Annotated in this window: 56 protein-coding genes and 1 pseudogene (2 of these 57 cut by a window edge); 35 read left to right on the top strand and 22 right to left on the bottom strand. The window is 70.9% G+C overall.

Annotated features, from left to right (window positions below; genetic code table 11):
- From purE to ACQUS7_RS12705, 14 genes are all read left to right on the top strand, one after another.
- Positions 1 to 437 carry the 3' portion of a 5-(carboxyamino)imidazole ribonucleotide mutase gene (gene purE / locus ACQUS7_RS12770; RefSeq protein WP_435147480.1) on the top strand. Its footprint begins 196 nt before the window's first position, so 437 of the gene's 633 nt are visible here — the last part of the coding sequence; its start codon lies off the left edge, out of view; it ends in the stop codon at positions 435 to 437.
- Positions 438 to 531: 94 nt separating this feature from the next.
- A complete protein-coding gene (locus tag ACQUS7_RS12765) occupies positions 532 to 948 on the top strand; it encodes an NADH-quinone oxidoreductase subunit A (protein ID WP_435124817.1) in 417 nt (138 codons plus the stop codon).
- Positions 945 to 1646 (top strand): NADH-quinone oxidoreductase subunit B, encoded by a 702-nt coding sequence (locus ACQUS7_RS12760; protein ID WP_435124819.1) that lies wholly within the window; start codon positions 945 to 947, stop codon positions 1644 to 1646. Before ACQUS7_RS12765 ends, ACQUS7_RS12760 begins: the two co-directional genes overlap by 4 nt.
- 2 nt (positions 1647 to 1648) lie before the next feature.
- Complete coding sequence (locus ACQUS7_RS12755) at positions 1649 to 3319, top strand: NADH-quinone oxidoreductase subunit D (RefSeq protein ID WP_435124821.1); 1671 nt, start codon at positions 1649 to 1651, stop codon at positions 3317 to 3319.
- Positions 3319 to 4377 carry a complex I subunit 1/NuoH family protein gene (locus ACQUS7_RS12750; protein ID WP_435124824.1) on the top strand — a complete coding sequence of 353 codons (1059 nt, stop codon included), beginning with the start codon at positions 3319 to 3321 and terminating at the stop codon, positions 4375 to 4377. Before ACQUS7_RS12755 ends, ACQUS7_RS12750 begins: the two co-directional genes overlap by 1 nt.
- A gap of 2 nt (positions 4378 to 4379) precedes the next feature.
- A complete protein-coding gene (locus ACQUS7_RS12745; RefSeq protein ID WP_435124827.1) occupies positions 4380 to 4841 on the top strand; it encodes a NuoI/complex I 23 kDa subunit family protein in 462 nt (153 codons plus the stop codon).
- 153 nt (positions 4842 to 4994) lie between these two features.
- The gene (locus ACQUS7_RS12740; RefSeq protein WP_435124830.1) at positions 4995 to 5270 is read left to right on the top strand and encodes an NADH-quinone oxidoreductase subunit J; all 276 of its coding nucleotides are present in this window, start codon (positions 4995 to 4997) and stop codon (positions 5268 to 5270) included.
- Entirely contained in the window at positions 5267 to 5638 is a 372-nt protein-coding gene (locus ACQUS7_RS12735) for a proton-conducting membrane transporter (protein ID WP_435124832.1), read from the top strand. Before ACQUS7_RS12740 ends, ACQUS7_RS12735 begins: the two co-directional genes overlap by 4 nt.
- A complete protein-coding gene (gene nuoK / locus ACQUS7_RS12730) occupies positions 5638 to 5940 on the top strand; it encodes an NADH-quinone oxidoreductase subunit NuoK (RefSeq protein ID WP_435124835.1) in 303 nt (100 codons plus the stop codon). Before ACQUS7_RS12735 ends, nuoK begins: the two co-directional genes overlap by 1 nt.
- A 1-nt stretch (position 5941) precedes the next feature.
- On the top strand, positions 5942 to 8005 hold the full coding sequence (gene nuoL, locus ACQUS7_RS12725) for an NADH-quinone oxidoreductase subunit L (RefSeq protein ID WP_435124837.1): 2064 nt from the start codon (positions 5942 to 5944) through the stop codon (positions 8003 to 8005).
- Positions 8002 to 9528 carry a complex I subunit 4 family protein gene (locus tag ACQUS7_RS12720; protein ID WP_435124839.1) on the top strand — a complete coding sequence of 509 codons (1527 nt, stop codon included), beginning with the start codon at positions 8002 to 8004 and terminating at the stop codon, positions 9526 to 9528. The genes nuoL and ACQUS7_RS12720 overlap by 4 nt, the downstream gene beginning before the upstream one ends.
- Positions 9528 to 11036, top strand: coding sequence for an NADH-quinone oxidoreductase subunit N (locus ACQUS7_RS12715; RefSeq protein WP_435124842.1), 1509 nt, complete (start codon positions 9528 to 9530; stop codon positions 11034 to 11036). The genes ACQUS7_RS12720 and ACQUS7_RS12715 overlap by 1 nt, the downstream gene beginning before the upstream one ends.
- Before the next feature lie 118 nt (positions 11037 to 11154).
- Positions 11155 to 12615, top strand: a complete 1461-nt coding sequence (locus ACQUS7_RS12710) for a DHH family phosphoesterase (RefSeq protein ID WP_435124843.1) — start codon at positions 11155 to 11157, stop codon at positions 12613 to 12615.
- 90 nt (positions 12616 to 12705) lie between these two features.
- Positions 12706 to 13509, top strand: coding sequence for a CBS domain-containing protein (locus ACQUS7_RS12705; protein WP_435124846.1), 804 nt, complete (start codon positions 12706 to 12708; stop codon positions 13507 to 13509).
- Positions 13510 to 13575: 66 nt separating this feature from the next.
- Here ACQUS7_RS12705 and ACQUS7_RS12700 read toward each other — a convergent pair whose 3' ends face one another.
- A complete protein-coding gene (locus ACQUS7_RS12700) occupies positions 13576 to 13803 on the bottom strand; it encodes a DUF7543 family protein (RefSeq protein WP_435124849.1) in 228 nt (75 codons plus the stop codon).
- Positions 13804 to 13888: 85 nt separating this feature from the next.
- Complete coding sequence (locus tag ACQUS7_RS12695; RefSeq protein WP_435124851.1) at positions 13889 to 14866, bottom strand: aldo/keto reductase; 978 nt, start codon at positions 14864 to 14866, stop codon at positions 13889 to 13891.
- Positions 14867 to 14985: 119 nt separating this feature from the next.
- On the opposite strand from ACQUS7_RS12695, the gene ACQUS7_RS12690 reads away from it, so the two are divergent.
- Positions 14986 to 16374 (top strand): hypothetical protein, encoded by a 1389-nt coding sequence (locus tag ACQUS7_RS12690; protein ID WP_435147473.1) that lies wholly within the window; start codon positions 14986 to 14988, stop codon positions 16372 to 16374.
- A gap of 131 nt (positions 16375 to 16505) precedes the next feature.
- On the top strand, positions 16506 to 18182 hold the full coding sequence (locus tag ACQUS7_RS12685) for an acyl-CoA synthetase (protein WP_435147471.1): 1677 nt from the start codon (positions 16506 to 16508) through the stop codon (positions 18180 to 18182).
- A 52-nt stretch (positions 18183 to 18234) separates the two neighbouring features.
- Here ACQUS7_RS12685 and ACQUS7_RS12680 read toward each other — a convergent pair whose 3' ends face one another.
- Complete coding sequence (locus ACQUS7_RS12680) at positions 18235 to 18864, bottom strand: hypothetical protein (RefSeq protein WP_435124859.1); 630 nt, start codon at positions 18862 to 18864, stop codon at positions 18235 to 18237.
- A 92-nt stretch (positions 18865 to 18956) separates the two neighbouring features.
- Between ACQUS7_RS12680 and ACQUS7_RS12675 the strand changes: the two genes are divergently transcribed.
- From ACQUS7_RS12675 to ACQUS7_RS12665, 3 genes are all read left to right on the top strand, one after another.
- The gene (locus tag ACQUS7_RS12675) at positions 18957 to 19181 is read left to right on the top strand and encodes a zinc ribbon domain-containing protein (protein WP_435124861.1); all 225 of its coding nucleotides are present in this window, start codon (positions 18957 to 18959) and stop codon (positions 19179 to 19181) included.
- On the top strand, positions 19181 to 19357 hold the full coding sequence (locus ACQUS7_RS12670; RefSeq protein WP_435147468.1) for a hypothetical protein: 177 nt from the start codon (positions 19181 to 19183) through the stop codon (positions 19355 to 19357). The genes ACQUS7_RS12675 and ACQUS7_RS12670 overlap by 1 nt, the downstream gene beginning before the upstream one ends.
- A 133-nt stretch (positions 19358 to 19490) precedes the next feature.
- A complete protein-coding gene (locus ACQUS7_RS12665; protein WP_435147466.1) occupies positions 19491 to 21002 on the top strand; it encodes a cryptochrome/photolyase family protein in 1512 nt (503 codons plus the stop codon).
- Positions 21003 to 21133: 131 nt separating this feature from the next.
- On the opposite strand, the pseudogene ACQUS7_RS12660 reads toward ACQUS7_RS12665, so the two are convergent.
- Positions 21134 to 21511: pseudogene (locus ACQUS7_RS12660) on the bottom strand (CopG family ribbon-helix-helix protein); the annotation flags it as partial.
- Positions 21512 to 21612: 101 nt separating this feature from the next.
- Between ACQUS7_RS12660 and ACQUS7_RS12655 the strand changes: the two are divergent.
- The gene (locus tag ACQUS7_RS12655) at positions 21613 to 22635 is read left to right on the top strand and encodes a hypothetical protein (RefSeq protein WP_435147464.1); all 1023 of its coding nucleotides are present in this window, start codon (positions 21613 to 21615) and stop codon (positions 22633 to 22635) included.
- A gap of 19 nt (positions 22636 to 22654) precedes the next feature.
- Here ACQUS7_RS12655 and ACQUS7_RS12650 read toward each other — a convergent pair whose 3' ends face one another.
- A complete protein-coding gene (locus ACQUS7_RS12650) occupies positions 22655 to 25291 on the bottom strand; it encodes a heavy metal translocating P-type ATPase (protein WP_435147462.1) in 2637 nt (878 codons plus the stop codon).
- 177 nt (positions 25292 to 25468) lie between these two features.
- Here ACQUS7_RS12650 and ACQUS7_RS12645 point away from each other — a divergent pair, with 177 nt between their 5' ends.
- Positions 25469 to 25669, top strand: coding sequence for a heavy-metal-associated domain-containing protein (locus ACQUS7_RS12645; protein WP_435124871.1), 201 nt, complete (start codon positions 25469 to 25471; stop codon positions 25667 to 25669).
- Between the two features lie 140 nt (positions 25670 to 25809).
- On the opposite strand, the gene ACQUS7_RS12640 is transcribed toward ACQUS7_RS12645, so the two are convergent.
- From ACQUS7_RS12640 to ACQUS7_RS12625, 4 genes are all read right to left on the bottom strand, one after another.
- Positions 25810 to 26400 carry a peroxidase-related enzyme gene (locus ACQUS7_RS12640; protein ID WP_435124874.1) on the bottom strand — a complete coding sequence of 197 codons (591 nt, stop codon included), beginning with the start codon at positions 26398 to 26400 and terminating at the stop codon, positions 25810 to 25812.
- 70 nt (positions 26401 to 26470) lie between these two features.
- Entirely contained in the window at positions 26471 to 26965 is a 495-nt protein-coding gene (locus ACQUS7_RS12635) for a metal-dependent hydrolase (protein ID WP_435124877.1), read from the bottom strand.
- Positions 26966 to 27058: 93 nt separating this feature from the next.
- Complete coding sequence (locus ACQUS7_RS12630; protein WP_435147526.1) at positions 27059 to 27844, bottom strand: aldo/keto reductase; 786 nt, start codon at positions 27842 to 27844, stop codon at positions 27059 to 27061.
- Between the two features lie 53 nt (positions 27845 to 27897).
- Entirely contained in the window at positions 27898 to 28530 is a 633-nt protein-coding gene (locus ACQUS7_RS12625) for a thioredoxin domain-containing protein (protein ID WP_435124880.1), read from the bottom strand.
- A 272-nt stretch (positions 28531 to 28802) separates the two neighbouring features.
- On the opposite strand from ACQUS7_RS12625, the gene ACQUS7_RS12620 reads away from it, so the two are divergent.
- A complete protein-coding gene (locus tag ACQUS7_RS12620) occupies positions 28803 to 29369 on the top strand; it encodes a DUF998 domain-containing protein (RefSeq protein WP_435124882.1) in 567 nt (188 codons plus the stop codon).
- A 44-nt stretch (positions 29370 to 29413) separates the two neighbouring features.
- On the opposite strand, the gene ACQUS7_RS12615 is transcribed toward ACQUS7_RS12620, so the two are convergent.
- Positions 29414 to 31036, bottom strand: a complete 1623-nt coding sequence (locus tag ACQUS7_RS12615; RefSeq protein WP_435124885.1) for a potassium channel family protein — start codon at positions 31034 to 31036, stop codon at positions 29414 to 29416.
- A 166-nt stretch (positions 31037 to 31202) separates the two neighbouring features.
- Positions 31203 to 32078, bottom strand: coding sequence for a cytochrome c oxidase subunit 3 (locus tag ACQUS7_RS12610; RefSeq protein ID WP_435147458.1), 876 nt, complete (start codon positions 32076 to 32078; stop codon positions 31203 to 31205).
- A gap of 118 nt (positions 32079 to 32196) precedes the next feature.
- Here ACQUS7_RS12610 and ACQUS7_RS12605 point away from each other — a divergent pair, with 118 nt between their 5' ends.
- The 5 genes from ACQUS7_RS12605 (at position 32197) to ACQUS7_RS12585 (ending at position 37508) form a co-directional block, all read left to right on the top strand.
- A complete protein-coding gene (locus ACQUS7_RS12605) occupies positions 32197 to 32352 on the top strand; it encodes a DUF7563 family protein (RefSeq protein ID WP_435124889.1) in 156 nt (51 codons plus the stop codon).
- A gap of 43 nt (positions 32353 to 32395) precedes the next feature.
- Positions 32396 to 32812, top strand: a complete 417-nt coding sequence (locus tag ACQUS7_RS12600; protein ID WP_435124892.1) for a DUF488 family protein, N3 subclade — start codon at positions 32396 to 32398, stop codon at positions 32810 to 32812.
- A 132-nt stretch (positions 32813 to 32944) separates the two neighbouring features.
- The gene (locus tag ACQUS7_RS12595; protein ID WP_435147456.1) at positions 32945 to 34384 is read left to right on the top strand and encodes a hypothetical protein; all 1440 of its coding nucleotides are present in this window, start codon (positions 32945 to 32947) and stop codon (positions 34382 to 34384) included.
- Positions 34385 to 34398: 14 nt separating this feature from the next.
- Positions 34399 to 34845 (top strand): DUF7410 domain-containing protein, encoded by a 447-nt coding sequence (locus ACQUS7_RS12590; protein WP_435147454.1) that lies wholly within the window; start codon positions 34399 to 34401, stop codon positions 34843 to 34845.
- A gap of 140 nt (positions 34846 to 34985) precedes the next feature.
- Positions 34986 to 37508, top strand: coding sequence for a DUF7527 domain-containing protein (locus tag ACQUS7_RS12585; RefSeq protein ID WP_435147452.1), 2523 nt, complete (start codon positions 34986 to 34988; stop codon positions 37506 to 37508).
- 89 nt (positions 37509 to 37597) lie between these two features.
- On the opposite strand, the gene ACQUS7_RS12580 is transcribed toward ACQUS7_RS12585, so the two are convergent.
- Entirely contained in the window at positions 37598 to 37903 is a 306-nt protein-coding gene (locus ACQUS7_RS12580; RefSeq protein ID WP_435124903.1) for a hypothetical protein, read from the bottom strand.
- A gap of 354 nt (positions 37904 to 38257) precedes the next feature.
- On the opposite strand from ACQUS7_RS12580, the gene ACQUS7_RS12575 reads away from it, so the two are divergent.
- The 3 genes from ACQUS7_RS12575 (at position 38258) to ACQUS7_RS12565 (ending at position 40601) form a co-directional block, all read left to right on the top strand.
- Complete coding sequence (locus ACQUS7_RS12575) at positions 38258 to 39595, top strand: adenylosuccinate synthase (protein WP_435124905.1); 1338 nt, start codon at positions 38258 to 38260, stop codon at positions 39593 to 39595.
- 90 nt (positions 39596 to 39685) lie between these two features.
- Positions 39686 to 39874: a methytransferase partner Trm112 gene (locus ACQUS7_RS12570; protein WP_435124908.1), complete on the top strand. Its 189-nt coding sequence runs from the start codon at positions 39686 to 39688 to the stop codon at positions 39872 to 39874.
- 58 nt (positions 39875 to 39932) lie between these two features.
- A complete protein-coding gene (locus ACQUS7_RS12565) occupies positions 39933 to 40601 on the top strand; it encodes a DUF7524 family protein (protein ID WP_435147449.1) in 669 nt (222 codons plus the stop codon).
- Positions 40602 to 40700: 99 nt separating this feature from the next.
- On the opposite strand, the gene ACQUS7_RS12560 is transcribed toward ACQUS7_RS12565, so the two are convergent.
- Together ACQUS7_RS12560 and ACQUS7_RS12555 are read right to left on the bottom strand one after the other, a co-directional pair.
- Positions 40701 to 41807, bottom strand: coding sequence for a DR2241 family protein (locus ACQUS7_RS12560; protein WP_435147447.1), 1107 nt, complete (start codon positions 41805 to 41807; stop codon positions 40701 to 40703).
- Positions 41808 to 42689, bottom strand: coding sequence for a CbiX/SirB N-terminal domain-containing protein (locus tag ACQUS7_RS12555; RefSeq protein ID WP_435124917.1), 882 nt, complete (start codon positions 42687 to 42689; stop codon positions 41808 to 41810). It abuts the gene before it with no gap.
- Between the two features lie 204 nt (positions 42690 to 42893).
- Here ACQUS7_RS12555 and ACQUS7_RS12550 point away from each other — a divergent pair, with 204 nt between their 5' ends.
- Positions 42894 to 43376, top strand: a complete 483-nt coding sequence (locus ACQUS7_RS12550) for a DUF7523 family protein (RefSeq protein WP_435124919.1) — start codon at positions 42894 to 42896, stop codon at positions 43374 to 43376.
- 105 nt (positions 43377 to 43481) lie between these two features.
- Entirely contained in the window at positions 43482 to 44972 is a 1491-nt protein-coding gene (gene cysS, locus ACQUS7_RS12545) for a cysteine--tRNA ligase (protein WP_435124921.1), read from the top strand.
- A 66-nt stretch (positions 44973 to 45038) separates the two neighbouring features.
- Here the strand turns inward: cysS and ACQUS7_RS12540 are convergent, their stop codons facing one another.
- From ACQUS7_RS12540 to ACQUS7_RS12530, 3 genes are all read right to left on the bottom strand, one after another.
- Positions 45039 to 46013, bottom strand: a complete 975-nt coding sequence (locus ACQUS7_RS12540) for a universal stress protein (protein ID WP_435147444.1) — start codon at positions 46011 to 46013, stop codon at positions 45039 to 45041.
- Positions 46014 to 46078: 65 nt separating this feature from the next.
- The gene (locus ACQUS7_RS12535) at positions 46079 to 46363 is read right to left on the bottom strand and encodes a DUF357 domain-containing protein (RefSeq protein ID WP_435124925.1); all 285 of its coding nucleotides are present in this window, start codon (positions 46361 to 46363) and stop codon (positions 46079 to 46081) included.
- Between the two features lie 118 nt (positions 46364 to 46481).
- Positions 46482 to 47540: an NAD(P)/FAD-dependent oxidoreductase gene (locus ACQUS7_RS12530; RefSeq protein ID WP_435147442.1), complete on the bottom strand. Its 1059-nt coding sequence runs from the start codon at positions 47538 to 47540 to the stop codon at positions 46482 to 46484.
- A gap of 215 nt (positions 47541 to 47755) precedes the next feature.
- On the opposite strand from ACQUS7_RS12530, the gene ACQUS7_RS12525 reads away from it, so the two are divergent.
- Complete coding sequence (locus tag ACQUS7_RS12525; RefSeq protein WP_435124928.1) at positions 47756 to 48040, top strand: DUF7545 family protein; 285 nt, start codon at positions 47756 to 47758, stop codon at positions 48038 to 48040.
- 144 nt (positions 48041 to 48184) lie between these two features.
- Here the strand turns inward: ACQUS7_RS12525 and ACQUS7_RS12520 are convergent, their stop codons facing one another.
- From ACQUS7_RS12520 to ACQUS7_RS12510, 3 genes are all read right to left on the bottom strand, one after another.
- On the bottom strand, positions 48185 to 49507 hold the full coding sequence (locus ACQUS7_RS12520; RefSeq protein ID WP_435124930.1) for a methyl-accepting chemotaxis protein: 1323 nt from the start codon (positions 49505 to 49507) through the stop codon (positions 48185 to 48187).
- A gap of 227 nt (positions 49508 to 49734) precedes the next feature.
- Positions 49735 to 50544, bottom strand: coding sequence for a ZIP family metal transporter (locus ACQUS7_RS12515; RefSeq protein ID WP_435124932.1), 810 nt, complete (start codon positions 50542 to 50544; stop codon positions 49735 to 49737).
- 98 nt (positions 50545 to 50642) lie between these two features.
- A complete protein-coding gene (locus ACQUS7_RS12510; RefSeq protein WP_435147439.1) occupies positions 50643 to 51797 on the bottom strand; it encodes a M24 family metallopeptidase in 1155 nt (384 codons plus the stop codon).
- A 130-nt stretch (positions 51798 to 51927) separates the two neighbouring features.
- Here ACQUS7_RS12510 and ACQUS7_RS12505 point away from each other — a divergent pair, with 130 nt between their 5' ends.
- Positions 51928 to 53223 (top strand): MFS transporter, encoded by a 1296-nt coding sequence (locus ACQUS7_RS12505; RefSeq protein ID WP_435147437.1) that lies wholly within the window; start codon positions 51928 to 51930, stop codon positions 53221 to 53223.
- Positions 53224 to 53277: 54 nt separating this feature from the next.
- Here ACQUS7_RS12505 and ACQUS7_RS12500 read toward each other — a convergent pair whose 3' ends face one another.
- The gene (locus ACQUS7_RS12500; protein WP_435147435.1) at positions 53278 to 54273 is read right to left on the bottom strand and encodes a carbohydrate kinase family protein; all 996 of its coding nucleotides are present in this window, start codon (positions 54271 to 54273) and stop codon (positions 53278 to 53280) included.
- A gap of 155 nt (positions 54274 to 54428) precedes the next feature.
- Between ACQUS7_RS12500 and ACQUS7_RS12495 the strand changes: the two genes are divergently transcribed.
- Positions 54429 to 54833, top strand: coding sequence for a hypothetical protein (locus ACQUS7_RS12495; protein ID WP_435147433.1), 405 nt, complete (start codon positions 54429 to 54431; stop codon positions 54831 to 54833).
- An 18-nt stretch (positions 54834 to 54851) separates the two neighbouring features.
- Here the strand turns inward: ACQUS7_RS12495 and ACQUS7_RS12490 are convergent, their stop codons facing one another.
- Positions 54852 to 55279: the 3' portion of a PAS domain S-box protein gene (locus tag ACQUS7_RS12490; RefSeq protein ID WP_435147431.1), read on the bottom strand. The gene runs 1771 nt beyond the window's last position; the window shows 428 of its 2199 coding nt (coding positions 1772-2199); the start codon falls outside the window, past its right edge; the stop codon is at positions 54852 to 54854.

The raw sequence follows: 55279 nt of genomic DNA, 5'->3' as shown, positions 1-55279 counted from the left end.
CGCCGGACGCCCGGTTCACCTACGAGAGCTACGTCGTCTCCGCGCACCGAACCCCGGAGCTGCTGTACGCCTACGGGGAGACCGCCGCCGACCGCGGCCTCGACGTCGTCATCGCGGGCGCCGGCGGGAAGTCCGCCGACCTGCCGAACATGACCGCGAGCATCGCCTACCCGATTCCGGTCGTCGGCGTCCCGGTCCAGGAGAAGTCCGTCGACTCGGTCATCGGGATGCCGACCGGCGCCCCCATCGTCGCCGTCGACGCCGGCAAGTCGTTCAACGCCGCGCTGTCCGCCGCACAGATTCTGGCGCGCGAACACGAGACGCTGCGCGACCGCCTCGTCGACTACCACGACGGGCTGCAGGGCGACGTCGCTGCGGTGTCGGCGGCGCTGCACGACCGCGGCGTCGACGGCTTCCGCGCGGACCGCGACGAGTAGCGCGGGCGCGCGGCTCCGCCCGGAATCGGGGCGCGCAAAGGTGAAGCGCTTATGTACGGGGCCTCCAAACCGTCGAACGATAGGAGAACCCGGTATGAATTCATGGATAGCGATCGGCGCGTTGGCGTTGATGGGCGTAGGTATCCCGCTGGGGATGATGGCTGCGTCCTGGATTCTTCGCCCAAGCGTGCCCGAACAGGGGAAACGTGCCACGTACGAGTCCGGCGAGGTCCCCACGGAGTCAGCAATCGGCGTCCAGGTCAACATCCAGTACTACATGGTCGCCCTGCTGTTCCTCGTCTTCGACATCGAGACCGTCCTCATCTTCCCGTGGGCGCTCATCTACCGCCCCGCTCTCGAGGCCGGCGTCGGGCTCGCGACGGTGCTGTTCCCGATGCTCGTGTTCATCGCGGTGCTGGTCGTCGGCCTCGTGTGGGCCTGGCGGCAGGGCGCGATTCAGTGGGCGGAGAGTCCGCGTGCCACACGACAGAAAACGGAGCGTCAATCATGAGTAGTGACAACAGGCCGTTCAACACGGACGACTCGAAGGTACTGACCGACACCCGGGACGCCCGGATGGCGGGGTCGGACGACCGCTTCAACTCGAAGCTGCGCGAAGCGTTCGGCTCCTCGCCGTTCATCCTCACCAAGTTCGACAAGTTCATGAACTGGGTGCGGGGTTCGTCGATGTTCATGCTGCAGTTCGGTATCGCGTGCTGCAGCATCGAGATGATGCACACCTACTCGGTGAAACACGACCTCGACCGCTTCCACGCCGGCGTCCCGCGGGCGTCGCCGCGGCAGGCGGACGTCATCATCGTGCCGGGCACCATCGTCTCGAAGTTCGCGCCGCGGATGAAGCGCGTGTACGACCAGATGCCCGAGCCGAAGTTCGTCATCGGGATGGGGTCGTGCACCATCTCCGGCGGCCCGTTCCAGGAGGGGTACAACGTCGTGAAGGGCGCAGAGGAGGTCATCCCGGTCGACATCCACGTGCCGGGCTGCCCGCCGCGCCCCGAAGCGCTGGTCTACGGCGTCGCGAAGCTCCAAGAGCGCATCGCGAACGGCGAGTCGTCGCCGGTGACGGTGAAGCCGTACGAGCTCGAACAGTTCGGGGACCTGGACAGCGACGAAGTCATCGACCAGCTCGCCGACGACATCGACGAGGAGGACCTCGTCATGCGGTACAACTGGGCTGATTCACCCTAACAATGAGTCTCGAAGAACCGGAACCCACGGCGCCCGACGTCGTCGAAGAACAGTCCGCGGACGAGCTCGCGGCGCTGCTCGGTGACGCCGTCATCGGCCGCGAGGAACACCTGAACGCGCCCGGCTACGTCGTCCGGCCGGACGCGGTGCAGGACGCGCTGTCGACGCTGAAACGGGAGGCCGGCTTCGACCACCTCTCGTGCGTGACCGCCCAGGAGTACGAGGACCGCTACGAGTCCATCTACCACCTGAAGAAGTTCGACGACCCGACCCAGGAGGTCAGCGTCGTCGTCCCGACCGACCGCGAGAACCCGGTGTCGGAGTCCGCAGAGCCCGTGTTCCGCACCGCCGACTGGCACGAACGGGAGGCGTACGACCTCGTTGGCGTCGAGTACGACGACCACCCGGACCTCCGCCGCATCCTGCTGCCGGAGACCTGGCAGGGCCACCCGCTCAGTGAGAGCTACGACCAGAACCGGCCGCAGGTCGTCCCGCTGCGCGAACACGCGAACCCGCTGCAGGAGGACACCCGCGCCGAGCAGGACGCCGACACGATGTTCCTCAACATCGGTCCGCACCACCCGGCGACCCACGGCGTCCTCCACCTGAAGACGACGCTCGACGGCGAGCAGGTCGCGGACGTCGAATCCGACATCGGCTACCTCCACCGGAGCGAGGAGCAGATGTGTCAGAACGGGACGTACCGCCACCAGATCATGCCGTACCCGGACCGCTGGGACTACATCTCGGCGGGGCTGCTCAACGAGTGGGCGTACGCCCGCGCCGCGGAGGACCTCGCGGACATCGAGGTGCCGGAGTACGCGCAGGTCATCCGGACGATGGGCGCGGAGATGTGCCGCATCGCCTCGCACATGCTGGCGGTCGCGACGTTCGCGCTCGACGTGTACGGCGACTTCACCGCCATCTTCATGTACGGCATCCGCGAGCGCGAGAAGGTCCAGAACCTGCTGGAGGACCTGACCGGCCAGCGGCTCATGTTCAACTACTTCCGGCTCGGCGGCGTCGTCTGGGACCTCCCGGAGCCGCGGGAGGACTTCTTCGAGAAGACCCGCGACTTCCTCGACGACCTCCCGGAGGCGCTCGAGGAGTTCCACGACCTGATTTCGGCGAACGAAATCCTGCAGATGCGGACGGTCGACACCGGCGTGCTGCCGCCGGAGGTCGCGAAAGACTACGGCGCCACCGGCCCGGTCGCCCGCGGCTCCGGCATCGACTACGACCTGCGCCGCGACGACCCGTACGGCTACTACGACGAACTCGACTGGGACGTCGTCACCGACGACGGCTGCGACAACTACAGCCGGCTGCTCGTCCGGCTCCGCGAGGTCGAAGAGTCCGCGAAGATCATCGAGCAGTGCGTCGACCTCCTCGAGGACTGGCCCGAGGAGGACCGCACCATCCAGTCGAACGTCCCGCGGACGCTCCGCCCGGACGACGACGCCGAAGTGTACCGCGCCGTCGAGGGCGCGAAAGGCGAACTCGGCATCTACATCCGGTCGGACGGCACGGACAAGCCGGCGCGGTTCAAGATCCGGTCGCCGTGCTTTTCGAACCTGCAGACGCTGCCCGAGATGGCCGAAGGCGAGTACGTCCCGGACCTCGTCGCGGCGCTCGGTAGCCTCGACATCGTGCTCGGCGAGGTGGACCGGTAATGGTCGCGCCGCTGCAGATGCTGCCGGACACCATCGCCGGCATGCTCCCGTTCGGCGGGCTCGCCGCCGACGTCGTCGGCGCGCTCATCGCGACGTTCCTCGTCGCGAACTTCCTGCTCATCAACACCGCGGTCGCGGGGCCGTGGGCGAAACGGAAGATCACGGCCGCGTTCACCGACCGAATCTCGGTGAACCGCGTCGGCCCCGCCGGCATCCTCACCATCGTCGTCGACGCGGTCCGGCTGCTGTCGAAAGAGCTCGTCATCCCGGAGGGCGTCGACCGGCCGGCGTACGACATCGGCCCGCTGTTCATCCCGTTCTCCGCGATGCTCGGGTTCGCCGTCATCCCGATGGGGAGCGGCATCCAGGTCGCCGACCCCGAAATCGGCATCGCGTTCGCGTTCGCCGCCTCCTCCATCGCCTCCATCGGCCTCATCATGATGGGGTACGCGTCGAACAACAAGTACAGCCTCATCGGGGGGCTGCGCGCCGTCGCGTCCAACATCGCCTACGAGATTCCGCTGGTCATCACCGGCGTCTCCGTCGTGCTGCTCGCCGGGTCGCTGCAGACCAGCGAAATCGTGGCCCAGCAGACGCAGGCGCTCGTCACGGTCGCCGGCGTCACGATTCCGCAGTGGTTCGCGTTCGTGAACCCGCTGGCGTTCGCGCTGTTCCTCGTCGCGAACGTCGCCGAGGTCGGCCGGAACCCGTTCGACGTCCCGGAGGCGCCGACGGAGATCGTCGCCGGCTACCAGACGGAGTACAGTTCGGTGTACTTCGTGCTCATCTACCTCGGTGAGTTCATCCACATCTTCCTCGGCGGCGCCCTGACGGCGACGCTGTTCCTCGGCGGGCCGGCCGGCCCCGGCCCCGCCATCCTCGGTATCGTCTGGTTCACCGCGAAAATCTGGGCGTTCTACGTGTTCACCCAGTGGCTGCGCGCCGCGGTGCCGCGGCTCCGCGTGGACCAGTTCATCGAGGTCGGCTGGAAAGGCATGCTGGTGCTGTCGTTCGCGAACCTCGTCCTCACCGCGGTCATCGTGGGGGTGCTCGCATAACCATGATTGGAATCCTCAAAGGCATGGCGACGACGATGAAACACGCATTGGACGGGAAGACGTTCACGGTGGAGTACCCGGACGTCGCCCCCGAAGTCAGCCCCCGGTTCCGCGGGGTTCACAAGTTCTCCCAAGAGCGGTGCATCTGGTGCCGCCAGTGCGAGAACGTCTGTCCGAACGACACGATTCAGATCGTGCAGGACGACCAGCGGAACGGCGAGCAGTACAACCTCCACATCGGCCAGTGCATCTACTGCCGGCTCTGTGAGGAGGTGTGCCCGGTGGACGCGATTCTGCTCACGCAGAACTTCGAGTTCACCGCCGACACGAAAGACGACTTCGTGTACAACAAAGAGCAGTTGAAGAACGTCCCGTGGTACAAGGGCATCGACCCGCTCAGTTCGCGGGAGCCCGACCGCGGCGCGTGGATCGGCGAGGGCGACGGCGAAATCGACTACCAGTAGCGCCGCCCGCCGCTCAGCCGGCACGCCGCGGCTCGCTTTTCGCCTCGACGGCTCGACGGACGGTCGGGGAGCCGCCGCTAATTCGTTCACGTGGACGCGTCCGCGCGAACAGTCTCGAAACCTTCAAACGCCCTCCGACGGGAGTGTCGCGTAATGGTTGTAGAGACTATCGCGTTCGCGCTGTTCGCCCTCATCACCGTGGGCTGCAGCCTGGGCGTCGTCCTGGTCGAGGACGTGTGGCACTCCGCACTCCTGCTCGGGGGCGCCCTGTTGAGCGTCGCGGTGCACTACGTGAGGCTGCAGGCGGAGTTCAACGCCGCCATGCAGATCCTCGTCTACGTGGGCGGGGTGCTCATCCTCATTACGTTCGCCGTGATGCTCGTGCGGACCGACCGGAACGAAACCGATTCGGAGGTGATGCGGACGTGAGCCGCCGCGTGTCCACGCCGTCGCTGAAGCTCGGCTCGCACCTCGTCCCCGGCCTCGCGGCCGTCGCACTGTTCGTCGTGCTGGCGGTGGTGTTCCTCAGCTCGACGTTCCCGCTCGACGCCGCCCGAGGATTCCCCGACGGCGCCGCCATCATCTCGAGTATCGGCTACGCGATGTTCAACATCGGCCGGGGCGACGTCGCCAGCGAAGGGTTCCTCGCCGTGTTCGAACTGGTCGACGTCGTGCTCGTCGCGGCGCTCACCGGCGCGGTGATGCTCGGCCGCACCGAGGCGGCCGGCGACGTCAAGACGGCGCTCACCGACGGCGGCCGCGACGTCGCCGACCGGCTCCGCGGAGGTGAGCGCTGATGGTGCCCGTCCAGTGGTACCTGGTGCTCGCCGCGGCCGTGTTCTGCATCGGCGTGTTCGGGCTGCTCACCCGGCGGAACGCGCTGCTGTTCTTGATGTCGGTCGAACTGATGTTGAACGCCGCGAACATCAACTTCGTTGCGTTCTCGCAGTACTGGGGGAACGTGACCGGGCAGACGTTCGCGCTGTTCACGATGACGCTCGCGGCGGCCGAAGTCGCGGTCGGCATCGGCATCGTCCTGGTGCTGTACCGGAACTTCAGCGGCGTCGACGTGACGTCCCCGACGACAATGAGGTGGTAAGATGGCAGGTGTATTCGATTTCGCGCCGGCGATCGTCGCGCTCCCGTTCGTGTCGTTCCTGATCGCGCTGGGCTCGGCCATCTGGGGCCGGGACCTGCTGCCGAAGGGCGGCGCCATCCCGGGCATCGCGGCGACCGCGGGCTCACTGGTGCTGTCGATCGCCGTCTTCCTCACCGTGAGCGGCGGCGAAGTGTACGACGAGACGCTGTACACGTGGGCGGCCGCCGACGGCGTCGAGCTGTCGTTCGGTCTGCTGCTCGACCCGCTCGCGGCGATGATGCTCGTCATCGTCTCGACGATCGCGCTGCTCGTCCACGTGTTCTCTCTCGGCTACATGAACGACGAGAACGAGACCGGGCTGCCGCGGTACTACGCCGGGCTCGGGCTGTTCACGGCGTCCATGCTGGGGTTCGTCGTCGCCGACAACCTCCTGATGGCGTTCATGTTCTTCGAGCTGGTGGGGCTGTGCTCGTACCTCCTCATCGGCTTCTGGTTCCGCGAGGACGCGCCGCCGAGCGCCGCGAAGAAGGCGTTCTTGGTCACCCGGTTCGGTGACTACTTCTTCCTCGTCGGCGTCGCCGCGGTGTTCGCGACGTTCGGCACGGCGCAGTTCGCCGGCGAACACGCCTTCCCGCACCTCGCAGAGCAGGCGGTGTCCGGCGAGGTGCCGGCGCAGGTGACGACGTTCTTCGGGCTGGACCCGCAGGCGTGGTTCACGGTCGTCGGGCTGCTCGTGCTCGGCGGCGTCGTCGGGAAGTCCGCGCAGTTCCCGCTGCACACCTGGCTCCCCGACGCGATGGAGGGTCCGACCCCGGTTTCGGCGCTCATCCACGCGGCGACGATGGTGGCGGCCGGCGTCTACCTCGTCGCCCGGATGTACGGCTTCTACGCGGTGTCGCCGACGGCGCTCGCGGTCATCGCGCTCATCGGCGGCTTCACGGCGCTGTTCGCGGCGACGATGGGCGTCGTGAAACGCGAAATCAAGCAGGTGCTCGCGTACTCCACTATCAGTCAGTACGGCTACATGATGCTCGCGCTCGGCGCGGGCGGCTACGTGGCCGCGACGTTCCACCTGCTCACGCACGCCTTCTTCAAGGCGCTGCTGTTCCTCGGCGCCGGCTCGGTCATCATCGCGATGCACCACAACGAGAACATGTGGGACATGGGCGGCCTGAAAGACCGGATGCCCGTCACCTACTACGCGTTCCTCTCCGGGTCGCTCGCGCTCGCCGGCATCGTTCCGTTCGCCGGCTTCTGGTCGAAAGACGAGGTGCTGTACGAGGCGCTCGTCCACGGCCTCGGCACCGCCGGCGGCCTCGGCACGGTGTTCCTCGTCGCGTACGCGTTCGGCCTCATCGCCGTGTTCTTCACCGGCTTCTACACGTTCCGGATGGTGTTCCTCACCTTCCACGGCGACGCCCGCACCGGGCAGGCGGAGGACCCGAAGCCGGTCCGGTGGAACGTGAAGGCGCCGCTCGCCGTCCTCGGCGTGCTCGCCGCCACAATCGGCCTCGTCAACATGACGCCGGTCGCGGAGCTCACCGGCGCGCACATCGAGTTCCTGCACCAGTGGCTGCAGGGGCCGGCTGAGTCCGCGGTCATGGAGGGGCTGTCCGCCGAGCACTACCACCACTTGCTGCACGAGGTGAACCCGGCGCACGTGACGGCCGCGGGGCTGTCGCCGCTGCTGCCGGGCGCTGTGTCGCTGCTGCTCGCGCTCGGCGGCGTCGGCCTCGCGTACAAGCTGTACGCGGTCCCGACGCCGGAGGAGCACACCGACAAGCTCGGCTCCGTGAAGGACCTGCTGTACGACAACTACTACCAGGACGAGTTCCAGGTGTACCTCGCCCGGAACGTCGTGCTGCCGCTGTCGGCCGCCGCGGACCGGTTCGACCAGGGCGTCGTCGACGGCGTCGTCAACGCCGTCTCGCGCGTCAGCCTCTCGGGCGGGTCGCGGCTCCGCCGCGTCCAGACCGGCGTCGTCAGTAACTACGCGACGCTGCTGACGCTCGGCCTGACCGCGCTGCTGCTTGCGTTCGGTCTCTACGAGGGGTGGTTGCTATGATCGCTGGCCCAATCGAAGCACTCATCGGATTCACGTTCGTCGCGGCGCTCGTCACGCTGTTGGCGCCCGACGAATACGCCGGGAAACTGGCGTTCCTGCTCAGCCTCCCCCCGGTCGCGGGGGCGGCGTATCTGTGGTCGCAGTTCGACGCGACCGGGAACGCGCTGCTCGGCGGCAGTATCGCATTCAAGTCGCAGGTGACGTGGCTCGAAGTGTCGGGCTACACGCTCCAGTGGTTCGTCGGCCTCGACGGCATCAGCCTGCCGCTGCTCGTGCTGACGACGCTGCTGACGACGCTCGCCATCGTCTCCGCGTGGACGCCCATCGACACGCGGCAGAGCCAGTTCTACGGCCTGATGCTGTTCATGGAGGCGAACCTGCTCGGCGTGTTCACCGCGCTGGACTTCTTCGTCTGGTTCGTCTTCTGGGAGGCCGTGCTGGTCCCGATGTACTTCCTCATCGGCGTCTGGGGCGGCCCGCGCCGGAAGTACGCCGCCATCAAGTTCTTCGTCTACACGAACATCGCGAGCCTCGTCATGTTCATCGGGTTCATGGCGCTCGTGTTCAACCTCGACGTGTCGAGCTTCGGGATGCCCGCCATCGCGATGGCGCTCCGTGACGGCGCGCTCGACGGGTTCTTGGGGCTGACGCCGACGGCGCTGAAGACCGCCGCGTTCGCCGCCATGTTCGCCGGGTTCGCCGTGAAGGTGCCCGTCGTCCCGTTCCACACGTGGCTGCCGGACGCCCACGTCGAGGCGCCGACGCCGGTGTCCGTGATGCTGGCCGGCGTCCTGCTGAAGATGGGGACGTACGCGCTGCTCCGGTTCAACTTCACGATGCTGCCCGACGTCGCGAACCAGTACGCCGGGCTCATCGCTATCTTCGCCGTCGTCTCCGTCATCTACGGCGCGATGCTCGCGCTCGCCCAGCAGGACCTCAAGCGCATCGTCGCGTACTCCTCCGTGTCGTCGATGGGGTACGTCATCCTCGGGCTCGTCGCGTACAACACGTGGGGGGTCGGCGGCGCCACCTTCCAGATGGTGGCGCACGGTCTCATCTCCGGGCTGATGTTCATGGCGGTCGGCGTCATCTACAACGTCACCCACACCCGGATGGTCGGCGACATGAGCGGCATGGCCGACCGGATGCCGGTAACCGTCGGCATCCTCATCGCCGGCGCGTTCGGCTACATGGGGCTGCCGCTGATGGCCGGCTTCGCCGGCGAGTTCTTCATCTTCAAGGGCGCGTTCGCGTCGACGGTGCTGCCGTCGGCGCCGCTGTTCACGGCCGCCGCGATGTTCGGCATCGTCATCGTCGCCGGCTACCTGCTGTACGCGATGCAGCGCACCCTGTTCGGTGAGTTCAGCCTCGAAACCGACTACGAGGTGACGCGGGCCGACCTGCACGACACGCTGCCGCTGGCGGTGCTGCTGCTGTGCACCATCTGGCTCGGCGTCGCCCCCGAGACGTTCTTCAACATGATCACGGACGCAGTGGTTCCGATTCTCGGAGGTGGTGCCTGATGGCGCTCCCCGAGTGGACGGCGCTCGCTCCCGCGATCACGCTCGGCGTCACGGCGCTGGTGCTGCTCGTCGTCGACACCGTCAACCCGGACGACTCGAACCCGGCGGTGCTCGCCGCGGTCGCCGCGGTCGGGTCGCTGACGTCGCTCGGCTTCACCGGCTGGTTCCTGTCGGCCGGCACCGGCCAGCCGAGCACCGGCGGCGCCATCACGCTGTTCGCCGACGCCATCGTCGTCGACGGCATGGCGCTGTTCTTCCAGGCCGTGTTCGCCTCCGTGACGGCGCTCGTCGTCGTCGCGAGCTACGACTACCTGCGCGGCCGGCAGTACCAGGCGGAGTTCTACAGCCTCGTGCTGTTCGCCGCCTCCGGGATGGCGGTGATGGCGACCGCGAACTCCCTGGCGACCGCGTTCGTCGCCCTGGAGCTCGCGTCGCTGCCGTCGTACGCGCTCGTCGCGTTCCTCAAGCACAACAAGGGGAGCGTCGAAGCCGGGCTGAAGTACTTCCTCATCGGCGCGCTCTCCTCTGCGGTGTTCGCGTTCGGCATCTCGCTGGTGTACGCTGCGACCGGGAGCCTGCTGCTCTCTGACGTCGCCACGGCGCTCGCAGAAGTGGAAGCCGGCGGCGGCCTCGCCGGCGTCGCGGCGGTCGGCGTCCTGATGGTCGCCGGCGGCGTCGCGTTCAAGACCGCCTCGGTCCCGTTCCACTTCTGGGCGCCGGAGGCGTACGAGGGCGCGCCCGCCCCGATTTCGGGCTTCCTGTCGTCGGCGTCGAAGGCGGCCGGGTTCGCGCTCGCGTTCCGCGTGTTCACGGTCGGCTTCACGACGGCCACCGGCACGCCGATTCCGGCCATCGACTGGGTGCTGCTGTTCCAGGTGCTCGCCGTCGTCACGATGACGCTCGGTAACTTCGCGGCCGCGACCCAGGAGAACGTCAAGCGGATGCTCGCGTACTCCTCCATCGGCCACGCCGGCTACGCGCTCATCGGGCTCGCCGCCTGGACCGGCGGCGCCGCCGGCGCGAACGCGCTCGGCGCGTCGATGGCGCACCTGCTCGTCTACGGGTTCATGAACACCGGCGCGTTCCTGTTCGTCGCGCTCGCGGAACACTGGGGGGTCGGCCGGACCTTCGAGGACTACGCCGGGCTGGCGAAGAAGGCGCCCGTCGCGAGCGTCGCGATGACGGTCTTCATGTTCAGCCTCGCGGGGCTGCCGCCGTTCGGCGGCTTCTTCTCGAAGTACTTCCTGTTCATGGGCGCCATCCAGACCGGCTTCTGGTGGCTTGCAGCGGTCGGCGCCGTCAACTCGGCGCTGTCGCTGTTCTACTACAGCCGCGTCGTGAAGGCGCTCTGGATCGACGAGCCCGCCGCCGAGCGCGAACTCGGCGGCACCCCGACGGCGCTGTACGCCGCGGTCATCTTCGCCGGCGTCGGCACCGTCCTGCTGCTCCCGGCGTTCGGCCCGGTCATCGAGACCGCGCAGGCCGCCGCCGCGGCGCTCATCGGCTGACCCGCCGCGGTTCCGCTCTCCCGTTCGGTTCGTTCTGTTTCCGTCCGTTTCGCTCCGTTCCCGTTCGCCCCGTCTCGGAGGACGGTAGGGTTTTCCCGGCGCGTCCCACAGACACGCTGTGATGCGACGGCTCGTGCTCGGCTGCGGCACCGTCGGCCACGACATCGTGGAGTCGCTGGTCGGCCAGTCCGGCCGGCTCCACGTCGTGACCGCCGACAGCGGCCGGGCGACCGCGCTGCGCGACGAGAACGTCAGCGCCGTCGAGGCCGACCCGTCCGACCCGTCGAACTACCCGGACCGGGCGGACGTCGTCGTCGTCGGCGGAAGCAGCGCCGCCGTCAACGTCGCGGCGACGCGGAACGCGCGGCGCCGCTACCCGGACGCGTTCGTCCTGGCGTACGCCGGCGACGACGCCGACGACGCTGACTTGGCGGCGCTCGACGACGACGCTGACCGCGTCGTCGACCCGGTGGCGCGGACGTCAGAGCGCGTGCTGGCGGCGGCGACCGGCGAGCACGCCAGCCGGATGCGGCGGCTGCTCCGCGCGCTCCGGTCGGTCCCCGGGAAGCTCGCGGTGATGGCGCACGACAACCCCGACCCGGACGCAATCGCGTCCGCGGTCGCGCTGGTCAGGCTCGCGTCGTTCGCCGGCGTCGACGCCGAGCCGTGCTACTACGGCGACATCTCCCACCAGGAGAACCGGGCGCTCGTGAACCTGCTCGGCATCGAGATGCGGCAGCTCGACCCGGACGCCGACCCGCGCGAGGAGTTCGGCGGCTTCGCGCTCGTCGACCACTCCCGGCCCGGCGTCAACGACAGCCTCCCGGAGGACGTCCGGCCGGCGGTCGTCGTCGACCATCACCCGCCGCGTCAGCCCGTCGCCGGCGGCTTCATCGACCTGCGGTCGGAGGTCGGCGCCACCTCCACGCTCCTCGCGGAGTACCTCGACCGGTTCGGCGTCGACCTCGACGAGACGACGGCGACCGCGCTGCTGTACGGCGTCCGAATCGACACGAAGGACTTCACGCGGGAGGTGTCCGAGGCGGACTTCGACGCGGCCGCGTACCTGCTGCCGCACACCGACAAGTCGGTGCTCGAACGGGTGGAGTCGCCGAGCGTGAGCGCCGAGGTGCTCGACGTGCTGGCGCGCGCAATCGAGGAGCGCGAACAGCGCGGCTCCGCCGTCGCCTCCTGCGTCGGCGAACTCCGCGACCGCGACGCGCTCGCGCAGGCCGCAGAGCAGCTGTTGAACATGGAGGGCGTGAACACGACGCTGGTGTACGGCTACCGCGACGGCGTCGTCTACGTCTCCGGGCGGACCCGCGGCGCCGACGTCGACCTCGGCGAGACGCTCCGGGACGCGCTCGACCAGATCGGCTCCGCCGGCGGCCACGCCGACATGGCGGGCGCGCAGGTCCCGCTCGGCATCCTCGCGGACGTCGAGGACGGCTCGAAGGAGACGCTCACCGACGTCGTCCGCGACATCATCGCCGGCCGGTTCTTCGAGACGCTCGAAGACGCCCCGGCGGCGCCGACCCCGGCGGCCGACCGCGCAGTCACCTTCCCCGAGGAGGACTGACGGCCGCGGTTCGGGCGGCTCCGGGCGGCCGCGACGCGCTGCTCCGTACGGAAACCATTACCGTCGTCGGGGCCGTCTCTCCGGCACGTGATGAGTGACTCCGGGTACGCGGTGTCGCGGCCGACGGTCGACGAGTACATGACTCGGGACGTCGCGACGGTGTCGCCGGACGACTCGGTGCGGGAGGTCGCAGAGCGCATCGCAGAGAGCGACGAGCACAACGGCTTCCCGGTCACCGACGGCCGAACCGTCGTCGGGTTCGTGTCGGCGCGCGACCTGCTGTTGGCGGACGAGGACGCGAGGCTGTTCACGGTGATGACCGACGACATCATCGTGGCGCACCCGGACATGAAGGTGAACGACGCGGCGCGCGTGATTCTGCGGTCCGGCATCCAGAAGCTCCCGGTGGTGGACGACGCCGGAAACCTCGTCGGCATCATCTCGAACACGGACGTCATCCGCAGCCAGATCGAGCGGGCGACCCCGGAGAAGGTCGGGAAGCTGATGCGGACGCTCGAGGAGATTCACGGCATCGAGGTGGACGAGGAGCGCCGCACCGTCGACCTGTCCGAACTGGTGCCGACGCAGGCGCGCGTGTACGCCGACGAACTGGAGGGGCGGCGGTACGAACTGGAACGCGGCCTCTCGGAGCCACTGGTCGTCATCGACAACGACGGGACGCTGGTGCTCGCCGACGGCCACCACCGCGTGAAGGCGGCCGCGCGGCTCGACGTCGACGAGATGGACGCGTACGTCATCGTCATCGACGACGCCGTCGACCTCGGGATGCTGAAGACCGCTGAGAAAGAGGGGCTCGAAACCATCGACGACATCGACGTCGTCGACTACGCGCGCCACCCGCTGGTGGAGACCACGAAGCGGTTCCAGGAGTAACCCGGAGCGGCGGCGCGCAGGCGGCGCGCAGGTCAGGCGGGTCGTCTTCGGCTCACCGGTCGCCGGTCACTCGGTGTCGAACTCGGCTTTCCACGCCTCGACGAGGTCGACCGCGGCGTCCCGGTCGGCGACGGTTTCGTGGCGGTAGGCGGCGCCGTCTGCGGCCTGCTTCAGCCGGTCGACCCTGACCGTGTAGCCGCCGTCGGCGCGTTCGCGGAGCCGAATCGTGGCGTAGCCGTCGTCGCGCTCCCACTCCTCGTAGTCGCCGTCGGCGTCGACGGAGTCCCAGCTCATACGGACGCGTCGCCGCCGCGGCCCCTGAATCCGCCGGTTCTCGCCGCGGCGACGGCGCCGACCCCGGCGGTTCGCCGCACGGCGGTCACTCGTGGCCGGAGACGCGGACCGGCTCGTACGGCTCTTCGAGGTAGGCGACGTCGCTCGCCGTCAGCGTGACGTCGAGCGCTTCGACGGCGTCTTCGAGGTGTTCGACGCTCGTCGTACCGACGATGGGCGCGTCCACGCTGTCCTTCTGGAACAGCCACGCCAGCCCGATTTGCGCCATCTTCACGCCTTTCTCCGCGGCGAGCTCCTGGACGCGTTCGTTGACTTCGCGGCCGCCGCCCTCCAGGTACGGGTGTTCGCGGGCGTACGAGTCGCTCTTGCCGCGCGTCGTCGACTCGGCTTCCTCGTGGGGCCGGGCGAGCCAGCCGCGCGCGAGCGGCGACCACGGGATGACGCCGACGTTCTCCCGGTCGCACAGCGGCAGCATCTCGCGCTCCTCCTCGCGGTACAGGAGGTTGTAGTGGTTCTGCATCGTCACGAACCGTTCGAGCCCGAGGCGGTCGCTGGCGTGGAGCGCCTCCGCGAACTGGTGTGCCCACATCGACGACGCGCCGACGTACCGCGTCTTTCCGCGCCGGACCGCGTCGTCGAGCGCCCGCAGCGTCGTCTCGATGGGCGTGTCGTCGTCCCAGCGGTGCGTCTGGTAGAGGTCGACCGTCTCCATGCCGAGCCTGTCGAGGCTCGCGTCGAGTTCCTGCTCGATGGCTTTCCGCGACAGCCCGCCGGAGTTCCGGTTGTCCGGGTCCATCTGGAAGTAGCCCTTGGTGGCGACGACGAACCGGTCGCGGTCGTAGCCGTCGAGCGCCTCGCCGAGCACCCGCTCGGACTCGCCGGCCGAGTACATGTTCGCGGTGTCGAAGAAGTTCACGCCGAGGTCGATTGCGCGCTCTACCAGTTCCTTTCCCGCCTCCTCGTCGAGCACCCAGTCGCGCCAGTCCGGGTCGCCGAAGCTCATGCAGCCGAGACAGATCTTCGACACCTCCATGCCCGTGTCGCCGAGCGTCGTGTACTCCATGGGCGGCCGGACGGCCGGAGTCCCCAAAAACCCGGGCGTCCGTGAGCGGCCGGCGGCCGGGGACGGGAGCCGACGGAATTTCGGGCTTGACGGACGCGCCGCGTCACGGTTCAGCCGTCATGTGGGAAACAGGTCCCGACCGTGACGAACCGGAGTGGCGCGAAGTCCCGACGCCGTTCAGCCAGACGCTGTTCGACGTGGTCGACACGACCGACGGCCCGTACGCCATCGGCGCGGGCGGCACGCTGGTCGCCGACCGCGGCGACGGCTGGGAGGTCGTCCTCGACGACGGCCCGAACGCCCGCGAGAACCAGCTCCGCGCGCTCGACGTCACCGACGACGGGAAGCGCGTCTGGTTCCTCGGCTCGTCGGGCGCCGTCGGCATGTACGACGTCACCCAGCAGAAGAAGTACGACTACTCCTACCCGAAACAGAAGACGTCGACGTGGGAGGGAATCGCCGTCGCCGGCGAGTCCGGCACGGAGAAGGGGTTGATGGCGAACGGCTCCGGCGAAATCATGCCGTTCGTCATCGACGGCTTCGACGTCGACTGGGAGCAGGTCGCCACGCCGGCCGGGAAGGCCTCGAAGGTCGCCGCGCTCGCGGCGTCGTCCGACGGCGTCGGCTACGCCATCGACACCTCCGGCAACGCCTACCGAACAACCGAGGACGACGGCTGGAAAGACATCGGCATCGTCAACGCCCAGGTGAAGTTCTACGACGTCTACGCCGGACAGAACCGCGTCTACGTCGCCGGCGGCGACGGCCGACTGTACCGCCGCGACGACTCCTACCACGGCTGGACGCCGATTTCGGTGACCGACAAGACCGCGCTCCGCTCGTTCGACGTCGAACCCCACGACGACGGCAGCCGCGAGATGGTGGTGCTCGGCAACAGCGGCGCCATCTTCCACCGCACCGGCGACGAGCGCTGGGAGCGCGTGCACACCCCGGTGTCCGCCGACCTCTACTCGCTGTCGCTCGGCGAGACGGACGTCGCCGTCGGCGCCAGCGGCACCGTCGTCGAGCGCGCGGCCGCGCCGCGCCAGCACGGCACCAGCCCGGACGGCGACAACTTCGACGACACCGGCGAGAACCAGGACGCCGACCAGTATCAGGCGGGCGAATCCGGCACCTCGCGGCACGCCGACGACGGCGCGCCGAACGGGTCGTCGGGTGGCTCCTCGGGAGATACGTCGGGCGGAACGTCGGGCGGAACGTCGGGAGATACGTCGGGGGGAACATCGGGTGATACGTCAGGCAGCACGTCGGGTGGCACGGCCGGCGGAACGTCGGACGGCTCGCCGGATTCGTCGGCTGACGGGTCACGGCAGTCGGGCTCCGGGTCGTCGACCGGCGGGGGGCAGCCGTCCGGACCGAACGCACGGGCGCTCGACGACCTGAGCGTCGAGCAACTGCGGCGGCTGAAGGGGAGCAGCGACGTCTACGTCTACCGCGACAGCGACGGGACCGACGAGGACGCGGCGCTGTTCGACGAGGACGAGTAGCGGCCGTCGTCGCAGATGCCCCGACTTCTTCGCGCTGCCCGCTCGGCCCGACGCGTCGCCCGGTGGTTCGTCCCCCTGTGGCGTGCCATCACCACCCAAATTATTATTCCGGATAGAAACCACTGTCCGGTATGGCAGTCAGCTACGAGGAGGCGGTGGCGGAGTTCGAGTGGGACATCCCGGACGACTACACGCTCCCGTCGGTCATCGAACGGCACGCCGACGAGTTCGGCGACCGCGTCGCCGTGACGTTCCTCGACGACGACGGCGCCCGCGAGCAGCGGACGTACGCGGACGTCCGCGACGACATGAACCGGTTCGCGAACGCGCTCGCGGACCGCGGCGTCGGCGAGGGCGACCGGGTCATGCACCTGTTCCCGCGGCACCCGGACGCGTTCGCGGTACAGCTCGGCGTCCTGAAACGCGGCGCGCTCGTCGTCCCGTGCTCGTCGATGCTGAAGCCGAAAGACATCGCGTTCCGCGCGTCGGACTGCGAGGCGACGACGGCGGTCGTCCACGACGACCTCACCGACATGGTCGAGCCGGTCGTCGACGACACGCCGCTCGACCGACTCATCCGGCTCGGCGGCGACGACGCCGACGGCGCCGACGACGGAGCCGGCGACTGGGAGTCGTTCGCGGCGCTGCTCGACGGCGAGTCCACGAGCCACGACGGCCCCGACGTCGGCGCAGCCGACCCGATGAGCATCAACTACACGTCCGGGACGACCGGGCAGCCGAAGCCGGTGCTCCACAAGCACCGGTGGCTGCGCGCGTTCGAACTCGTGAACGCGCCGTACTGGTGGGGCGTCACCGCCGACGGCGAGTCCGCGCCCGGCAGCGACGGCGACGTCGACCTCTCGGAGGAGCTGCTGTGGGCGACCACCGGCACCGGCTGGGCGAAGTGGTTCTGGTCGCCGGTCGGCGTCGGCCTCACGGTCGGCGCGTCGCAGCTGCTGTACGACGGCGAGTTCGACCCGGACGCGTTCCTCTCCGTGATGGCCGAGGAGGGCGTGACGCGGCTGTGCGCCGTCCCGACGCAGTACCGGATGTTCACGCAGACGGACCTCTCGGCGTACGACCTGTCGCTGACCGAGGCGGTGTCGGCCGGCGAGCCGCTGAACCGCGAACCCATCGAGGCGATGCAGGAGGCGTTCGGCATCACGCCGCGGGACGGCTACGGGCAGACCGAGACGGTCGCGCTCGTCACGAACTACCCCGGAATCGACGTGAAGGAGGGGTCGATGGGGAAGCCGACGCCGGGGCTCGGCACGACGCTCATCGACACCGAAGAGGAGGAGCCGGTGGAGCCGGGGACCATCGGCGAAATCGCGGTGCCGGTCGACTGCCCCGGCATCTTCGACGGCTACTACGAGAAGCCGGCGCTCGACGAGAAGACGTTCGCCGGCGACTACTACCGCACCGGCGACCTCGCCCGCGTCGACGAGGACGGCTACCTGTTCTTCGAGGGCCGCGCCGACGACATCATCCTCTCGGCCGGCTACCGCATCGGCCCGTTCGAGGTGGAAGACGCGCTCGTCTCGCACGACGCCGTCGCGGAGGCGGCCGCGGTCGCGTCGCCGCACGAGGAGCGCGGGAACGTCGTGAAGGCGTACGTCGTCCTCGCCGACGGCCGCGACGGCTCCGAGGCGCTCACCGAGGAGCTCCAAGCGTACATGAAAGCGGAGACGGCGCCGTACAAGTACCCGCGAAGAATCGAGTACGTCGACGAACTCCCGAAGACGTCGTCCGGGAAGACGCGCCGCATCGAACTGCGGAAGCGCGAAGAGCGGAAGTTCGGCGAGTAAGCCGCCGGGCGCCGCCGCGTTCGGTTTCTGCCGCGTTCGGTTTCTCCCGGCGTCAGTAGACGTCGGCGTCGACGAGGGCGCGCCGGATGCGGTCGCGGAGGTCGAAGTCGTCGATGCCGGACAGCCGCGGGTACACCGTGACGACGGTCGGCGGGTCGACGAGCAGCACGGCCTCCGTCTCGGTGTCCACGTACACCTCGCGGTCGTAGTCGACGTCAACGTGGACCGACCGGTCCAGCAGCGCCGCCGCGTCGGGCGGGTCGCCGCCGACCCGTTCGCGCCACCGGTCGCGGGCGTGCCCGGAGAGGTGCGGCGCCGCGTCCCCGGCGTCGACGTCGAGGTCGTCGCCGAACGCCGCGCGGACCTCGTCGGCGACCCAGTCTTCGAGGAAGCGCCACGCGCCGTACTCGTCGGCGACGTTCACGACGTGCGCCGCGGCCGACTCGCCGTACAGGTCGCCCTCGACGAGGCTCGTGATGCCGCCGTCGGCGTCCAGCAGCGCGGTCTGGGTGGTGTCGTCGCCGTCGAGGTAGACGACGAGGCCGCGCGAGTCGACGCCGATGCGTCGGTCGTACCGCGAGAGGAAGCCGTGGGCGTCGTAGCGGCCGAGGCCGTTCCCGTTGGTGTCGACCGGCTCCGGGTCGTCGACCAGCACCGCCGCGAGCGCGTCGTCCGCAGACATCACCCGCCTGTCGGTGCCGAAGCCGGGAATACCTGCCGTCCCGGCGCGAAGCCGGAAGAAAACTTATCACGGACGCGGAACGTCGGCCCCGTATGGCATCCGAGCCCTCCATCGGCGACGACAGCGGCTGCCCGAAGTGCGGCCACACGGACGCGGAAGTCGGCACGATGTCGACGACCGGCGGCGGCCTCAGCAAAATGTTCGACATTCAGACAAATAAGTTCAAGGTGGTGTCGTGTACGAACTGCGGCTACTCCGAGCTGTACCGCGACGTCGGCTCCCGCGGCGGCGACCTCGTCGACGTGTTCCTCGGCTGATGGTCGAAGCCGCGGCGGCCGTCCTGCTGTTCGTGCTGCTCGGGGTGGGCGCGCCGCTCGTGCTGTACGCGCTGGTCCGCGAGGAACGCCGACGCGACGCGGAGACCGTCTCGGACCGCGAGTCGGCCGAGCGCGCCGCCCGGCGCGACGTCGACGACGACCGACCCGACCGCTGACGGCGCTGCCGAGCGAGGTTCGTGCGGCCCCGGCGGCGACCCGGCCACGTGCACTCGGTCCCGGGTCACCCTCAACGGTTTTGAGGGCGGCGTCCGACGCGGGAGTAATGGCTTCGACGGCCGGTCGACGCGAATGACGCTCTGGCTCCTCGGCGACCAGTTGTACCCGGAGGCCGCCCCGCTCCAGCGACACGACTCCGTCCTGCTGGTTGAGGCGCACGAGTTCGCCGACCGGCTGGCGTACCACCCGCAGAAGCTGACGCTGCTGTTCGCCGCGATGCGGCACGCCCGCGACGACCTGCGGGACCGCGGCGTCGACGTGACGTACCTGCGGGCGGCGACGTTCGGCGACGCGCTCGACGACTACTTCGCGGCGAACCCGGGCGCGTCGCTGACCGTGATGCGGCCGTCCAGCCACGGCGCCGCAGACCGGCTCCGCGAACTCGTCGAGTCGCGCGGCGGCAGCCTCTCGGTCGTCGCCTCGGACCTGTTCGTGACGTCGCCGGCGGAGTGGGACCGGTGGACCGACGGCCGCGGCGACGGCTACCGCCAGGAGCAGTGGTACCGGCACGTCCGCCGGGAGACGGGCGTGCTGATGGACGGCGACGACCCGGTCGGCGGCGACTGGAACTACGACGAACAGAACCGCGAGACGCCGCCGGACGACTGGGACGCGCCGCCGCTGCCGACGTTCGAGCCCGACGACCTCACCCGCGAGGTCCACGCGTTCGTCACCGAGCGGTACGGCGACCACTGGGGCGACGCCGACCTCGACGGCTTCCCGTGGCCCGTCACCCGGTCGGAGGCGCTCGCCGCGCTCGACCAGTTCGTCGAGACGCGGCTCCCCGCGTTCGGGCCGTACCAGGACGCGATGCTGCAGGGGGAGTGGGCGCTCGCGCACTCGCTGCTGTCGCCGGCGCTCAACCTCGGCCTGCTCCACCCGCGGGAGGTGGTCGACGCCGCGACGGCCGCCTACCGCGACGGCGACGCGGACGTCCCGCTGCAGTCCGTCGAGGGGTTCGTCCGGCAGCTACTCGGCTGGCGCGAGTTCATGCGGCACGCCTACCGGGAGGCGATGCCGGGGCTCGCCGACGCGAACCAGCTCGGCCAGGAGCGCGACCTCCCGCCGCTGTACTGGACCGGCGACACCGACATGGCGTGTCTCTCCGCGGCCGTCGGGCACGTGCGGCGGCGCGGCTACGCTCACCACATCGAGCGGCTGATGGTGCTGTCGAACTTCGCGCTGCTGTACGGCGTCGACCCGGCGGCGCTCAACAGGTGGTTCCACCTCGGCTTCGTCGACGCGTTCCACTGGGTGACGACGCCGAACGTCGTCGGCATGGGGAGTTTCGGGACGGACCTGGTCTCCTCGAAGCCGTACGCGGCGTCCGCGAACTACGTGAACCGGATGAGCGACCACTGCGCGTCCTGCCCGTACGACCCGGACGAGACGACCGGCGAGGACGCCTGCCCGTTCAACAGCCTCTACTGGGACTTCCTGCGCGAACACGAGGAAACGCTGCGCGGCACCGGCCGGATGGGGCTCGTCTATCACCACGTCGACGACAAAGACGACGCTGAGTGGCGCGCCATCCGCGACCGCGCCGCCGACGTCAGGGCCGACGCCGCGAACGGCGACCTCTAAGCGTCGCTTCGGCCGTGGCTGTGGCCGTCGTCGCCGTCGTCGCCATGGCTGTGTCCGTGGCCGTCACTCTCGTCGCTGTGGCCGTCGTCGTCGTGGCTTTCGTCGTCGCCGTTCTGGCTGCCGTCGGCGACGAGCGAGAGGACGCGGACGCGCTGCACCTCGTCGAAGTCGCGGAGCCGGTAGACGAGTTCGCGGACGCGGGCGGCGTCGCCGGCGCAGAAGGCGGTTTCGAGACACCAGCCCTCCCGGTGGACGTGGCTCGTCGTCGTGATGACGTCCTGGTAGTCGTGCTGGACGCGGTGGAGTTGGCCGACCACGTCGTCGTGGAGGTAGTCGTAGGCGACGACGGCGGTGACGTCGCCGGCGGCGTCTTCGAGCCGCGTGTGGCGCTCGACGTACTCCTGCATCGCTTCGCGGACGGCGCGCGACCGCGAGTCGAACCCCTCCGCGTCGGCGACGTCGTCGAACGCCGCGAGCACGTCGTCCGGGACGTTCAGGCTGGTCCGCATGCCTCCTCCTCCGTGCCGCCGCCGGTTCGGCGTTTCGGTATTACCGACCCGGCGATTCGGTCATAACAGCCGTTTTCCGTCGGTGCCGCCGACGGTCCGTCGTGATTCACGACGTCGCTCCCGGCTTACTCGTCGGCGCGCTGGCGCTCGGCGCGGTCCACGGCGCCGAACCGGGCCACGGCTGGCCCGTCGCCGCCGCGTACGCCTTCGACCGCACGAACAGCTGGCTCTCCGGGCTCGCCGCCGGCCTCGTCATCGGCGTCGGCCACCTCGTCTCCAGTCTCGCGGTCGTCGGCATCTTCTTCCTCCTCAAGACGCAGATACCGATGGACGGCCTCTCCGACCCGCTGCACGTGCTCGGCGTCGCCATCGGGTCCCCGATCGGCGTCTTCGCCGGCGTCCTCCTCGTCCTGCTCGGCGTCCGCGAGTACCGCGGCGGCGGGCACTCGCACGGCCACGACGACCAGCACTCACACGGCCACTCACACGGCCACTCGCACGGCCACGACGAAGGCCAGAACCATTCACACGGCGACGCGTCGGCGGACGAGCAGCCGGCGGACGGCCCCGGCCGCCTGCACCGCGACGTCGACGTCGCTCACGGCGTCGGTCACTCGCACAGCCACGACGGCCACGGTGACGGCGGCCACGGCGACGACTCCGGCCACCATACCCACGACCACGACGACTCCGGTCACCATACCCACGACGACCACAGCCACCACGACCACTCGCACGGAGACGGCGGCGTGTTCGGGCGGCTGACCGCGGCGCTCCCGTTCGTCGGCGGCGACGGCAGCGGTTCCGGCCACGGCCACGGCCACGACGCGCTGTCGGCGGACGACGGCCTGTACGGCATCGCGGTCTCCGCGTTCGTGCTCGGCTTCGCCCACGAGGAGGAGTTCGAAATCATCGCCATCTGCGCCGGGTCACAGCACTGTCTCGGGCTGATGCTGGCGTACGCCGGCACCGTCGTCGGCGTCATCACCGCGCTCACGCTCCTGCTCGTCGCCGGCTACACGCGCTTCGAAGACCGGATGGACCGCTACTCCGAGCACTTCCCGACGGTGTCGGCGGTCGTCCTCGTCGCCATGGGCGTCGGCTTCCTGCTCGGCGTGCTCTGAGGCGTCCGGCGACGCGCCGTCACCGGAGCCAGCCGAACAGCCGGTACCGGTCGTCCGGGTCGTACCGCCGGAACAGCAGGCTGTTCGCCAGCACCGACACCGACGAGAACGCCATCGCCGCGGCGGCGAGCACCGGCTGGAGCAGGCCGAGCGACGCCAGCGGAATCATCGCGGTGTTGTAGCCGAGCGCCCAGAACAGGTTCTGCTTGATCTTCGCGAGCGTCCCCTCCGAGACGTTGATGGCCTTCACGACGTCGAGCGGGTCCGACCGCATCAGCGTCACGTCGGCCGCCTCGATGGCGACGTCGGTGCCGGAGCCGATGGCGACGCCGACGAACGCCGCGGCGAGCGCCGGCGCGTCGTTGACGCCGTCGCCGACCATCATGGCGCGCGACCCGTCCGCCTGAATCGCCTCGACGGCGTCGGCTTTGTCCGACGGCAGCACGCCGGCGCGGACGTTCTCCTCGTCGACGCCGACCGACTCTGCGACGGCGCGGGCGGTGCGTTCGTTGTCGCCGGTAATCATGTGGACGTCGACGCCGCGGTCGCGGAGCGCGGCGACGGCGTCGCGGGCGCTCGGCTTCACCTCGTCCGCGACCGCGAGCACGCCGAGCAGTTCGCCGTCGAGCGCGACCAGCATCGCCGTCTTCCCTTCCGACTCCAGTTCCGCCATCGCGTCGAGCGCCGGCGCCGGGTCGACGTCGTCCTCGCGGAGCAACTCGGGCTTCCCGACGACGACGGTGCCGTGCTCCGTCCGGGCGCGGATGCCCTTCCCGGAGACGTTCTGGAGGATGTCGAGGTCGCCGGCGTCGACGCCGCGGTCGCGTGCGCCGGCGACGACCGCCTCCCCGATCGGGTGTTCGCTGCCGCTCTCGGCGGTCGCGGCGACGGCGAGCAGGAACTCCTCGGTGACGGCTCCGGCGGCCGCGGCGTCACCGTCGCCGTCGACGTTGCGGTCGCGGTCCTGGCCGGCCGACGCGCCGTCCGCGGCGTCGTCGGTCGTCGCCGCGGCGCCGTCGGTCGCCGGCGCGACGACGCGGGCGTCGGTCAGCGTCATCTCGCCTTTCGTCAGCGTCCCGGTCTTGTCGAAGACGACCGCATCGACGTCCTTGACGCGTTCGAGCACGTCGCCGCCCTCGAACAGGACGCCGTGCTGGGCGCCGATGCTGGTGCCGACCATCGTCGCAGCCGGCGTCGCCAGGCCGAGCGCGCACGGGCAGGCGATGAGGACGGCGGAGGCGAACACGAGCACCGCGAACTCGGTGGCACCGACCGCCGCCGGGCCGCCCGCGGCGAGCCCCCACAGCGGCAGGCCGCCGACGAACGACGCGAGCGCCTCGGGCGCGAGGAACCAGACGGCGCCCCACAGCAGCGCGTTGCCGATGACGGCCGGGACGAAGTACGCCGAGATGCGGTCCGCGAGGTTCTGAATCTCGGGCTGGCGCGACTGCGCCTCCTTCACGCGCTGGACGATCTGCTGGATGGCGGTCTCCTCGCCGACCTTCGTCGCCTCGACGACCAGCACGCCGTTTTCGTTCACCGTGGAGCCGATGACCTCGTCGCCCGGCTCTTTCGTCACCGGGACGGACTCGCCGGTCACCATCGACTCGTTCACGGCGGATTCGCCCTCGCGGACGACGCCGTCCGTCGGGATTTTCTCGCCCGGCGTCACCTTCAGCCGGTCGCCGACGGCGACGTCTTCGAGCGGCACTTCCTCCTCCGTCCCGTCGTCGCGGACCACGGTCGCGGTGTCCGCCTCCATTTCGAGCAGCGAGCGGAGCGCGGCGCTCGCCTGGCTCTTCGAGCGGGCTTCGAGGTAGTTCCCGAGCGTGATGAACACGAGGATGAGCGCCGCGGTGTCGAAGTAGAGGCCGGCCTGCGGGAGCGCGCCGACGAGCGCGAGCACGGAGTAGCCGTACGCCGTCGACGACCCGAGCGCGATGAGGACGTCCATGTTGGCGCGGCCGTTCACGACGACCGCCTTGTACGCGTTCTCGTAGAACTCGCGGCCGAGCGCGTACTGCACCGGCGTCGCCAGCGCGAACGCGACCCAGCCGAACGGCAGCGCCGTCCCCGGGACGTGCTCCGGGAGCGTCCCCGCCGCGAACAGTTCGAGCAGCAGCATCGCGACCAGCGGCGTCGCCAGCGCGGCGCCGAACAGCGTCAGCCGGCGCTGCCGCGCCAACTCCGCCTCGCGGGCGGCGTCCCGGCGCTCGTCCGCGTCCCCGTCGCCGCCCTCACGAATCGGCTCGTAGCCGGCGTCCTCGATGGCGTCGTACACCGACGACAGCCGGGTCGCCGCCGGGTCGTACCGGACGGTCGCCTCGTCCGTCGCGAAGTTCGCGTCCACCGAAATCACGCCCGGCAGTGACCCGACCGCGTCCTCGATGGTGGCCGAGCAGTTCGCGCAGGTCATCCCGGTGACGCCGACCGTGACGGACTCCGCTACCGGGTCGTAGCCGGCGGACTCGATGGCGTCGTAGACGTCGGCGAGCGACGCCCGCTCCGGGTCGTACTCGACGGTGGCCTCGTCGGTGGCGTAGTTCGCGTCCGCCGAGACGCCGTCGAGCCCCTCCAGCGCGTCCTCGATGGTGGCCGAGCAGTTCGCGCAGGTCATCCCGCGCACCTCGACTGTCACTCTGTGCGTGTCGGTCATTACGAACAGATACGTGCTCCCCGTTCAAGCGGCTTTCCACTGTTCCGATTCAGTGAACCCGCGGTTCGACTTCGGAATTCAGAGGCGATATCGAGAAATTTCTTCGAATCCAAACCGGGCTGCGCACAGAGGCCCGGGACCGTAACGGGCATCAAGCCGCGGCTCCAACGAACGGCTATGTCGACGACACTCACCATCAGCGGCATGACCTGCGGCGGCTGTGAGGACTCCGTCGAGACGGCGCTCAGCGAGGTCGACGGCGTCACGTCGGTGTCCGCGGACCACGAAGCCGACTCGGCGACCGTCGAGGGCGACGCCGACCCGCTCGACCTCGTCGCCGCCGTCCCGGAGCCGTACGAAGTCGAATCGACGCAGTAACGCCACCGCCCCGCTCGGCCGACTCCGCTGATTCCGCTGGTTCTGCTGAGTCGCCGGATTCGGCGGAGTCGGCCGATTCTGCTGACCCGGCCGATTCGGCGGAGTCGGCCGATTTTGCGAGCTCTGGCCGCTCGCGCCGGTCAGCGCCCCATCGTGTAGAACTCCTCGTTCGGCCGCCAGTCCGCGAACGTCGCCAGCCTGTTGCTGAGGTTGAAGAAGGCGGCGACGGCGCCGATATCCCACACCTCCTCCCGCGAGTAGCCCGCCTCGACCAGCATGTCGAGGTCGTCGTCGGTGACGGCGTCCGGCTCCTCCGTCAGCTTCACCGCGACCTCCAGCATCGCCATCCGCTCGTCGCTGACGTCGGCGGTGCGGTGGTTCGACACCAGTTGGTCTGCGAGCTTGGGGTCCTTCGCGTAAATCCGGACGAGCGCCCCGTGGGCGACGTTGCAGTAGAGGCAGTGGTTCCGCCCGGAGACGGCGACGATTATCATTTCGACCTCCTCGCGGTCGAGGGCGGTGTCGTCGACGAGCGCGTCGTGGTACGCCACGAACGCCCGGAAGTGGCTCGGCCTGTACGCGAGCGCCGCGAACACGTTCGGCGTGAACCCGGCGCGGTCCGCCTCCTCGGCGATTCGGTCACGGAGGTCCGCCGGCAGGTCGTCGTAGTCCGGCACCGGGAATCGGCGCTGCGCGTCGTCGTTCAGGGTCGGCGACTGGGAGTCTGTCACGACTCCGCGTTCGCCGACGGACAGCATAAAACTCGGCTCCGGACGGCCGGCCGAGTCGGCCGGCAGCCGTCTACACGACGCCGAAGGCGAGCGCGGCCGCGGCGGCGACGGCGAACACGCCGAGGCCGAACAGCCCGAGGTTCCAGGCGGTGCTGTCCGCGCGCGTCAGATTCAGCGACCACTCGTACGGGTACGGCCACAGGAAGTTCACGCCGGAAGGCGTGATGACGTCGCCGGCGAGGTGCGCCGTCACCGACCCGAAGCCGAGCAGGAACCCGAACGCCGGCATCGACAGCCCCGCCGGCACCGCCACCGAGAACACCGGTTCGAGCAGCGTCGCGGCGTAGCCGAACGCGGCGCCGACCGCGGCGGCGAACAGCAGCGAGTGCGTCGGGCCGCGGTGCGGAACGCCCGGGACGCGGTGGTCGACGTCCGGCAGCATCGCGAGGTACAGCATCGTCGCCCCGGTGAGGAACGCGAGCGCGCCGTAGCCCGCCGTCACGAGCCAGTAGCCGACCGGCGCGAACAGCAGCAGCGACACTCCCAGGTGGCCCTTCCGGTACACGCCGTCCGCTTCGCGGCCCCCGCGTAAATGCGCTCGGGGTCCGGTCGGTCTCCGGCTGTACTCGGACCGCGCTCGGCCCGACGACGGCGGGTCCTACTGGTTCCAGGCGGCCGAATCCGGGTCGATGAGGCGGTTCTCGTCGAGGTCGTCGATGCGGGCGAGCGCGTCGTCGTCGAGGGTGAGCGACTGGGCTTCGTAGTTCGCGCGGACGTGGTCGCCGGTCCCCTTCGGGATGGGGACGAGCGTCTCCTGTGCGAACGCCCACGCGAGACAGACGGCGGCGGGCGAGGCGTCGTGTTCGTCGGCGACGTCGACGATGACCGGGTCGTCGAGCAGGTCGCCCTGGCCGAGCGGCGAGTAGCAGACGAGCGCGTGGCCGTGCTGACGGGCGTACCGCCGGAGTTCGCGCTGCCGGAACCGCGGGTGGCACTCCACCTGGTGGGCGGCGACCGGCGCGTCCAGCCGGTCGAGCGCCTCGTCGAGCAGCCGCGGCGTGAAGTTCGACAGGCCGACGTGGTCGGTGACGCCGTCGTCGTACAGTTCGTCCATCGCGCGGAGCGTCCCGTCCGGGTCGTACGCACCGGTCGGCCAGTGGACGTACAGCAGGTCGACGGAGTCGACGCCGAGCCTGTCCAGCGAGGCGTTCGCGGTGCGCTTGGCGTCGTCGTACGCGAGGTTCTCCGGGTGAATCTTCGTCGCGACGACGACGTCGTCGCGGTCGACGCTGCTCCGCCGGATTCCCTCGCCGACCGCCTCCTCGTTGTCGTACATCTGCGCCGTGTCCACGAACCGGTAGCCGACGTCGAGCGCCGCGGCGACGGTGTCCGCGCACTGCTCGAAGTCGTCGTTGCCGGATGTGCCGAGGCCGAGCGGCGGCAGGTCGAGACCAGTCATGACACGAACTGGGGACGGCGCCGGCAAAAACCCGCGGCTTACAGCGCCGACTCGATTTTCGCGCTGATCTTCTCGTACGTCGGCGAGACGTACTCGCCGTTCACCAACACCCACGGCGTCCCCTGCACGCCCGCCTCGGTGCCGCGCTGCTTGTCGGCTTCCACCACCGGCCGGTACGTCCCGCTGGTGCCGTCTTGAATCACGGTACACGGCTCCAGGTCGACTGCTTCGGCGGCGGAGCCGAGCAGGTCCGTCGAGTAGCTGTCCTGGTTCTCGAACAACTGGTGGGCGAAGTCGAAGAACGCCGCGTCGTCCGCGGCGTCCTGGACGCTCCGCGCTGCGCTGGCGGCCTCCCACGCCCACTCGCGCACCGGAATCGGCCAGTCGTGGTGCTCGAACAGGATGGTGCCGGGGTCGGCGTACTCCGACTTCAGTTTCGGCAGCACCTGGAGGCTGAACGTCCGGCAGTGCGGACACGAGAAGTCCTCCCACGCCTTCACCACGACGTCGGCGTCGGGGTTCCCCATCGTCGGCTGCGGAAGCTCCTCGACCGTGTCCGGGTCGCTCCCCGAACAGCTGTAACTACTCCCGTCGCCGCCGAGACCGAGACAGCCCGTCAGCGACGCCGTTGCCCCGCCGACCGCTGCGAGATACGCCCGTCGACTCGTCATGGCCGACCGTCCGCACGGCGCGATGTTAAGCACACCGAACGACGCGGTGAAACGAGCCGTACAGCCCACGCGCTCGGCGGTCGGTGCGGCGACGCGCTCGACGGTTTCGGCGGCCGTCGCCGCCTCTCCGCCACCGCCTCTGGCTCCGTTTCCCCGCAACCGCCTCTGGCTCCGTTTCCCCGCCACCGCCCTCCCGCCTCCCCGCCCTCGCCGTACGATTCCGTCGACCCGTGACCGCGACTATTTTATCACGGACGGTACACGAACGAACGATGAGCCGAGACGCGCGGTCGGTCGCGGTCGGTGTCGGGACGGCGGCGACGGTCGCGACGTTCGTCGGCGTGGTCACAGCGGCGATGCTGGCGCCGTGGTTCTCGTGGCGGGCGAACGCGCTGTCGGACCTCGGCGTCACCGCCGGCAGCGCGGCGCTGTTCAACGGCGCGCTGCTCGTCGGCGGCGTCGCGTCGCTGCCGTACGCCTGGGCGCTGTGGGACGCCGCGGACGGCGCGGACCGGGCGGTCCCGGTCGGCTTCGCCGCCACCGCGCTGCTGCTCGCCGGGGTCGGCGCGTTCCCGGCCGACACGGCGCTGCACGCCCCCGTCGCCATCGGCGCGTTCCTCGGAATCACGGCGACGCTCGCCGTCGACGGCGCGCTCCGACGCGACACGCCCACCGGCCGGGTGTCCGCGGCGCTCGCGGTCGTCCACCTCGGCTACTGGCTGCTGTGGGGCGCCGGCGTCAGGCTCGGCCCCGGCCTCGCCATCCCGGAACTCGTCGGCTCCGTCGCGCTGCTCGTCTGGGTCGTCACGCTCTCCCCCGTCGCGCCGCTCGACGGGTAGAGCGGCCGGCCGAGGTCGAACTGACGAACGCCGCGAACGGCGGTTCAGCCGAACTGCTCGGTGAACCGGTTGACGGCGTCGTCGGTGCCGACGACGACGAGGGTGTCGCCGTCGCGGACCGCCGTGTCCGGGTCGAGGTCGGTGATGAGGTGGCCGTTCCGCTGCACCGCGACGACCGTACAGCCGGTGCGGGCGCGGACGTCCGCGTCGGCGAGCGTCCGGCCGGCCAGTTTCGGCGCCTCCATCCGGACCAGTTCGATCTGTGTCTCCGCGCGCAGCACCTGCTCGTCGAGCAGATGCGACGCCAGCATCCGGCCGGACACCGTCGACAGCGCCAGGACGTACTCGGCGCCGGCGCGGTACAGTTTCTGGACGGAGTCGGCGTCGTTCGCGCGGGCGATGATTTCGACGTTCGGCGCGACGTTCCGGACGGCGAGCGCCGCGAAAATCGTCGTCGTGTCCGAGTCGAGCGCGAGCACGACCGCGCGGGCGTCGGAGACGTTCGCCTCTTCGAGCGTGACGCTGTCCGTGGCGTCGCCGACCATGTCGACGCCGGGCTTGTCCTCGGCGTCGACGACGAGCGTGTCCTCGCTGGCGGCGAGTTCCGCCGCGGCGGCCTGGCCGACGACGCCGTAGCCCGCGACGATGACGCGGCCGCGGCGGTGTTCGCGGGTCTCGGACAGCGTCAGCTCCTTCAGCTCTTCGAGCTGCGATTCGCGGCCGGCGACCAGCAACACGGTGTGTTCGTCGATGCGGCGGTCGGGCGCGGGCGGCGACTCGAACTCGCCGCCGCTCCAGACGCCGAGGATGTTCGCGCCGGTGCGTTCGGTGACGCGGCTCGCGGCGACGGTCCGGCCGGCGAGCGGGCTGCCGTGGTGGACGAGCAGCTCGGCGAGCTGGAAGTCCTCGCCGATTTCGATGCTCTCGCCGAGCTCGTCCGAGACGGTCGTCGTCGCCTTCGCGCCGAGGCTCTCGCCGAGGGTGCGCCGCGGCGACACCACCTCGTCGGCGCCGGCGTACCGGTGGTAGTCCTCCGTGGACTCGTCTTCGACGAGGCTGACGACGTACAGCTCCTCGGACACCTCCCGCGCGGACAGCACGATGCTGGCGTTCGTCTCGTCGTCGGCGTCGGCGACCAGCCCCGCCGCCTCGTCGGCGTTCGCCGCCAGAAGCGTCTCCACCTCCTCCGGGTCGCCGTACACCACGTCGTGCTCGTCGGCGAGCGCCTCGGCGCGGTCGCGCTCCGGCTCGACGACGACGTACGGCTGGCCGCGCGCCTTCAGTTCGTCGACGAGCGTCTCGCCGCGCGGCGTGAACGAACAGATGACGACGTGGTCGGTCAGCGACGTCTCCGTCGGCAGCGACGCCGACAGCGCGTCGCCGACCAGCGGGACGACGACGGCGGGCAGCGCGAGGAAGATGAGGCCGACGCCGACGAGCTGCATCACGATCATCAACAGCAGCATCCGGTCGCTCGTCCACTCGCCGGCGTGCAGCCCGAACCCGGTGGTCGTGAACGTCTCGACGACGACGTACAGCGAGTGGACGTAGTCGACCTGCCGCCCCTCGAACGTCTCGAACCCCCACTGGTAGACGAAGCCGAGCGCCAGCATCACGCCGAGCGCCCCGAGGAGGTACTGGGCCGCGCGTCGGCTCGCCGAAGTCATATCCGCTGTAGCGGCCGCGCCGAGTTAAAGCCCGACGGCTCGCCGACGTCGCTTCCCGCGAGCGTCTCCAGCAGCAAAACCTCCGTCGGAGTACGGTCGGGGTACGGTCAGAGTGCGGTCAGAGCAGCCGGAATACTGGGGCGGGTCGTGTCGCGGTCGCCGCCGGTTACAGGACGCCGCCCGGGGTGCCGAGGTCGGCGCCGACGTACAGGACGATGACGAGGAACACCCAGACCGCGTCGACGAAGTGCCAGTACATCGACACCGTCGTCACGGAGACGTGGCGGTCGGCGGAGTACTGCCCCTGGAAGGCGCGGAACAGGACGATGGCGAGCAGCACCGCGCCCATCGAGACGTGCAGCCCGTGCAGCCCGGTGAGCCCGTAGAACGCGGACGCGAACACGCCGGACGTGAGCGTGAAGCCGTGGTGGACGATGAACTCGTAGTACTCGAACACCTGGCCGCCGATGAACACGACGCCGAGCAGCAGCGTCGCGGTGAGCAGCCCGATGAACCGGTTCCGGTCGCCCTCCCGAATCGCCTCGTGTGCGAAGTGCAGCGTCACCGACGACGCGAGCAGCAGCGCCGTGTTGACGACGACGAGCGACCCGAGCAGGTCCGGGATTTCGGCGCCGGTCGGCGGCCAGTTCGTCCGGATGAAGAAGAAGTAGGCGAAGCCGGCGCTGAACGTCGCGATTTCGGAGCCGAGGAAGCCGAGCATCCCCCACCGGAGCTTGTTCGCGCTGTGTTCGTCCGTGCCGCGCTCCCAGAAGTGCGCGACGAACGCGTGGTACAGCCAGCCGTACAGCCCGACGAGGAACAGGGCGATGCTGCCGACCACGACGGCCGGGCCGGTGATCGCCGGAACGATGTTCGTGTCGCCGTGGCCCATCAAGAACAGCGCCGCGCCGACGTAGATGCCCGCGGCGCCGAGCGCCGTGACGAAGGGCCACCACGAGGCCTCCCCGAAGCCACGCGGCCAGTCTTGCACCGCCGGGAGGTGGTGCCCGTCGTCGTGGGCGTCGTCCGTTTCGGTAGCCATGGCCGCGGATAACCGGCCGGGCACCAAAAATCCTCCCAACTGCGCCGGGCCGGCCGGCAATCGTTGACATGGGGTCGGCCGACAAACATAGGGCAATCCGGTCACGAGGTGGCACCGTATGCCGGAGTGTCGGAACTGCAGCTCGTTCGTCACCGAACGATACGTGGCCGTGTTCGCACCGGAAGGAATGAGCGACGTCCGCGTCTGCCCGTCGTGTGAGGACATGGTTCGCGACGGGTCGAGCGTCCGGGAAGCGCGGTCGAAACGGGTCTGAACTCGGCACCGACTTTTTGCTGGCTCGGCCCGCATTCGGAGTAATGGCGCTGTTCGACACCTACGTCGCCGCCCTCCAGCACGGGCTGGCAGACCTCCCCGACGACGCGCGGCTCGTCGGCGTCGTCCGCCGGCCGACGTCGTGGTTCTCGGCCGCGGTCGACGAGAACCGGCCGGCGCTCGCCCCGCCCGACGACCTGCTCGACGACGCCCAGCGGACCGAAGACGACCTGAAGATGGCCGGGATGTGCGAGGAGGAGGCGCACAACGCCGCCTTCGAGGAGGTGGACTTCGACGACCGCTACCGCGACCACCTCGACTCGTCGCCGGATGCGGCCGCGGCGCTGTCGGACCTGCGGGCGGCGCTCGACCGCGACGAGGACGTCGCGCTCGTCTGCTACGAGAACACCGCGAAGAAGCGCTGTCACCGCACGACGCTCCGGGAGTACCTCGAACGCTGACGCCGCCGCTCCCGCTGCCCCCGGACGGTTTCTCACGCCCTCGATCCGTCCTGACTGACTGGCTGATTCGGCGGACCGCGTCCGCGGCGACGTTCCGCAAGGTACAGGCGGCGCCTCGCCGAACCCCGACCGATGAGTCGTTGGCGCCGCGGCCCCGACCGCCCGACCACCGCTCTCCGCCGGTCGACCCGCAGCGTCGCTGCCGCCGTCACCGCGGCCGCGACGATACTTGCGTGCTCGGGCGTCGCAGCCGCTCACGCCGGCGGTATCCGGAGCGCGGCCGAGCAGTCGCTCGCGGTGCCGACGTGGCTGTTTCTCGCCACCGGCGGCGCCGTCATCGGCGCGTCGTTCCTGCTCGCGTCGTTCGTCACGGACCGCGCGTTCATCCGCGCCGTCGACGCGTGGCGACGACCGCTGCCGTCGCCGGGCCGCGCCGCGGTGCTCGCCGGCCGCGTCCTCGGCGTCGCCGGCCTCGCGGCCGTCATCGTCGTCGGCGTCGCCGGCCCGGAGCGCGCCGGCCGGAACGCCGCCGTGATGCTGGTCTGGGTCGGCTGGTGGGGCGCGTTCGTCGCGACCGCCTACCTCGTCGGCGACGCGTGGCCGGCCGTGAACCCGTTCAGAGCGGTCGCCGCCGCCGTGCCGTCGCTGAACCGGCCGTACCCGGACGCGCTCGCCCGGTGGCCGGCGGTCGCCGGGCTGCTCGCGCTCGTGTTCCTCGAAGTCGTGACGCCGCTCGCCGACGACCCGCGGCTGCTCGCCGGCGTCGTCGCCGCCTACCTCGCGGTGTCCGTCGCCGGCAGCGCCGTCTTCGGCGCCGACGACTGGTTCGGCAACGCCGACCCGGTGTCCCGGCTGCTCGCCGCGTACGGCCGCGTCGCGCCGATTACCGCCGTCGACGGCGACCGGGGCGACGACGCCCGGCGGCTCCGGCTTCGCGTCCCCGGGATGGGGCTGACGGAGACGGACTGGGTGCGCGACCGAAGCGACGTCGGCTTCGTCGTCGCCGTCGTGTTCGTGACGACGTACGACGGCTTCGTCGGAACCGGCCTCTGGCGGACCGTCGCGACGCCCGTCGTCGACGCCGGCGTCCCGCCGCGCGTCGCGTACCTCGGCGCGCTGCTCGTCGGCTACGCCGCCTTCCTCGCGCTGTACCTCGCGGCTGCGCGGTCGGCGCGCCGAACTGCAGACACCTTCGTCTCCGCGGCGACGCTGGCGCGGCGGTTCGCGCCGTCGCTGCTCGCCATCGCCGCCGGCTACCACCTCGCGCACAACGCCGCCACCGCGGTCGCGCTGGCCCCGACGCTGCTCGTCGCGCTGACCGCGCCGCTGTCGCCGCCGGCGACGCTGCCGCAACTCGTCGTACCGGCGTGGTTCGGCGGCGTCGGCATCGCCGCGGTGCTCGCCGGGCACCTGCTCGCCGTCTGGGTCGCCCACGCCACCGCCTACGCCCTGTTCCCCGACCGGCTGCAGGCGATTCGGAGCCAGTACGGCGTCACCGCCGCGATGGTGGCGTACACGATGGTGAGCCTCTGGATCGTCACCCGGCCCGCCGGCGCCCCGCCGTTCATCTGACCACCGCACCACCGATGACCCGAACTGACACCGCGACTCGAGACGACGCCCCAGACCGCGCAGCCGACGGCGCGGGCGACGACGCGTCGGCGGTCCGCGGCGTGGACCACGTCGTTCCGTCGGGCGCCGACCGGTACGACTGCCCGTACTGCGGCGACGTGTTCGCGCGCGAACGGCCGCGCGACCTCCACCGCGGACTCGCGCACCCGGACTGCCTCGGCGACGCCGAACGCGCCGCCTACGACGACGCTGCCGCCGCGGAGGCCGACGACCTCCGGCGGTTCCGCATCGTCGGGCTCGGGCTGCTCGTCCTGCTGTACTTCGGGTTCCTGTTCCTGTACGCGCTCAGCGGCCTCGGCGGCGAATCCGCCGACGCCGCCTCGTCGCTGCTGCTCGTCGTCGCGGCGGCGCCTCGCTGTGCGCGCCGCGTTCGGCGTGCCGACCCGACCGACGGCGACTGACACGACCGACGCGACTGACGCGACTGACGCGCCGGGCGCGCCGACCGGCGGCGACGGCGGCCGTTCGTGTCGCTCGCGGCGCAAGACGCCCGTCACACCGAGCGGAAAGTATTTGCGTGGCACGCAGTGAGATACCGGCAATGGACAGCGAGACAGTCGAGACGGTGACCGGGTGGGAGTCCGAGCCGTTCTCGGGCGGGTACGCGGGGCTCCGGTCGCTCGCGGACCGCGGCTTCACGGGCGCGGTCACCGACGGGGCGGCGTGGCTGTTCGTGTTGAACGGCCGCGTCGTCGGCGCCGCGGACGGCTCCATCGAGTCGTTCGAGGACGCAGACGGGACCGCGTACACGGCTCCGGACCCGTCGCTCCCGCTGCTTTTCGCGATGCAGGCGGCCGGCGGCGAGACCCGCGCGAAGTACTACACGAACGACACGCCGCTGTCGGCGGCGAACGAGAAGCTCTCGGCCGGGAACTTCACCGGCTACGTCGAACTCTCGGAGAACGTCCTCTCGGGCGACTACTACGTCGTCTACTACGGCGGCCGGGCGCTGCCGTGCGCGTTCGTCGGCAACAGCCGCGAGACGCTCACCGGCGACGAGGCGTTCGACCGCGCCGACGACGAGGTCGGCATCTACGAGGTCAACGACGTCGACATCGACGTCGTCGACGTCCCGGAGCCGGCCGAACCGGACGAACCAGACGAACCGGAACCGACGGACGACGCCGGCGACGACCGCGACGACCGCGGCGACGACGCCGGAAGCGACGACGCCGTCGGCGGTTCGGCCGGGTTCGGCGGCGCCGGAGCCGCCGGCGCTGCGAGCGCCGCGTCGGAGGTTGCTTCGGCGGACCGCGACGCCGACGACACCGGGGACGCAGAAACCGAGGCGACCGCCGCCGGAACCGCGTCGGCCGCGGCCGACTCGGACGCGGAATCCGACGCTGCGGCTGCGGCCGACGCGGATACTGACGCCGCTGACGACCGGCACGCCGCTGCCGGCGAGCAGTCGCCGGACAGCATCACCATCGGCTCGTCCGACCGGGTCGCGGACGCGGACTCCGACGCTGCCGACGTCGACACCGCAGACGAGGAGTCCGCGTCGGCGTCGCGGTCCACCGACGCGGACGCGGCCGCGACGGAGTCGGTCGACGCGGCGAACGACGACGGCGCGGCGACGGACGCGGATACGGAGACCGCGAGCGACGTCGTGGCCGACGCCGACGCGGCGGAGCCGGCCGACGTCGACGAGTCCGAGCGGCCGAGCGCCGTCGACGCCGCGTCCGGCGCTGTCGACGACGCCGAACCGGCCGGGGCCGACGCGCCGGGCGCCGGCTCCGCCGACGATTCGAACGGCCCGCGGGCGGACCGAACCTCGGCAGACGCGGCGGCGTCGCAGGACGGCGACCCGTTCTCCGCCGAGCAGCAGTGGCGGGAGACGCGGTCGATTCCGTCGCTCGACCCGGACCGGACGAGCACGAACGGCGAGGCCGGCTCCGCCGATTCTGCGTCCTCGACGTCGTCGTCGGCCGGGCGGCAGCGCGCCGAACGGAACCGGGCGGAACGCCGACGCGCACAGGCGAGCACGTCCGACTCAGGGTCGTCGACCGACGCGGACGGCCGCGCGGCGAGCGCCGAGCAGACACGGACGCAGCCGCAGTCGGCGCAGTCCGCCGAGCCCGCAGCCGACCCGCAGCAGGCGGAGCCGTCCGCCGACGAGTCGTCGCAGGCGGTCGAGTCGCTCCGCGAGGAACTCGCCGCGGCCGAACGCGAGCGCGACGAGGCGCGCGAGAAGCTGGAGTCGAAGGCGGCGGAGCTCGAATCCGCGGAGTCCGAGGCAGCGGAGCTCCGCGACGAGGCCGAACGGCTCCGCGAGCGCGTCGAGGAGCTGGAGACGGAGCTCGCGGAGGCGCGGAGCCGGGCGCCCGACGCGCCGAGCGGCCGGTCGCTCTCGCCCGAGGAAGTGCTGGCCGGCACGAACCTGTTCGTCCGGTACGACTCCCGCGGCGGCGCCACCCTGGAGAAGGCGCACGCCGGCGGCGCCGACCGCGGCGACGTCAACGACAACCTCCGGCTGGAGCAGCACACCGAGTTCGACGCCGACGGCGTCGTCGTCGACGGCGAACCGTTCACGGCGTTCCTCGAAGGCACCATCGAGTACAGTTTCGTCGAGTGGGTCGTCCGGCGGCTCCTCTACGAGATTCAAGACACCGGGAACGAGGGGTCGATGCGCGACCTGTTCGACGCCATCCCGGACGTCGACCGCGCGGAACTGCACGGCGCGGTGACGCTCACCGACGACGAGGGGAAGAAGGCCGGCAGCCGCGAGTTCGACGTCGTGCTCCGCGACCGCATGGGCAACCCGCTCGTCGTCGCCGACGTCACGGACTCGCGCGAGGCGACGACCGAGTCGGACCTCGACGGCCTCGTCGGCGACGCGAGCGACGTCGCAGACCAGGAGGACGACCTCGGCGCCGCGTTTTACGTCACGGCGTCGTTCTTCGAGCCGGGGGCGCTCGAAGCCGCCGCGGACGCGACCGGCGGCGGCCTGCTCAGCCGGAGCAAACGCAAGAGCTTCGTGAAGCTCGCGCGGAAGCGCGGCTTCCACCTCTGTCTCGTGGAGTCCCGCGAGAGCGAGTTCCACGTCACCGTGCCGGAGCTGTAAGCCGGCCGGCACGCGTCATTTTCGGTCGGAATCGGGGCTGCGTCCGCGAGGAGAGATTGCGGAGAGAACGGGCCGCTCCGGGTGGTCGATCAGTTCTCGGCTTCCGGCGCGGACTCGATGCGCATCCCGGTGATCTTGTCGATGATCTCGTCGAGTTTGTCGTCGAGTTCGTCGACGAACTCGCCGGTGCGCTCTGTCGTGATGGCTCCCTGGCTGGACGGCTCGATGAGGTTCTCCTCTTCGAGGACGCGCAGCGAGTACCGCACCTTGTGGTGGGGGTAGCCGGTTTCGTTCGACATCTTCACGATGCCGATGGGTTCGTTCTCGATGACCATCCGGAGGACCTGGAGGTGCCGTTCGAGCATATCCACCTCCTTCTCAAGTCGATCTATCATGCCACATGTTAACTCGTGCGTACAGGGTTTAAACGTTCCCCTCCGCCCGGCGGTCGGTCAGCGCGCTGTCACGCCAGACCGCCGACGCGGAGCGCCGAAGAGTGCTGTCACGGTGTACAGCATGAGAAAGGTTAACGGTTCCGCTCACGGCCAGCCGGCACGGGGGCCGGGCGCCGCCGCGGCTCGACACCCTGCCGCCGGAGGGAGGCAGCGCTTCGGTCGGCACTGACCGTGGTTTGATACACGCACGCGGATTCACCGCGAGGGGAGACGCGGTATGTGTGCGTATCCGTGCCCATCTGTCGGCGGCGGACCGTAACCGGTTTACCGGGGGGAGCGGAAGGGAGCGACGGTATGACTGTCACCATCGTCGGCTCCCAACTCGGCGACGAGGGCAAGGGCGCGCTCGTCGACCTCTGGGGCGGGGACGCCGACGTCGTCGTCCGGTATCAGGGCGGCGACAACGCCGGCCACACCGTCGTCGAAGGCGGCGAGGAGTACGCGCTCTCGCTCGTTCCGTCCGGCGCCGTCCGCGGCAACGTCGGCGTGCTCGGCAACGGCTGCGTCGTCAATCCGCGAACGCTGTTCGACGAACTCGACACGCTCCGCGACCGCGGACTCGACCCGGACGTCCGCGTCGCACGCCGCGCGCACGTCATCCTTCCGTACCACCGCCGGCTCGACGGCATCGAGGAGGAGGCGAAGGCGGACTCCGACATGGAGGTCGGCACGACCGGCCGCGGCATCGGCCCGACCTACCAGGACAAGGCCGGTCGCCGCGGCGTCCGCGTCGGCGACCTGCTCGACCCGGACGTGCTCCGCGACCGGCTGGAGTACGTCGTCCCGCAGAAGCGCGCGCTCATCGAGGAGGTGTACGGCCTCGAAGCGGGCGAGGAGTGCGACGTCGACGCGCTCCACGAGGAGTTCGCCGCCATCGGCGAACGGCTCCGCGAGGAGGAGATGACCGTGAACTGCAGCGACTTCCTCCACCGGCAGCGCGACGCCGGCAACTCCGTCATGTTCGAGGGCGCGCAGGGAACGCTCATCGACGTCGACCACGGGAGCTACCCGTACGTGACGTCGTCGAACCCGACCGCCGGCGGCGCCGCCGTCGGCTCCGGCGTCGGCCCGACCGTCGTCGGCCGCGGCGAAGTCGTCGGCGTCGTGAAGGCGTACCTCTCGCGCGTCGGCGAGGGGCCGCTGCCGACGGAGCTCGACGGCGACGACCGCGCCGAGGAGCTCGCCGACTTCATCCGCGAGAAGGGCGGCGAGTTCGGCACCGTCACCGGCCGGCCGCGCCGCATCGGCTGGCTCGACGTCCCGATGCTGCGGCACGCCGCCCGCGTCAACGGCTTCACCGGCGTCGCCGTCAACCACCTCGACGTGCTCGCCGGCCTCGACGAAGTGAAGGTGGGCCACGCCTACGAGCTCGACGGCGAGACCACCGAGACGATGCCGACGACGACCGAGCGGTGGGCGCGCTGTGAGCCGGTGCTCCGCGAGTTCGAGCCGTGGCCGGAGGTCGACTGGGACGCCGTCGCCGCCGAGGGCTACGAGGCGATTCCGGCGGCGGGCCGCGACTACCTCGAGTACATCGAGGACGAACTCGACACGCCCGTCTACGCCGTCGGCGTCGGCCCGGACCGCGCCGAAACCGTGATTCGCGCGTCGCCGTGGGAGCGCGACGGCTGAGCCGGCGCGGCGCGCCGCGCTGACCGCCCGACGGGGTCGCAGCCGGCCGAACCCGTAGGCTTTTGGCGGCCCCGAGTCTTCCACCCGGTAATGAAGGAGTCGTTGCTCGACATCATCTGCTGTCCGCTCGACAAGCACGACCTCGAACTGACGGTCGACGAGCGCGACGACGAGGACGGCGAGGTGCTCGCCGGCACGCTCGTCTGTACGGACTGCGGCGAGGAGTACCCCATCGAGGACGGCATCCCGAACCTGCTGCCGCCGGACATGCGGGACTGACTCGCGCGAACACTGACCCCGAGCGAACCTTTTTGCCGCGATGGCGTGACCTACCGCCGTGTCGGCTGAGCCCCTCGACGTCGTGTTGAACCGCGACCGCCTGAACGAGGCGCTCGCACCGGAGGCGTACACCGCCAGCGGCGAGTTCCCCGTCGTGTTGCACAACGAGGGCGAACCGGTCCACGTCCACCTCCGGTTCTCCGGGCCGCTTGCCGCCGTCACCGCCGTCGACAGCACGAACCACTACGTCGACGGCGGCGCGACCCGGCACGTCCACGTGGACGTCGCGGACGTCGACGAGGACGTGACGGGGACCCTCTCGCTGGTGACGGGTCACGGCGCCGAGACCACCGACGTCGCGGTCACGGTGACGCCGCCGCCGGAGCAACAGAACAGCGTCGCCGTCGACGAATCGCTCTCGGAGCCGCCCGAACGGACCGATTCGGGCTCCGGCGCGTCCGCAGGTCTCGGCTCCGATTCCGGTTCCGGCGCCGGCTCCCGCGCGTCGGGCGGAGCGTCCGGCGGCCGCGACGAGTCGGGGTCACCGGTGGACGGCGTCGTCGCCGCCGCGCCGGACGCCGCGACGCTGCTCGTCGCCGCGTTCGCGGTCGTCGTCCTGGCGGCGGCGGCGCTCGCCGCGCTCGCGCTGGACAGCACGGCCGTGACGCTCGGACTGGTCGCCGTCGTCGTCGCCGTCGCCGTCGCGCTGTACGTGCTGCTGCCGTAATTTTTCACCGCCACGAAAACGCTGTGTCCTCATCCTGAACCGCTGCGTCGACGTTCTGCGCCCGGCTTCGACCCGGGAGTCGGCTGCCGGTCTACCGGTCTACTCCGGAGTCGGCTCGGCCGGCTCCTCGGGGTCGGTCGGGACGCCGCAGAGCCGGCCGTCGTCGTCGACGCGCTTCGCGCGGAGGTACCGCGTCCGGTAGCGGTTCGCGCCCTCGTACACGTCGGCTTCGCGGACCTCGTCGACCTCGTCGTCCGCGACGGCGTCGATGAGCGCTTCGAGCTGCTCCTTCTCGCTCGGCGTCAGCGTGAAGGTGTACTCGCGCTCCTCCTCGGCTTCGAGTTTCGTCCACTTCCGGGCGGCGGCGACGACGAGCGAGCACGGCTCGCGGCACGGGAAGACGCCGGCGCCGCCGTCGGCGGCCAGTTCGTCGCCGTCGTCGTACTCCCACTCGCGGCGCTTCAGGCACTGGGAGTCGACGCAGGCCGCCTCCGCGACGTAGTCGACGGCCTCCCGCGGCAGTTCGTCGACGACGTCGTAGATGCCGGTCTGCCGCTCGGCGGCGGCGCGCCAGTGGTCGACGTCGAGTTCGCCCTCGCGTTCGCGGTACCAGTTCGCGACCGTCGCCGGGTAGACGGTTTCGACCACTTCGACGACGGCGTGCCAGTCGAGCTCCGGGAACGCCCAGCCGGTCCGGAGCGTCGGCGCGGTCTTCAGCGGCCGGTACCGGCCGTCGTCGTCGAGCTTCGCGAGCTCCCGGGCGTCCAGCGGGTCGTCGTACGTCGCCAGCGCGTCGGCGTCGCGGTCTGCGTCGGCGACGTGCCGGACGTCGTAGCGGCGGGCGCCGTCGGGGCCGAGCGTCGCCTCGATGCGGAGTTCGCCCCACTCCGTGACGAGGCCGCCGCGGAGCGCGTCGTACCGGTCGGCGACGCCGCGTTCGTCGGCGGCTTCGGCGCGCCGGAGGAACGCGCGGCGCGGCGAGCCGTGCCGCTTCACGTCGCGCTCCCAGAAGTACCAGTTCGTGACGTACGGCGAGCCGTCCGCGAGCGCGTGCAGCTCCGACTCGGCGAGTCCGGTCGTCTCCGTCTCCGGCGTCTCGAACCGGAAGCCGCCGTCGTCGTCGCGGCCGACGCGGAGCCCCTCGAAGTCGACGCCGTCGTCGCGGCTCGCGGCGTCCACGAGCGCGTCGAACTGAGCGGCGCGCATTCAGTCGTCAGCCTCCGGAGCGGCGACCCGGGTCGACTCCCGCACCCGCTCGACCGCGGCGTCGACGTCGGCGCCGGCGTCCGCGGCGCGTTCGAGCACCACGTCCGCCAGCAGCGGCTCCGTCCCGACGGCGCCGGCGTACCAGATTCGGTGGCCGTCGACGGCCGCGGGGACGTCGTAGCCGGTGCGGTAGTCGTCGGTCAGCCCCATGTCCTCCGGGATGTCCTCCTGGGTGTGGAATCCGTCGGCGATGAACAGCGGCACGACGACGACGTCGTCGCTCTCGAAGTGGTCCGTGACGTCGTCGACCTCCGGTTCCTCGTCCATGTACAGCGCCTGCACCTCGTCGAACCGGCCGCGGTCGCGGACGCGGTCGGCGTGGTACTCGATGGCCTTCGCGGAGTTCTCGTTCCGCTCGGTGCCGTGGCCGACGACGGCGAGCCCGAAGCCGTCGCCGACGTCCGGGTCGTCGGTGACGGACTCGGCGCGCCGCACCAGCACGTCCGTCATCGACGAGTGGGTGCCGACCGGGCCGCAGTAGTGCACCGTCTGCCCGGTGTCAGCGGCGGTGTAGGTGGCGACGTCCGCCGACAGGCCGTCGGAGCCCCAGTCGTCGACGTCCCAGCCGTCGAGCCGGAGCTCCCGCGGAATCACCTGCTCGGTGAAGTAGCCCTCCGAGACGAACAGCGGGACGACGAACACCTCCTCGGACTCCACGGTCCGCAGCACCTCCCGCAGGTGCGGCTCCTCCTTCCAGAAGCCGGTGCGGACCTCGTCGAACGCGCCGGTCGCGCGAACGGTGTCCGCGTGGTCGTAGGTGGGCGCGCTCGAATCCGGGTTCAGATGCGACCCGTGGGCGACGATGACCAGCGCCTGACTCATACGGAAACACAGGGACGCGCGCACCTTATCGGCTTCGACGCGGAAACGACGCGGACCCGCGGCCGGGAGCGGGCGTCGCGGGTCGCCGCGGCGGACCGACGCTGCGAACCGCCGCGAGGAACGGTCGCAGGGACCCGTCGCCGGGACCGGTCGCCCCGGCGGCGAACCGTCGCGGTTATCGCGGCGGCGACGGACCGGTCGACCATGACTGTCGCCGAGGAGGCACGGGACGCGGTCCGCGCCCGGCCGTTCCTGTTCGACGCGCTCCGCGCGGGCGTCGTGAACTACACGGCCGCCGCCGAGTCGCTCGACGTCGACGCCGAAACGGACGCGGTCGCCACGGCGCTGCGTCGCTACGCCGCCGACCTGCAGGCGGACGCCGACGCCGCCGACGCCGGCCGCGACGCCCGAGTCACGATGCGCAGCGGCGTCGCCGCCGCGCCGGACGCCGCCGACCCGCTTCTCGCCGTCGGCGGAACCGGCTTCGTCGCCGACGGCGGCGACCTGACGGCCGTGCTCGCGGCCGGCGACGCGGACCCACGGACGCTCGAACGCGCGCTCGGCAGGCTCCGAACCGCCGAGGTCGACGTGACCGCCGCCGGCGTCGCGGACGGCGCGCTCTGCGTCGTCGTCGGCCGGCGCGACGGCGCCGGCGCGGTCCGCTGCATCGAAGCGGCCCTGGAGTAGCCCGGCGGCCCGTCACCGAGAACGCTCGGCCGCTGTCCCACCTGTCCCGCTCCGCCGCGCCGAACTTGGACGTTTTAAACGGGAGGCGCGCGTAGCGTCGGCCGAATGACGCTGTCCGTGACGAACACCCTGACGGGTGAGCGCGAGGAGTTCGAGGCGGGCGCCGCCTCGGAGGGCGACGAGGTTCTGCTGTACGTCTGCGGACTCACCGTGTCGGACGACCCGCATCTCGGGCACGCCCGGCTGTGGTTCCACGCGGACGTCGTCCACCGCTGGCTCGACCACCTCGGCTACGACGTCCGCCACGTCGAGAACGTCACCGACGTCAACGAGAAAATCGCGGCGCGCGTCGGCGAACGCGACGGCTGGGAGTCCGAAGCCGACGTCGCCCGGCACTTCACCCGCGAAGTCATCGAGAACATGCGCGGGCTGAACCTGAAGCGCGCCGAGGTGTACCCGCGCGTCTCAGAGCACGTCCCCGAAATCGTCGACCTCGTCGAGCGGCTGGTGGACGCCGGCTTCGCCTACGAGTCGAACGGCTCCGTCTACTTCGACGTCACCCGGTTCGACGACTACGGCGAACTGTCGAACCAGCGGCTCGACGAACTGGAGGCGCGCGGCGACGTCGACGAGCGCTCGGAGAAGCGCCACCCGTCGGACTTCGCGCTGTGGAAGGCCGGCGGCGTCGACGAGTCCGCGGTCCGCGAACACCGGAAGCACGACCACGACGGCTCGCTGCCGACCGGCGAGACCTGGGAGTCGCCGTGGGGCGAGGGGCGGCCCGGCTGGCACATCGAGTGCTCCGCGATGTCGATGACGCACCTCGGCGACACCCTCGACATCCACATGGGCGGCCGCGACCTCGTGTTCCCGCACCACGAAAACGAGATCGCTCAGAGCGAGGCCGCGACCGGCGAACGGTTCGCGCGCTACTGGCTCCACAACGGCCTGCTGCGCACGGAGGCGGACAAGATGTCGTCGTCGCTCGGCAACTTCTTCACGGTCGCCGACGCCCTCGACGAGTTCGGCGTGAACGTCCTCCGCACCTTCTACCTCGGCGCGCAGTACCGCGGCGACCAGACGTTCAGCGACGGCGCCGTCGCGGAAGCCGAAGAGCGCTGGGAGCGGCTCGAACGCGGCTACGAGGCCGCCGTCGACGCCTGCGACTCCGTCGACGCCCGCACCAAGGCGGTCGACGACGCGCTCCGCGGCGCCGTCGACGACGCCCGCGACGACTTCGCGGCGGCGATGAACGACGACCTCGACGTCCGCACCGCGTTCAACGCGCTGCTCGACCTGGCGAACGCCGTGAACCGCCACGTCGACGACGCCGACCGCTACGACTACCGCGGGCTCCGCCGCGCCGTCGAGACGTTCGAGGAACTCGGCGGCGACGTGTTCGGCCTCGAACTCGGCCGCGAGGCCGGCGGCGACGTCGAACTCGCCCGGGAACTCGCCGACCTCGTCCTCGACGTCCGCGAGGAGGAGCGCCACGCCGGCAACTACGAACGCGCCGACCGGCTCCGCGACGACCTCGAAGCCATCGGCGTCACCGTCGAGGACAGCGACGACGGCCCCGTCGCCCGATTCGACTGACCGGGACGCCGCGGGCCGACCGCCCCGCTCTGCACCGCCGGCGTCGACGCCGACGGCCGCCGCAGTCTACGACTCGTCGCCGTCGGCGTCCGTCGCGTCCGCGTCCGTCGCGTCCGCGTCGGCCTCGGCGGCGACCGACGGCACGACCAGCACCGGCCGCTCGGCGAGCCTGACGACCTTCTCCGCGACGCTGCCGAGCACGAACCGCTCGATGCCGCCGCGGCCGTGCGTCCCGATGACGATGACGTCTGCCTCGGTCTCCTCGGCCCGTTCGAGGATGCGTTCGTGCGGCCGCCCGACGACCACGTCGCCGTCGGCGTCGACGCCGGCGGCCTCAGCCTTCTCGCGTGCGGTGTCGACGGCGCGCTCGGCGAGCGCCTCCAGGTGGTCTTCGACGGCGGTCACGGTGGATTCGCCGAGCCCGCCGATTCCGCCGACGTCCGGCGTCGTGCTCGTCGCGAGCGACGCGCTGTCGACGACGCTCAGCACGTCGAGCGCCGCGTCGAACGTGGACGCGAACGAGACGGCGACGTCCTCGGCGGGTTCGGCGGCGTCGCTGCCGTCGGTCGGCAGCAGCACCCGCTCGTAGTTCCCGCGGCCGGCGCCGCCCGGAACGCCCTCCTCGCCGTGCACCGTGAACACCGGCACCGTCGACGACCGGACGACGTTCTCGGCGGTGCTGCCGAGCAGCACGCGCTTCACGCCGCTGCGGCCGTGCGTCCCCATCACGACGGCGTCGGCGCCGTGTTCGTCGACGTAGTCCGTGATCTCCTCGTGCGGGACGCCCTTCAGCACCTCGCCGGCCGCGTCGACGCCGGCGTCCTCCGCGTGCGCGACGCCGCCGTCGACCGTCGCGCGGGCCTCGTGCCGCTCGTCTTCCAGCTCCGTGGTCTTCGAGAGCACGTACGGATTCACGACCGAGACGACGTGCAGCCGCGCGCCGGTGCGGTCGGCGAGCCCGACTGCGGCGTCGAGTGCGGCCTCCGCGCAGTCGCTGCCGTCCATCGGTACGACGACGTCGTCGAACGCGAGCGTCGACATACCCGGCGTTACGCGACACCCGATGGAAAAAGCGGCGGCCTGCGGCGCGCCGACCGGCGCCCGCGCTACGTCGTGAACAGGTCGGTGTCGTCCGGCACCGAAAACAGCCCGATGCGGACGCCGCAGTCCAGCCAGCCGTAGCCGTACGAGTACGACGCCAGCGCGTTCACTGGGTCGTCGGCCTCGCGGAAGTGGCGGCCGTCCTCCAGGTACGACAGCGCCATCTCCCGGCACTCCTCGGCGGCCTCGTGCATCGGCGTCCCCGCGGGGACGCACACCTCGGCGGCCGCGAGCGCCTCCGCGAGCATCTCCCCGTACCGCGTCGTCTTCTCCTCCAGGTCGGCGGGCATCCTGCCGGGACGTGGCGTTCCGCGTCGCCCTGAGTGCTTCGGCTGGCAGTCGAACTCCGGCCCGGACCGACGTTCGGGAGAAACAGAACCGTCGCCGCTCAGTCGCCGCTCGGTCGTCTCAGTCGTCGCTTTCGGCGGCCGCGGTGTCGGCGGCAGCGGCGCCGGCGCGGGCCTCGGTTTCGAGGTAGTCGTCGGCGTCGAGGGCGGCCTTACAGCCCATGCCGGCCGCCGTGACGGCCTGCTGGTAGTGGTAGTCGACGACGTCGCCGGCGCCGAACAGCCCCGGGACGGCGGTCGCGGTCTGGCCGCCGCCGGTGCCGCCCTGCGTCACGATGTAGCCCTCGTCGTCCAGTTCGACGCCGGTGTCTTCGAGGTACGCCGTGTTCGGCGTGTGGCCGATGGCGTAGAACACGGCGCCGACCGCGAACTCCCGTTCGTCGGTCTCGGGGTCGTCGAGCCGGTCGGTCGGGTGACCCTCGGGGTGGCTGACCAGCGTCACGGAGTCGACGCCGTCCTCCTTCGAGCCGTGCAGCGCCGTGACCTCGGTGTTCTTCATGATCTCGATGTCGCCGGCGTCGACGTGCTCCTGGACGCGGTCGACCCAGTAGTCCTCCGCGCGGAACTCCTCGCGGCGGTGGGCGACGTAGACGGTGTCCGCGAACTTCGTGAGGAAGCTCGCCTCCTCCATCGCGGCGTCGCCGCCGCCGACGACCAGCATGTCCTCGCCGCGGAAGAACGCCCCGTCGCAGGTCGCACACGTCGACAGGCCGTACCCCATCAGTTCGTCCTCGCCGGGGACGCCGAGGGTGCGGGCGGACGCGCCGGACGCAGCGATGACGGCGTCGGCGGTGTAGACGTCGCCGTTCGACAGCTCCACCCGGAACGGCCGCACGTCGTCGTCTATGGACTCCACGACGCCGTTTTTCACGTCGGTGCCGAACCGCTTCGCCTGCTCTTTCGCGTTGTTGATGAACTCGGCGCCGTTGATGCCCTCCGGGAACCCCGGGAAGTTCTCGACCTCGGAGGTGAGCGTGAGCTGCCCGCCGGGCTCGTCGCCTTCGAACACCAGCGGGTCGTTGTTCGACCGGGCGGCGTAGATGGCCGCGGTCAGCCCCGCGGACCCCGTTCCGGCGATGATGAGCGGCCTGTGCTCGACGACGTCGGCGGAATCAGTCATTACCGGAACTACGGTTCACGGCGCTTTGTAGGTTGTGCTGTCCGACGGCCTCGCCGCACTCTCGGACGTCGCGGCGTCGGCCGCGCGGAGCTGCCGAGTCGTCGAGCCGCTGGTCGTCGTCGAGTCGCCGCACCGCTGCGCCGCCGAGTCGGCGCCGGAGCGGCGGGCAGCCGGAATACCGCGGACATTTATGACGGGGACTCCACGTGACGGCCATGGTCGACACTGAGACGTACACGGTCGAGGGCCCCGAAGGCGACAGCGACACGGTCGAACTGCCGGCGGGCCTCGTCGACATGATGGCCGAGCAGGGCGAGAATCCGACGCGCGTCATCACGGACGTCGTGCTGCAGGCGTTCGCACAGCAGGCGCACGCGCTGGCGCACCACTCGCAGGGCGAGACGCCGGATGAGGTCGAGGAGATCAACGCGAAAGCGGAGGAGCTGTTCGAAGAGCGGTTCGGTCAGAGCCTCCAGGACGCGATGGGCCACCAGCACTGAACCGTCGCCGCGGCGAGCCGCGTCGCCGCCGCGCAGCCGAACCACTGCTGTTTTGACCCGTCCAGCCGCGGCTCCACGGCCACGCTGACGGCGACCGCCGGCCGCGGGGCGAGCGATTCGAGGCCGCCGCCGAAGCCGGCTACGCTATTCGAGGACGCGCTCGATGTCGCGTTCGAGCGCGTCGATGCTGTCGGCGATGTCGTCGACCATCGCGACCTGCTCTCTGTTCGCGGCCGCGACGTCCTCGATGGAGTCGGCGACCGCGGCGCCGCGGTCGGCCACCGAGTCGACGGTGCTCGCGATCTCCTCGGCGCTGGCGGCCTGCTCGTCGGTCGCGCTCGCGATTTCGGTGATTCCGGCGCTCGTCTCCTGAATCGAGTCGAGGATCTCCTCTTGGTTCTCGACGACGGTCTGAATCTCCTCGGCGACCGCCGTGATTTCGTCGGTGGTCGCCTCGACGCTGCTCACCGTGCCGTGGGTGAGTTCGCGGACGCTGTCGACGATTCGTTCGATCTCGTTCGCCCGCTCTTTCGACTGCTCCGCGAGCGACTTGATCTCGTTCGCGACCACCGCGAAGCCGTCGCCGGAGCCGGCGGCGGCGCGGGCGGACTCGATGTTGGCGTTCAGCGCGAGCAGGTTCGTCTCGTCGGCGATGTCGTTGATGACGTCGACGATCTCGTCGATCTCTTCGACCTGCTCGGCGAGCCGGGACGCGTCGTCGGTGACGCGCTCGGCCTCGGCGGCGACGTCGTCGACGGTGTCGAGCGTCTCCCGCGCCGTCGCCGCGGACTCCTCGGCGCGCGCTTTCGCCTGCTCGCTCTGTCTGCTCACGTCGTCGGCGCTGGAGGCGATTTCTTCGACCGTCGCGCTGAACGTCGACACCTCGCCTTGCACCTCGGAGAGGCTCTCGGACTGCTCGTCGGCGGTCTCGCTGATCTCCGCGGAGTTCTCGGCGACGCCGTCCGTCAGGTCGCGGAGTTCCCCGACCGCGCCGTCGACCTCGTCGGTCATCTGCGACTGGAGCTCCTGGATGCGGCGCTGCTGGTCGATGAGTTCGGTGACCTGCGTGAGCACCTCGACCGCCGCGACGACGTCGCCGGTCGGCGTCGTGATCGGGACGCCCATCGCGCGGGCGTGGTTGACGGAGCCGTCGGCCGTCTCCGCGGACCGAATCTCGGATTCGCGGACGACGTCCCCGGTCCGGATGACCTCCTCGGCGAGCGTCTCGGTCTGGCCTTCGGTGCCGAAGACGTCGTAGGCGTGCTCGCCGATGACGGCGTCGGCCGGGTAGCCGGTCATCTCCTCGGCGCCGCTGTTCCACCGCGTGATGTGGCCGGACTCCTCGACGACGAACGCCGGTTCCGGGAAGGAGTCGACGAGCGTCTCGAAGGCGTGCCGCCAGAAGGTCGCCGGGTCCGCGTCGCCCGCAGGCGCTATCTCGGAGGTCGGCTGCATATTGACAGTCATCTCGGGTCTACCTCGGATTTTGAAAATGTGGTATTTAGGACTTCGTCTGCGGCTATCATCAAAGATAAAGTGTGAATCGTGTGAATAAGTGAAGTAATTTCAACGGTCGGCGTCTCGGATTCCAGACGGCGCCCGGAGAGAACATCTACCCCGGAAACGTTCGTGTAGGACTCCGAATGCACCGATATCGGATGTCTCAGACGTGAACGGAGCCGAACGAACGGCGGTCAGGGGCCGACGAACAGCAGCGGGAGCATGGCGAGCACGCCGACGAGCAGGCCGGCGGCGAGTTCCCGTCTGCCGCCGCCGGGGAGGTCGTCGCCGGCGTCGAGCGCCTCCGGGATGAACTCCGTGAGGACGAGGTACGTCATGGCGCCGGCGGCGAAGCCGAAGCCGACGGGGAGGAACCGGCGGGCGACGCGGACGAAGACGAACGCGAGCGCGGCGCCGACCGGCTGCGGGAGGCTGGAGAAGACCGCCCACCACACCATCCGCGACTTCGGGACGTCCATGGCGCGCAGCGGGATGGAGACGGCCAGCCCCTCGGGGACGTTGTGGACGGAGATGGCGACGGTCATGAACACGGCGAGCAGCGGCACCGCGGCGGCGACGCCGGGAACCGCGACGCCGCCCTCCAGCCCGATTTCGGCGAAGGAGACGCCGACTGCGACGCCTTCCGGGAACGAGTGGACGGTGAGGACGCCGAGGATGAGCACGAGCTTCCGGAAGTCGCCCGCCTCGTACTCCCGCGGGTCGACGTCGGCGTCGACGATGACGTCGTGGCTGACCGCGACGAGCGCGACGCCGACGAGGACGCCGGCGCCGACGCTGAGCGGGCCGCCCGCCGCGAGCCCTTCGACGACGAGCCCGAACCCGGAGGCGGCGAGCATGATGCCGGAGGCGACGCCCCACAGCGCGACGTTCCACCTGTCGGAGAAGTCGTCGACGAAGAAGAACGGGAGCGCCCCAAGCCCGGTCGCGAGCGCCGTCACTAATCCGGCAGCCGTGACGAGCGCGACGTTCCCGAGCGTGACCATGTCGGCGGGTGACGCCGACCGGCCAAAAGACTATCTGATAAGTGATACGTTTAGGCGCGCCGAATCCGAGCGGCGGACGCGGGCAGCCGATTTGGCGGCTACTCGCAGCGCCAGCCGCGGTCGGTGCGGTTCAGCCGCTCTGCACCGTCGTCGGTGACCGCGACGAGGTCCTCGATGCGGACGCCGAACTCGCCGGGCAGGTAGACGCCGGGCTCGACGCTGAACACCATTCCTTCGCGGAGTTCGCGGTCGTTGCCGGCGACGATGTACGGCTCCTCGTGGACGTCGAGGCCGACGCCGTGGCCGGTTCGGTGGACGAACTCGTCGCCGTAGCCCGCCGACTCGATGACGTCGCGCGCCGCCGCGTCGACTTCGGCGGTCGTCGCGCCCGGTTCGACGGCGTCGACGCCGGCCGCCTGCGCCTCCCGGACGACCTCGTGGACCCGCTTCACCTCGTCCGACGGCTCCCCGCCGAAGACGAGCGTCCGGGTCTGGTCGGACGGGTAGCCGTCGACGCGCGTCCCGAAGTCCAGCACGACCGGCTCGCCCGCCCGAATCTCGCGGTCGCCGTGCGTGTGGTGCGGCATCGCGCCGTTCGGCCCGGCGCCGACGATGGTGTCGAACGAGACGCCGTCGCCGCCGCGGCTCGACAGCCGGTTCTCGACGTAGCCCGCCAGCTCAGTCTCCGTCATCCCGACGGCGTCGGCGCCGAGGCCGCGGAGGTCCGAGACGACGGCGTCGGCCACCTCGCCCGCCCGCCGCATCGCCGCCAGTTCGGTGTCGTCCTTCCGGACCCGCAGCGCCGACAGCACGGACGACGCCAGCCCGAACTCGGCGTCCGGAAGCGCCGCGCGCAGGTCGAGCGTGAACCGCGCGTTCATCGTGTCGTCGACGAGGACGTCGTCCGCGCCGGCGAGTCCGAGGTCGGCGACGGCGCCGCGGACCGCGTCCATCGGGTCGTCCTCGTCGGCCCACGTCCGCACGTCCGGCACCCACGACTCCGCCCGCACCTGCTCGCCGTACAGCTCCGGCACCAGAAACACCGGGTCCGGAAGCGACTCCGCGCCGCCGTCCGAGTCGCCGTCGGCGGCCGGGACGAACAGCAGCAGGTGTCGCTCGCCGGGGTGTTCGTCGAACCCCGACGTGTACAGCAGGTTCGTGCTCGGGAACAGCACCAGCGCGTCGACGCCGCGGTCGCGGAGGCGGCGCTGCGCCTCCCGGGTGCGGCGCTCGTACGGAGTCGAAGCGTCCATGCAGGCCCGTTTCGCGCCTCCACAAATCAACATCTGGATTGCGCGGCGCGGCGGGCAGCACCGCGGGCAGCGCCGCGGCGGCTTCGCCGTCTCCCCAACGGATTAGTCGCCGCCGGCTGTCGGTCCGACAGTGAACTCTGAGGACCGGTGGCTCGTGGCGTGGGGCGTCGGCTACGCGGCGGTCGGCGGCGCGTCCGTGCTGGTGCCGCTGTACGCCATCGCGCTCGACGCCAGCCTCGCGTTCGTCGGCCTCATCGCCGCGACCGCGGCGCTCGTCGGCGTCCCCGGCGCGCTCCTGTGGGGCCGGCTCGCCGCCCGGACGAAGCGCCGCCGGCCGTTCGTCCTCGTCACGCTCGCCGCCACCGCCGGCACGCTCGCGCTCGTCCCGCTGGCGTCGTCGCCGGCGGCGGTGCTGCTGTTGAACGCGCTGCTGTGGTTCGCCGTCTCGGCCGCCGTCCCCGTGTTGAACCTCATCGTCGTCGAGGGCGCGCCGGTCGACGAGTGGGACGGCCGCATCGCGTCGCTGAACGCCTGGCAGGGGTACGGCTGGGTCGGCGGCCTCGTCGTCGGCACCGTCTGGACCGGCGTCGCGCCGCGGTTCGGCGTCGACGGCGTCGCCGGCCAGCGGCTCCTCTTTTTCGTGCTCGCGGCCGTCGCCGCCACGGCGCTCGTACTCGCACGCGCCTGGTACCCGGAGCCGGCAAGCGTCGACCCCGACCGCTACCGCCGCGTCTCCCGGCGGTTCTCCCGGACGGACTGGGGCGCCGGCCGCGTCCTCCGCGGCAGCCTCTACGGCCCCTCCCGCATCTACTGGGCGCTCACCGCCGCCGGCGGCCGCGGCGGCACCGGGTCGCTCCGAAGCCTGCTCGTCGGCGTGCCGACGCGGCTCCGCCGCTACCTGCTCGCAGTCGCCGTGTTCTCGTTCGGCTTCGCGGTGTTCTGGGGGCCGGTCCCGGCGTATCTGAAGGCGGACCTCGCCGAGGGCGCCGTGTTCGCGGTGTACCTCGCCGGCAACCTCGGCTCGGCCGCCTGCTACACGCCGGTCGGCCGGCTCGCCGGCCGCGTCCCGCACCGGACGCTCCAGGCGGCCGCGCTCGCCGTCCGCTGCGTCCTCTTCCCGGGCGTGGCGCTCGTCACCGCCGCCGCGGCCGGCGCGCTCCTCCCGGTGTACGCGGTCGGGTTCGGGCTCATCGGCGTCACCTGGGCGGTCATCGCCGTCACCACCACCGGCATCGTCACGCGGCTCTCCGACGAGGCGTCCCGGGGCCGCGCGCTCGGACTGCAGGCCGCAGCGGCCGGGGCGGCGACCGCGGTCGGCTCGGCCGTCGGCGGCGTCGTCGCGGGCGCCGCCGGCTACCTCGTCGCGTTCGCGGTGGCCGCGGCCGCGGTTCTCGCCGGCATCGCGCTGCTGCTCGCGAGCCGCTGAATCCGTCCGGTTCGCGGGTGCCGGAGACACAGCAGATGTCTGGACGCCGGCCGACTACCGGTCGAGCAGCCGGTCGATCTCGTCTCGCGTCGGCAGCGCCGTCATCGCCCCCTCGGCGGTGGTCGCCGCGGCGCCGACGGCGTTCGCAAACCGGACCGCCGCATCGACGTCGCGCCCCGCCGAGAGCGCCGCGATGGCGCCGGCGGTGAAGGCGTCGCCGGCCCCGGTCGTGTCGACGACGTCGGCGTCGAAGCCGGCGTGTTCGACCGTCGCGGCACCCCACGGCGCCTCCGGCGTCGACACCGCGACAGCGCCGGCCCCGCCGCGCGTCACGAGCGCCGTGTGCGGGCCCGCCCCGGTCAGCGCCGCCGCGAGCGCCGTCTCGGAGTCCGCGTCGCCGCCGTAGCCGGCCGGCGCGACGTCCTCGGGGGAGGCGACGACGACGTCGACGAGGCCGAGCGCCCGGTCGAGCGTGTCGGCGTAGTCGAACGCCGTCCAGAGGCTCGGCCGCGCGTTCGGGTCGAACGACACCGTCGCGTCCGCCGGGGCGCGCTCCAGCAGGTCGAACACGGCGGTCCGCGCCGGCTCGTACGCGAGGTCGACGCCGCCGACGTGCAGCCACGACACCGCCGCGAGCGCGTCGTCGACACCGCCGGGCCGGAGCCGGGTCGCCGCGGTGCCGTCGAGGTACAGCGAGAAGCGCCTGTCGCCGTCGGCGTCGCGGCCGACGACCGCCAGCCCGGTCGGCGCGTCCGGGTCGCGCTCCACGAACCGGCCCGGGACGCCCGCGGCGTCGAGCCGCTCCGCGAGGAAGTCGCCGAAGCCGTCGTCGCCGACGCGGGTCCACAGCGCCGCGGGGGCGCCGAGCCGGGCGAGGCCGACCGCGACGTTCGCCGGCGCGCCGCCCGGACGACGCCGGTACGCCGCCGCGCCGCCGACTCCGACGCCGGTCTCGACGGCCTCGCCTGCGTCCGCTGACTCGGCCGAGTTCTCCGCGGGCTCCCGTGCCGGGTGGAGGTCGACGAGGCACTCGCCGACGACCAGTTTCACCGCGCCACCCCGCGCTGCCCGCCCATCCGGCGGCGCCGGCCGCGCCGGCTGCCCCGGCTGCGTCGGGCTGCGGTTCCGTTCATGCGGCGTCGTCCGCGCCGGTGATACTTCGACCCACCGGACGGCTCTTGTCCGCCGAGCGCGAACCCCGAACCATGACTGACGCCGGGGACAGCGCGGAGGAACCGGCCGCCGAGCCGACGCTTCCGACGGTGTTCACGCCGCACGCCGAGGCGGTCGCGCGGGGCCGCGACGTCGACGCGGCCGCGCTCCGGGCGACGCTCGCCGAGATGCAGCGGTCCGTACAGGAGTACCCCGGCGTCGCCGACCTGGTGTTCGAGTACCGCTTCGCGTTCAGCCACGACCCGCTCGTGGAGCGCGACGGCGACACGTACCTGCTGTTGGTGCCGCCGCGCGTCTGGCCGGAGTTCGGCGGCGCGCTCGGCGTCGACGACGCGATGCTGGCGGCGATGCGGGCGGTTCACTCGCGGGCGTTCGACGACGCCGTCGGCGAACTGGCGCGCGGCGACTGGGAGCCGCTGGTCGTCGTCGCCGACTGACCGCACAGCCCCGTTTCGTCACCGGGCGTCGTCGACCCGGTCGTCACCGCCGTCGCCGTTTCCATCGTCGTTTCCATCGCCGTCGCCGTCCGGCCACACGTCCCGGCCGCCGTCCGACTGTTCCGGGACGGGCGACGACACGGCCCACGGGTCCATCTGTGCGGCGTCGCCCGTCGGCGCCGCGTCGGCCGCGCGGAGCCGGACGACGACGACCGAGCCGCGCGGGTCGTTCCCCTCGAACGTCAGTTCGCCGTCGACGCCGTTGATTATCCACCGGACGAGCCACAGCCCGATGCCGCTGGCGTGCTTGAGTTGGGTCTCGTGGCCGGACTCGACGGCGTCGCGGTCGTCGGCCGGAATCCCGGGGCCGTCGTCCGCGACGCGGAGTTCGACGGCGTCGTTGGTGCGTCGGACGCGCAGCCGAACCGCCGGCTCCTCGCCGTCGT

Source organism: Halobaculum sp. P14 (genome assembly GCF_051195155.1).
Lineage (GTDB): Archaea > Halobacteriota > Halobacteria > Halobacteriales > Haloferacaceae > JBNTKA01.
This window is presented reverse-complemented; position numbering and strand designations above follow the sequence as displayed.

Bases quoted from the DNA above. Each gene is read 5' to 3' on its own strand.
- ACQUS7_RS12590 (WP_435147454.1), top strand. From the start codon at position 34,399: ATGACCCGAACTGACACCGCGACTCGAGACGACGCCCCAGACCGCGCA.
- ACQUS7_RS12560 (WP_435147447.1), bottom strand. From the start codon at position 41,807: ATGCGCGCCGCTCAGTTCGACGCGCTCGTGGACGCCGCGAGCCGCGAC.
- ACQUS7_RS12715 (WP_435124842.1), top strand. From the start codon at position 9,528: ATGGCGCTCCCCGAGTGGACGGCGCTCGCTCCCGCGATCACGCTCGGC.
- ACQUS7_RS12700 (WP_435124849.1), bottom strand. From the start codon at position 13,803: ATGAGCTGGGACTCCGTCGACGCCGACGGCGACTACGAGGAGTGGGAG.
- ACQUS7_RS12585 (WP_435147452.1), top strand. From the start codon at position 34,986: ATGGACAGCGAGACAGTCGAGACGGTGACCGGGTGGGAGTCCGAGCCG.
- ACQUS7_RS12765 (WP_435124817.1), top strand. From the start codon at position 532: ATGAATTCATGGATAGCGATCGGCGCGTTGGCGTTGATGGGCGTAGGT.
- ACQUS7_RS12530 (WP_435147442.1), bottom strand. From the start codon at position 47,540: ATGACTGATTCCGCCGACGTCGTCGAGCACAGGCCGCTCATCATCGCC.
- ACQUS7_RS12650 (WP_435147462.1), bottom strand. From the start codon at position 25,291: ATGACCGACACGCACAGAGTGACAGTCGAGGTGCGCGGGATGACCTGC.
- nuoL (WP_435124837.1), top strand. From the start codon at position 5,942: ATGGCAGGTGTATTCGATTTCGCGCCGGCGATCGTCGCGCTCCCGTTC.
- ACQUS7_RS12535 (WP_435124925.1), bottom strand. From the start codon at position 46,363: ATGCCCGCCGACCTGGAGGAGAAGACGACGCGGTACGGGGAGATGCTC.
- ACQUS7_RS12620 (WP_435124882.1), top strand. From the start codon at position 28,803: ATGAGCCGAGACGCGCGGTCGGTCGCGGTCGGTGTCGGGACGGCGGCG.
- ACQUS7_RS12520 (WP_435124930.1), bottom strand. From the start codon at position 49,507: ATGACTGTCAATATGCAGCCGACCTCCGAGATAGCGCCTGCGGGCGAC.
- cysS (WP_435124921.1), top strand. From the start codon at position 43,482: ATGACGCTGTCCGTGACGAACACCCTGACGGGTGAGCGCGAGGAGTTC.
- ACQUS7_RS12605 (WP_435124889.1), top strand. From the start codon at position 32,197: ATGCCGGAGTGTCGGAACTGCAGCTCGTTCGTCACCGAACGATACGTG.
- ACQUS7_RS12595 (WP_435147456.1), top strand. From the start codon at position 32,945: ATGAGTCGTTGGCGCCGCGGCCCCGACCGCCCGACCACCGCTCTCCGC.
- ACQUS7_RS12750 (WP_435124824.1), top strand. From the start codon at position 3,319: ATGGTCGCGCCGCTGCAGATGCTGCCGGACACCATCGCCGGCATGCTC.
- ACQUS7_RS12600 (WP_435124892.1), top strand. From the start codon at position 32,396: ATGGCGCTGTTCGACACCTACGTCGCCGCCCTCCAGCACGGGCTGGCA.
- ACQUS7_RS12555 (WP_435124917.1), bottom strand. From the start codon at position 42,689: ATGAGTCAGGCGCTGGTCATCGTCGCCCACGGGTCGCATCTGAACCCG.
- ACQUS7_RS12525 (WP_435124928.1), top strand. From the start codon at position 47,756: ATGGTCGACACTGAGACGTACACGGTCGAGGGCCCCGAAGGCGACAGC.
- ACQUS7_RS12740 (WP_435124830.1), top strand. From the start codon at position 4,995: ATGGTTGTAGAGACTATCGCGTTCGCGCTGTTCGCCCTCATCACCGTG.
- ACQUS7_RS12570 (WP_435124908.1), top strand. From the start codon at position 39,686: ATGAAGGAGTCGTTGCTCGACATCATCTGCTGTCCGCTCGACAAGCAC.
- ACQUS7_RS12685 (WP_435147471.1), top strand. From the start codon at position 16,506: ATGGCAGTCAGCTACGAGGAGGCGGTGGCGGAGTTCGAGTGGGACATC.
- ACQUS7_RS12745 (WP_435124827.1), top strand. From the start codon at position 4,380: ATGATTGGAATCCTCAAAGGCATGGCGACGACGATGAAACACGCATTG.
- ACQUS7_RS12615 (WP_435124885.1), bottom strand. From the start codon at position 31,036: ATGACTTCGGCGAGCCGACGCGCGGCCCAGTACCTCCTCGGGGCGCTC.
- ACQUS7_RS12755 (WP_435124821.1), top strand. From the start codon at position 1,649: ATGAGTCTCGAAGAACCGGAACCCACGGCGCCCGACGTCGTCGAAGAA.
- ACQUS7_RS12690 (WP_435147473.1), top strand. From the start codon at position 14,986: ATGTGGGAAACAGGTCCCGACCGTGACGAACCGGAGTGGCGCGAAGTC.
- ACQUS7_RS12540 (WP_435147444.1), bottom strand. From the start codon at position 46,013: ATGTCGACGCTCGCGTTCGACGACGTCGTCGTACCGATGGACGGCAGC.
- ACQUS7_RS12515 (WP_435124932.1), bottom strand. From the start codon at position 50,544: ATGGTCACGCTCGGGAACGTCGCGCTCGTCACGGCTGCCGGATTAGTG.
- ACQUS7_RS12550 (WP_435124919.1), top strand. From the start codon at position 42,894: ATGACTGTCGCCGAGGAGGCACGGGACGCGGTCCGCGCCCGGCCGTTC.
- ACQUS7_RS12670 (WP_435147468.1), top strand. From the start codon at position 19,181: ATGGTCGAAGCCGCGGCGGCCGTCCTGCTGTTCGTGCTGCTCGGGGTG.
- ACQUS7_RS12610 (WP_435147458.1), bottom strand. From the start codon at position 32,078: ATGGCTACCGAAACGGACGACGCCCACGACGACGGGCACCACCTCCCG.
- nuoK (WP_435124835.1), top strand. From the start codon at position 5,638: ATGGTGCCCGTCCAGTGGTACCTGGTGCTCGCCGCGGCCGTGTTCTGC.
- ACQUS7_RS12695 (WP_435124851.1), bottom strand. From the start codon at position 14,866: ATGGAGTACACGACGCTCGGCGACACGGGCATGGAGGTGTCGAAGATC.
- ACQUS7_RS12580 (WP_435124903.1), bottom strand. From the start codon at position 37,903: ATGATAGATCGACTTGAGAAGGAGGTGGATATGCTCGAACGGCACCTC.
- ACQUS7_RS12665 (WP_435147466.1), top strand. From the start codon at position 19,491: ATGACGCTCTGGCTCCTCGGCGACCAGTTGTACCCGGAGGCCGCCCCG.
- ACQUS7_RS12510 (WP_435147439.1), bottom strand. From the start codon at position 51,797: ATGGACGCTTCGACTCCGTACGAGCGCCGCACCCGGGAGGCGCAGCGC.
- ACQUS7_RS12625 (WP_435124880.1), bottom strand. From the start codon at position 28,530: ATGACGAGTCGACGGGCGTATCTCGCAGCGGTCGGCGGGGCAACGGCG.
- ACQUS7_RS12720 (WP_435124839.1), top strand. From the start codon at position 8,002: ATGATCGCTGGCCCAATCGAAGCACTCATCGGATTCACGTTCGTCGCG.
- ACQUS7_RS12495 (WP_435147433.1), top strand. From the start codon at position 54,429: ATGACTGACGCCGGGGACAGCGCGGAGGAACCGGCCGCCGAGCCGACG.
- ACQUS7_RS12680 (WP_435124859.1), bottom strand. From the start codon at position 18,864: ATGTCTGCGGACGACGCGCTCGCGGCGGTGCTGGTCGACGACCCGGAG.
- ACQUS7_RS12645 (WP_435124871.1), top strand. From the start codon at position 25,469: ATGTCGACGACACTCACCATCAGCGGCATGACCTGCGGCGGCTGTGAG.
- ACQUS7_RS12575 (WP_435124905.1), top strand. From the start codon at position 38,258: ATGACTGTCACCATCGTCGGCTCCCAACTCGGCGACGAGGGCAAGGGC.
- ACQUS7_RS12760 (WP_435124819.1), top strand. From the start codon at position 945: ATGAGTAGTGACAACAGGCCGTTCAACACGGACGACTCGAAGGTACTG.
- ACQUS7_RS12705 (WP_435124846.1), top strand. From the start codon at position 12,706: ATGAGTGACTCCGGGTACGCGGTGTCGCGGCCGACGGTCGACGAGTAC.
- ACQUS7_RS12675 (WP_435124861.1), top strand. From the start codon at position 18,957: ATGGCATCCGAGCCCTCCATCGGCGACGACAGCGGCTGCCCGAAGTGC.